Source organism: Clostridium algoriphilum, assembly GCF_020443705.1.
GTDB classification, from domain to species: domain Bacteria; phylum Bacillota; class Clostridia; order Clostridiales; family Clostridiaceae; genus Clostridium_AD; species Clostridium_AD algoriphilum.
Window position 1 is genome coordinate 403,700 of sequence record NZ_JAIZZK010000001.1, and the last position, 42,157, is coordinate 445,856.

Sequence of the window (42,157 nt, forward strand, 5' to 3'; positions counted from 1 at the left end):
TACTATACCAACTATCAATGTAAGTGCAAATCCTTTAACCGCTCCTGTTCCCATTGAGTAAAGAACTACACCAGAAATTATAGTTGTAATGTTTGAATCTAGTATTGAAGGCAATGCTCTATGAAATCCCGCATGTACAGACGCTTTTATTGATTTTCCTGTTTTAAGTTCTTCTCTTGTTCTTTCAAATATTAACACATTAGCATCTACTGCCATTCCTATTGTAAGTAAGAATCCAGCTATACCTGCAACTGTTAAAGTTACATTCAGAGCTGAAAATGCTCCAAGAACCAAAACTACATATAATATTAAAGATATATCTGCAATTATTCCTGGTACTCTATAATACAAAAGCATAAATAACAAGATAAATAATGTTCCTATAGCTCCAGCCTTCATGCTTTGTGATAATGCATTTGTGCCTAAAGTAGCACCAACTGTTTTAACTGAAACAGCTTTTAAAGTTACTGGCAATGCTCCTGATTTTATAATCTGAGCTTGTTTTGAAGCTTCTTCTAATGTTTTGCTTCCTGTTATAACAGCTTTTCCATCAGATATAACTGCTTGTACTGTAGGATTAGTTAACTGATCAGCATCCATATAAATAGCAATTGGTTGACCAATGAACTTCTGAGTTGCTATTGCAAACTTTTTTTTACCTGTTTCATTAAACTCAAGACTTATAGCAGGTTGATTGTCATCGTTTGTATATGCCGTAGCATTTTTTACATCTTTACCAGTAAGAATTGTTACTTTATCAGGACCAACAAATTTAAGCTCTCCCGACTTTGCAACTGTATCAAGAATCACTTTCGAATCGAACTTACCTGGTATCTCGATTCTAATTCTTTTATTGCCTTCTTTAGCAACCATTGTCTCACTAACGCCCATTTTGTTGACTCTCATCGAAATAAGTTCAATAGTTCTATCTAAAGTTTTTGAATCAACAGCTCCGCCTTGAACTTCTTCTAAAATAGAAATTCCACCCTGCAAATCAAGCCCTTTATTTATTGTTTCAGTAAATGGCTTTAACCTATAGTCTCCTATTGTAAGTCCATGGAAGCCTGTAAATGCAAATATTCCAATAAATAAAACACTGATTAAAAAAAGTATCACGCTTTTTTTCTTCTTCATCTTTATCCCCCTTTGCGGCTTGTTAATAAGTACAATTATACAATTTGTTACAATTATAGTCAATATCAGGTTATGTAATCTACTTATTCATTGTTTTTGCTTTTAAAGCGATAGCACATTCTATCCTTTTCTTTTGCATCTTACATCCAATTTCATAGGGAATATGCATATCTCCATTAAAGTTAAAGTTATTTGCTTGACATCCCCCACTACAATAAAATTTAGCCCAACACTGCGTACATGTAGGCTTATTATAAATGTGTGCTTCCTTAAACTCTTGTACCATTTTTGTATTAGTAATTCCATTATATATATCACCCATAAGAAAATCTGTGTTACCAACAAATTGATGACATGGATATATATCGCCATCAGGAGTAACCGCTATATATTCATGGCCTGCTCCACATCCAGCTATTCTTTTATAAACACAAGGTCCACCTTGCAAATCTATATTAAAGTGATAAAATTTAAATTCATTGCCATCCTTATGTCTCTGAATCATATCAGTATATAATTTATCATATTGCTCAAAAATAACTAGTAGATCTTCCTCTCTAAGTGAAAGTTCATGATTATCTGGTAACACTACTGGTTCTATAGAGATTTCTTTAAACCCTAAGTCTGCCATATGTTTTATATCTTCAAAGAAATCAGTATTTTCTCTTGTGAATGTTCCCCTTACATAGTATTGTTTAGACTTATCTCTCCTGTCTACCATCTCTTTAATTTTTGGAAGTATCCTATCATATGAACCACTTCCATCTACCTTTACTCTAACCTTATCATTTACAGATTTTCTACCATCTATGCTAAGGACTATATTACCCATATTTTCATCTAAATATTGCATAACTTCATCATTAAGTAACGTAGCATTAGTTGTCATCGTAAATCTTATAGCTTTATTATAAATTTTTTCTTGAATCTTTGCATACGCTACTATTTCTTTTATCATATCAAAAGCCATAAGTGGTTCTCCACCAAATAAATCTACCTCAATGTTTTTTCTTGGTCCAGAATTTTTTATAACAAAATCAATTGCTTTCTTGCCGACTTCTACGGGCATTGGTTTCCTAGCACCATGATACTCACCCTCATCAGCAAAGCAGTATTTACATCTTAAATTACAATCATGTATTATATTTAGGCACAATGCCTTTATGTAAGGTTCCGATTGTCCACCATTCATTGCAATCTCTTCGTATAAATCATCTGTATATAACGTGCCTCCCTGAATTAAGCTCTGAATTTCGTTATATACTTCCTCAATGTCTTCTCTGCTATATTTTTCTTTAAAAGTTTCTATTAAATCCTCTTTATTTTTAAGAGAACTATTATCCAAAAGATCATAAACTATTTCATCAACTACATGTACCGCTCCAGAGTTTACATCAATTACATAATATTCGCCATCTTGAATGAATTTATGAATTAGTGACAATTTATTACCTCCTAACTAAATTTAAAGCAGTAACCCTAGTTACTGCCTCGTTTATTATATTAATTTTCACAAGCTAAGTTAGCTACTGTACAAGAAGTTTTACATGCTGATTGACATGAATTAGCACATTCCTTGCATCCAGGTTTTTTAAGACTTTCTTTAATTGTTGCTTCGTTTATAGTTTTTATATGTTTCATTTTTCATTCCTCCATATCATAAAGTTAACCTATATATTATACCATAATATTGATTTTAAATAAAGTATTTCTATAGATTTATTCCAAGCATTCCAGACAAACCACCTATGCCTAGAGCTAAAGCCATTCTAATAACTTCACGTGTTCCAATAACAGCACTTCCGCCACCAAAAACTTTAACTAGATATAAAACTAACATGTAAGTAACTGCCACCATAATACCCATTAGCCAACCTTTTTCTCCTGCTTTCTTTGCAGCAAACACTGACCCATATAATACACTAACTAATGTTATTACAATGTAAAAAACAGATGTTACCTTCATGCTAGCTGGTAAATAAGTTGTTATTATAGAATAAATCACTAATATAATTAAGGTTAAAATTGCAGCCCTAAATACGCCTTCACCAGCACAAGAATACTTTAATTTATTTTCCATATAAATTCCCCCTTTTCTATAGATTTCCAATAAAAAAGAGTATTTTTTATTGGAAATCTATAGTATTAAATATGATTTAAAAAGGGGGTTTATTACTTATTTTTCTACTTTTTCTCTACTACTTCAGCATTACTTACATTAATAACTGTGCCTATTCCACTTTTTGCTAATTTAATTCTAGTTCTGTCTGGGCCACTTTCTAATATAATGTACTCATCTTGAATGTTGATTATTTTGCCCATCATACCGCCTTTAGTCATTACTTCATCATTTACTTTTAAATTATTTAAAAGTGCAGCATATTTTTTCTTTCTCTTGTTTTCTGGTATAAATATTACTAGATAAAATACTGCAAGCATTAAAATTAAAGGTAATAAAGTTCCTATTGATTGCATTTATGTTCCCCTCCTTTCTATAATACTTCTCAAACTTATAATAAATAATTTTCCTACAAAACTAATTTCTAAAAAACTAAATACTTCCCTTATTATTAATCTTATAAGTTAATTATATTATAGTAAATTAATATTACTCATTCCACAAAGCAAGCTTCTCTGCCTTAAATTCTTCAAAACAATCATTATCAATGGCATCTCTAATGTCTTCCATAAGTTTATTATAAAAATATAAATTATGAAGTACACAAAGCCTCATGGCAAGCATTTCTTTTGCCTTGAATAAGTGCCTAATATAGGCTCTTGTGTAATTTTTACAAGTAGGACACTGACATCCTTCATCTATTGGTGTTGCGTCTAATTCAAATTTAGCATTCATAATATTTATTCTGCCATCACTCGTAAACACATTTCCATGTCTTCCATTTCTTGCCGGTAATACACAGTCAAAAAAGTCTACACCTCTCGATACAGCTTCTAATATGTTGCTTGGATAACCCACTCCCATAAGATATATAGGTTTATCCTCAGGCAAATATGGAACAACTGCATCAAGGATTTTATACATATCTTCATGGCTCTCTCCAACTGCCAGGCCACCTATAGCATAGCCATCGAGATCCATTTTACTAATCGTTTTAGCATGCTCTATTCTTATATCTGAGTATGTTCCACCTTGATTTATACCAAATAACATCTGTTTGTTATTTATAGTGTCTGATTGAAGATTTAATTTATCCATCTCAATCTTACAACGCTCTAGCCACCTTGTAGTTCTTGCTACTGAATCTACAACATATTCTCTAGTAGATGGATTGGGTATACATTCGTCAAAGGCCATAGCAATGGTAGATCCTAGATTACTTTGTATCTGCATACTTTCTTCTGGACCCATGAATATCTTCTTACCATCAATATGTGAATTAAAGTAAACACCTTCTTCTTTAATTTTTCTCATTTTTGATAGTGAAAAAACTTGATATCCACCTGAATCTGTAAGAATAGGTCTATCCCAATTCATAAATTTATGTAACCCACCTAATTGTCTTATTACCTTGTCAGTTGGCCTTAAGTGCAAATGGTAAGTATTTGATAATTCCACTTGGCAATTAATTTCTTTTAAATCCATAGTAGAAACGGCGCCTTTAATAACTGCTAAAGTCCCTACATTCATAAAAACAGGTGTTTGAATTGTGCCGTGAGGTGTTGTAAACTCGCCACGTCTTACTTTACCACTTTTCTTAAGTAATTTATACATACTTACCCTTCTTTCTATACGATAATTAAAAATTAGTTCCTTATTCCTATTTATTCGAGAATAATATTCCAAAAATAACCAGTCAGTATATTAGTCTATTCTAGCCTAGTCTATTCTAGCCTGGTCTATTTAAGTCAAATTCCTAATATAAGAACATTGCATCTCCAAAACTGAAAAATCTATATTTTTCTTTTACAGCTGTCTCATATGCACTCATAACTAAATTTCTGTCCGCAAAAGCACTAACTAACATTATTAGTGTAGATTCTGGCAAATGAAAATTAGTTATTAACGCATCAACAATTTTAAACTTATATCCTGGATAAATAAAAATATCTGTCCAACCAGATTTCTCGCAAACTTTTCCATCCTCATCTGCAATACTTTCAAGTGTTCTGTTAGAAGTTGTGCCCACCGCAATTATTCTTCCACCATTCAGTTTAGCTTCATTTATTACCCGTGCTGTTTCCTTATTCAACATATAGTGTTCTGAATGCATTTCATGTTCTTCCACTATTTCAGCTTTTACAGGTCTGAAAGTTCCTAGCCCTACATGTAGAGTTACGAAGGCAATTTTAACACCTTTATCTTTAATTTGCTCAAGCAGGTCCTCAGTAAAATGAAGTCCAGCAGTAGGCGCTGCTGCAGAGCCTACCTCTCTTGAAAATACAGTTTGGTATCTCTCTTTATCTTGTAATTTTTCAGTTATATATGGTGGTAGTGGCATCTCTCCAAGCTTATCTAAAATTTCTTCAAATATACCATCAAAATCAAATTTCACTATTCTACTTCCGCCTTCAGAAACACTTATAACATCTGCTTTTAGCTCACCATTACCAAATATAAACGTAGTTCCAATCTTTGCTTTTTTTCCAGGTTTTACTAAGGTTTCCCAATGGTTAATATCTATTCTCTTTAGGAGAAGGAATTCCATTTTACCACCCGTTCCTTCTTTTACTCCTAAAAGCCTTGCAGGCAACACTCTAGTATCATTTAACACTAAGCAATCACCGGGATTTAGATATTCTATTATATTTTTAAAATGCTTGTGCTCTATTTCTTTATTAGTTTTATTAACTACCATAAGCCTTGACTCATCCCTTTTTTCCATGGGATGTTGTGCAATAAGCTCCTTTGGTAAGTCAAAATAAAAATCCTTTACTTTCAAAAAATTACACCCTTTCTTTATGTCAAAATTTTTTAATTTTATTTATGTAATCCTTAAATATGATGAATTATTTAAGTTGTTTTGGTACTTAATTCTTAATTGGTCTATTTAAATGTTGATATGCTTTTTTAGAGGCCATTCTTCCTCTTGGTGTTCTAATTATAAATCCTTTTTGAATTAGATATGGTTCGTAAACATCTTCAAGCGTACCTATCTCTTCTCCTACAAAATAAGATAAAGTTTCTATTCCTACTGGTCCGCCGTTAAAGTTATCTATAATAGCTTCAAGCATTTTATTATCTATTCTATCAAAGCCTTCATCATCTATTTCGAGAAGTTCTGACGCAGACTTTGCTATATTCAAATCAATAATTCCATTTCCCTTTACATCACAATAATCCCTTACCCTCTTTAGCAATCGATTTGCAATTCTCGGAGTACCCCTTGAACGTCTTGCAATTTCTACTGCAGCATCTTTTGTAATATCTACCTTTAAAATAGACGCAGAACGAATTACTATTTCTTTTAACTCACCTTGAGTATAATATTCCATGGAACTTAGCACACCAAATCTATCACGAAGCGGGGCTGTTAATAATCCGATCCTAGTGGTTGCACCAATAAGTGTAAACTTAGGTAAATCGAGTCTTATAGATTTTGCGGAAGCGCCTTTTCCAATTACAATATCTAGTGCATAGTCCTCCATAGCCGGATATAATATTTCTTCTACTGACCTGTTAAGCCTATGTATTTCATCAATAAAAAGAACATCGTAATCACTCAAACTTGTTAAAATAGCTGCTAAATCCCCCGCTCTTTCAATAGCTGGACCAGAAGTTACTTTTAAGTTGCCTTTCATTTCTCTCGCAATAATATTCGCGAGTGTTGTCTTACCAAGTCCGGGTGGTCCATACAAAAGCACATGATCAAGAGCTTCATCTCTATTTTGAGCTGCTTTAATAAATATGCTTAATTTTTCTTTTATCTTGGATTGACCAATATATTCACTAAGTTTTTGGGGTCTTAGTGAATATTCAGCATCCATATCTTCTTCTATGATGGAAGAAGTAATAATTCTTTCCTCAATATCATCCATAGTATATTCCCACCTTAGTTCATTAAATATTTCAAACAATCTTTAATTATATTTTCAAGTGATTGTTCATTGCTTACAGCATTTAATGCATTTGACCCTTCCTTCTCAGAATATCCTAATGAAATAAGAGCACCTAAAACTTCCATAAGTTTTTTATCCTCTACTAAATTAATTCCTGAGTTTTGTGATAACTCTTTAGCATCAGACTGCTGAATATGTATTTTTTCTCTGAGCTCTAAAATTATTCTTTGAGCAATTTTCTTGCCTATGCCTGGAGCCCGCGTTAATGTTTTTTCATCTCCTGATACAATAGCATACTTTAGGTTTGAAACACTACAAATTGAAAGTAATGATAAACCAGCTTTTGAACCAACTCCATTTATACCAATTACAAGACTAAACATCTCTATCTCATCTTTTGTTAGAAACCCGTACAGTCCAATAAAATCTTCTCTAACAATTTGTTTTATGTATAATAATACAGTTTCGTTTGTTTTAGGCATCTTTGCCATAGTACTTCCGGAGGTATATATTTTATAACCCATACCATTATTATCCACTACAACATAGTCTTTATTAATACCTACAAAAATTCCTTTTATATATTCGTACATAATATTTCCTCCTAGCTGCTCTTTTGTGAATGTCAATAATTAATTATTGGGACTAATTTCAATCCGCTAATTTTTATAGCGACTATATATTACTTTACCACCTAACTGGTATTAATTCAATAATTAAGGCACATGAAAATAAAAAATAAATCAAAAATCCTTAAGAAATCTAATTCTTAAGGATTTTTGATCTTAAGAAACATATATTTCTTAAGGTTATAGCACATATTTATTTATTAGACATGAATATATTAAGACTTTAATAAACCCCTAGCATAGTCAAAAGCTTTTTCCGGGGTTTTAAATTCACCTTTGTCATATTCGTCATTTTCTTCAATATTCTTGCTAGTATTATCGTCTTTACTATATTTTCTACCTCTAATTAGGTCTTCAACCAATCCATCTTTTTCTTTTAAGTCACCTATCTTAATATACTGTAATTCGCCTTTATCTTTTGACTCAAAATCATATTTTTGCTGTTTTCCATCCGTAGCATATACATTAGAGTTAAATATTTTTTGAGCTTCTATATTACCATTTTTATCTGTTTTATAAATTGTTACTAAATTTTCATATACGCCTAAAAAGTATCTATTAGCTTTATAACTGTACCTGTCACTATTATTAACAAAAACTACTTCATTAGTGCTCATATTAAGAACAGTGTACCCCTGGTTTTTAAAAAATTCATTAAGTTCTGATTGTGTTTTCCTATTTAATATTTTAGAATCATTAAAATATTTTTCAAGCACCATATTTCTTACTACATTATCTTTGTAATTAATTTTAAAAATAAATTTAGTTTCCTGAGCTACCCTAGTTAAATTAGTAGTCACCGAAGTTTGTATTAAGTTACTATCAATAGTTTTCGCAGTAAATTTCATATATGGTAATGTACCACAGGCTTCAAGCTTTAAATTATTCTTATTCATATAGCGTGCAAGAGAATAGTTTGCACCAATAAAAGCAATTAATATTATTGTTAACATTGAAAATAAAAATTTTCTTTTTTTCATATTACCCCTCCTTATTTGGAATTATGTCCAAATAAGGTTAATTAATTCAACTATTGAATAAATATTAGAATATAAGTAAATTTATTGTCTTATTTGTCGATTCCCTTTCCAGAATCAGTAACATTATCCAATTGCAATGGATAAGGTTCAAAAAAAGTTTGATTAACAAGGTTTTTTTTCTCAAAACGTATGGCATTAGATTTTATAACATAAAGAGGAACACTAAAAGGTACTTTACTTTCTCTATATTGCTCTATAGTATTTAAAATAAATTCTTTTTCTCTATGTGTTAACTTATCTGAAAAATATCCCATAGATTTTATAAGTACATTTATATTAGAAGTATATCTTGGTAGCTTATTTAAAGCAAGAGAAAGGTTTTTAGCATATTCTTCGTAAACTTGCTCTGCACTTAATTCTCCATGTCTACCTAGAATACTTCCTAGTATTTTCAGTTGCTTTTGATTATATGACATGAGAAGGAGTTTGTTAGTGCTATGAAATTCCACTAGATCCTCTATAAGCATACTTTCTTCTATGACTCTAAAGTTCTTCATGAGATATAACTTTGTTAAAAAATGTTGTCGTATATTATAGTTTTTAACCCTTCCATCGTCTTCAACAGGTATATCAGTAAATTTTTCCATTACAAGCTCACCAAATAATCCTTTTCCCTTCACAGAGGCAGAACCTTTTTGAATACCTTTATAAATTTTGACCTCTTTTATGCCACAGGATGGCGATTTACTTTTTAGTATAAAACCGTCAACTTTAGGAAGAGTTAAAAGAAATTCTTCTCCAAATTCAAACATTTCCTTACTTAGTTCCCGTTCAGTCTCATGTTGCACTAATCTTACAGGTGCTAATTCATCCTTTTTAACAACTCTTATAGCTTCCCGAGGTGTTTCAAGCCCTATTTGCACTTCTGGACATACTGTTATAAAATCTACAAAATCCTTTAATTTTTCTACTAAGTTGCAACCGTCCATCTGGCCATTATATCTACAAGCCTCAAATCCCAAACACCTACTCACTACAACTACTGGTCTTACATTATTTATTCTTTCTTTATAAGACAACTTCATATAAAACATCCTCTCAGCACTTTAATTAAAAATTTTCTATGGATCATATTAATATTTTTTAATATATAATCAATATTATTTTTGATTTTTTTTTGCTTACACTCTTTTTATGATGCTCTTTAATGTCCTTTTTAAACCATTTCCTATATTGAGTATATCACTTCTCCAAATGTGTTTATGTTATTTCGCTTAAAATCATTACCAGTTCTTATCTTATTCTATATAGTTCAAGCAATTTTCTAGTAATACTATGAACATCAAGATGAAACCATGCAAGGATGCTTATTATAGTATATACTGAACCTTATATATACCTTGAGAGGAGTCTATTATGACAATTTATAGATTATCAAACGATTTAGTATTCCCTCACCCATCTCTTTCAGATGATGATGGTCTTTTAGCCATCGAGGGTGACTTATCCGTTCAAAGATTATTACTTGCATATTCTAATGGAATATTCCCCTGGTACTCAGATGACGAGCCAATACTTTGGTGGTCACCCGATCCAAGATTTATTGTTTATCCAAATAATATTAGAACTTCTCACTCTATGAGAAAACTACTAAAAAAGAATACATATAAAATTACATTTGATACTTGTTTTAGAGATGTTATCTCTAATTGTTCAAATGTTAGAAAAGAAACAGGTACATGGATCACAAATGATATGATAGAAGCTTATTGTAAACTTCATGAACTAGGCTTTGCCCATTCTGTTGAAACTTGGCACCAAAATAAATTAGTTGGTGGACTATACGGTGTAAGTTTGGGAAAATGTTTCTTTGGTGAGTCAATGTTTTCAACTATGGATAATGCCTCTAAAGCAGCATTTATTTCTCTTGGCAAGGTACTGGTCGAAAAGGAATTTAGTATTATAGATTGTCAAGTTCATACAGATCATTTAGAAAGTTTAGGAGCAGTTTATATGCCTAGAGAGAAGTTTTTAGAAATTGTAGAAACAGGGATTTCTATCCTTCCACTTAAATTACGCTTTTAAGTTGCATGTATTATTAAAACAAACCAGCATAAAGGCAAGTCCCTTATGCTGGTTTATTAATATTACTATCTTACCTTTTAAAATCAAATTCAAGCTCTACCAATTTCTTTTAAGTAAATTTAAAAGTTACACAAACATCCTTAGGTGTATAATAGTGATATGTAATTTCTCTAAGTTCATATTTCCTGCTACTATTTAGAACTAAGTAAAGTAATCAATTATTGCATTTTCAAAATTATTATTTATGAGTTCAGAAATATAGTTTTTTATTTCCTCACTTTCTGTTTTCTTGTAAACATATTTAAATTTACCATAAGGTCCCCATTTTAATAGTCTCATGTCTTCGTTTAAGTCAAGCTTAGTATTCTTAAATCTTTGAATTATAAGTTCCTTTGCGGCCTTTGTAAATCTGTGCTGAATAAGTTCGAAGCTTATTTCTTCATTATAACCTTCTAGTGCTATCTTTAATTGGTCTATTAACTCTTTATACTCTTCTTTCCAGTTATTATATATCATAATAGGTGCAATTAAGAACCCTATTGGGTATCCTACAGTAGCAATTTTTCTAACAGCTCCTATCCTCTCATGAAAATCTGAAGTATTGTGTTCAAAGTTATTTATTACATAGCGTGTATTTATCGTAAATCTAAACTTTGTATGCTTATTATGTTTTAACTTCAGAAATTGATTGACATCATCGAATTTAGTTACAAGCCTTAACCTACCCTTAGAGCTTTCACCAAAAAATTCAATACATCTTTTTAAATTTCCACTTAAATGTTCAAGAGCAATTGGATCAGTTATGCTTGCGCACTCAAAAGCAGTAATATTGGGGTTATTATCATCTATATAACCTTTAATGACTTCCAAGATTTCTTCAATGTTGAGGAAAATTTTCATGAAAGGTTTTTCACCTTGTGTAGTTTGAAGATAGCAGTATTCACAATTAGCTGGACAGGAACTTGATAAAGAGAATTGATAATCTGCAGATGGTTTACAACTTACTAATTTTTTTTGCCCGTTCGTTGTAAATAAAACAGTTTTTTTAGCTATCGCATAATTTTTTTCAGGTGACCCACTATCTATTATCACCTTTTTAGAATTAACTATTGGTACATTTAACTTTTCTAAATATCTTATAACTTTTTTTGCTGATTCATACTTAAGTATTTTGGGATCTATATATGCAACATCTGGTATAAATAACTTCATAATTTTCACCTCTTAGGTATTATTTTATTAAATAAAGTTATTTATACGTCTTATATTTTTATAAAATTAGCTTGTTTTAAATTCTTATCTAGTATTGTATTTATTAATTACCTTGTTTTTTAATTTTTTGCCCAAGGTTTCACCTAGAAATCTATCAATCATGTCTTCCTTAGTAGCTTTTCCTTCTACAAATATATTAAATTTCTTACAAAGCTTGCCTAGGTCACCTTTACTTATATCACAGGTCTTGATAAAGCTTTTCGCAGTTTTAATACTAGTCATAGCTATTATACGTTTATACATTTCATCATTAGTCATAGATGCACCTCTAATTTCTTATTTATTTTACTTACTTTTTTCATAAACACTTATGTTAAAATGGAGTGCGGTTGCAAGCTTAGATGTATCGCTTGCTTTTTCTCTCATGCAATTGTCAAACGTCCAATAATAGGGCGTCATTGTAATAAGATTCTTTACACTTACCGAATCTTCTAGCTGAATATTATACTTAACTTCTGTGCTCTTTATTAACTTAAACCCCTCGAAAATCGTCTCTTTTTCCTCATGTTTTCTAGGATTTACATATAATATTTCTTTTAGCCCAAATAAATGTTCAATTCCAGGAGTTACAACAATTAATTTACCATTATCTTTTATAACCCTCTTAAGTTCAGTCTCATCCGAAGGTGCAAAATTTCTGATAATAATATCTATTGTGTTTGACATAATAGGTAAATTAAAATTACTACTTACTATAAAATTGATATTTTTATCTCTTTGAATTGCATGAGTAATAGCAGCTTTTGAAATATCTACACCGTAGAAATCAAATTCTTTATTTACAGCATAATTAGATTTCTTATTATATATGGACTCTTTTAATTTTGATAAAAAGTATCCTTCGCCACAACCAACATCAAGTATATTTACATTACTTTCACTTACATTTAACATTACTACCTCATTCAATTTTTCGGAAAATATATTGTAATACTCCTTATTTAAAAAGTCCTTACGTCCTTCCATCATTTCCTTACTGTCCCCGGGATCTTTTGTTTTCTTTTGATTAGCTAATAAAAGATTAATATATCCTTTACTAGCAATATCATAAGTATGATTATTTAAACATACATATTGTTTCTCGTGTTTTTTCAAACTTAAATTGCATACAGGACATTTTAATATAGATTCCAGATTTTCTATTGACACATTATCACTGCCTTCCTTAAAAACCACTAAATGGGCTAATATATTATCTTAAGCAATTAATCTTTTATAACTTTTGAGTTACTTTTTTCGTTCAACTCCACCCCAACTAAATCTAATACAAATATAAATATTGGTATGCCCAATATAAGGCCCCAAGTTCCCATAAAATGTTCTGACACTATTAATATTGCAAATGTAAAAAATATTGGAAGATGTGTTGTATCAGACATAAACTTTGGATTTAAAATATAACTCTCAATAGCATGAATTATAAAAATCATTACAAGTACAAAAACTACTTTAATTAATCCACCTATTTTAAAAGCAATTAAACACAATGGTATTAGTGAAATAAATACTCCTGCCACAGGTACAAGGCTTAAAATAAATATCATAAATGCTAGAGCGAACAATTGAGGAAAGCCCATTATAGTAAGTCCTATAATTGATAATACTGTATTTGTTATAGCTATCATTATTTGAGCCTGTATTACCTTTCCAAATGAGTTTAAAAAATTATTACCAAAATAGCTAAGATAATCATATACCACAGATGCTTTACTATGTTTAAACTTGTATACAAATTTTAAAACGCTATCTTTTTGTAGAATAAACACTAAACTTAATAAGAGTGCCATGAAAAAATTTATACTCCATTTTCCCAAATTAGTTACAAAAAGCATAATACTTTGTATACCCGCTTTAGCATAACTTGCTATATCAATTCTATTAAATATCGGTGATAAATATAACATAACCCCTTTTGTCCCTTTTGTGAATTTGGTATATTCCAATTTATCTAAAATAATTATACTTTCAGAAATAGCAATTGGTATATATTTCACAGCAAGAAGAACTATAGTAACTGTAATAAACACATATATAATTATAGTAATAATTGTTGGATTAATTTTTATAACTTTGTTTATTTGTTTAACTAATAAACTTTGCATACTATTAACCAAATAAGTAATCATAAAAGTTAATAGGATTAAATTAAATATAGATCTTATTAAATATAAGAATAGTACTATCGTTGCTAATAATAGAATTTTCACTAATAATTCTTTGTTACATAACTGTTTTATTGTTTGCATTTAAGTTACTCCTTTATTTTCTTTTATTAGTTAATTGTAATAATTTATTAATTTTTTTCTGATTCTTTCTATAATAAATTATTTTTCGACTAGTTCATTATAGCAAATTATATAACTTATTTCTATTAATTACTATCAAAAATTTTAATTGTTTTATATAATAATACACAGTATATATTACTAAAATTACATTCTATCTAATGTCAAAAGTTATTATAGTATTAAAAAATATAGTATTTTAATACGCACTTAGCATAAAAAATATCGTGTATCCTATTGATATGTTTATTATTATAGATTATAATGAAAAAGTTTGGTGGTGATATTAAATGAAACCAGTAATTATGTTTGTAACTGAATGGTGTCCGTACTGTAAAAAAGCACTTGCTTTTATGGAAAACATAAAAAAACAAAATCCAGAATATGCAGGTATTGAAGTTAAAATAATAGATGAAGAGCTTCAACCAGATATAGCAAAACAATATAATTACTATTATGTGCCTACTTACTATGTCGATGGAGTTAAAGTACATGAAGGTGTTGCCTCTAAAAGTATTATAAATTTAATATTTCAAAAGGCGTTTAAATAAAAAACTTTAAATGTACTATACAATAAAAATGTAAAAAGATGTTTTAAATCACCTTTTTACATTTTTTAATTTAGTACATTTCACCATATTTACTCGCATTCTTCTAAACTAAATAAAGATTATAAATAACTTTAGTAGTAGTTATTTATAATTAACTTTTTATTGCTTATATCATGTATTCTTTTTGAATAGCTGGATATACTATTATTGTAGTCGACAAGCAAACATTAAACTTATAGTAGGGAGATGTTAGTTATGTTAATTAAAAAATTATTCGTTATTTTAGGCGCAGAAAGTATTGCAAGGGCTAAGAACGGTGACTACTAAATAATTCTGTATTAAAATTAGAATACAGAGTAATAAAGCCAATGATTATTATATAATCATTGGCTTTATGCTTTTCATCTTATCTTGTCGTACTAGAATTTCTAGATTGTTGTCTTCCACCTTGATTTCTTCCATTTTTTCTTGCATAACCAGTTGAACGCGATTTTGAATTAGATGTTCTTTTAACTTCATCCTTGTTGACTATTGCTTGTACATTGCTTGCAGGATAAGGATGATCCTCTATTACTGGTATTGGTTTCGATATAACTTTTTCAATATCCTTAAGAAATGCTTTTTCCTCCACATCACAAAATGATAATGCAACTCCACCGAGTCCTGCTCTTCCAGTTCTCCCTATTCTATGAACATAGGTCTCTGGAATATTCGGCAAATCAAAATTAATAACATGAGATAATTCATCAACATCGATACCTCTTGCTGCTATATCTGTTGCTACTAGTACTCTTGTTATGCCACTTTTGAAATTATTTAATGCAAGTTGCCTAGCACTTTGCGATTTATTGCCATGAATAGCTTGAGCCTCTATTCCTTCATTGTTAAGATCCTTAGTAATCTTATTTGCCCCATGTTTTGTTCTTGAAAATACTAAAGCAGAAACTATGGATTTATCTTTTAACAAATGAATAAGTAGCTGTTTTTTGTCTTTTTTATCAACAAAATAAACTGCCTGTTCTATAAGGTCAATAGTTGACGAAACAGGAGTCACTGCTACCTTTACTGGGTCTACAAGAATAGAATCAACTAGCTTTTCAATTTCTTGTGGCATAGTTGCTGAAAATAGCATAGTCTGTCTAACTTTAGGCAGTTGTGCTATGATTTTTTTTACATCGCGTAAAAAACCCATATCAAGCATACGGTCTGCCTCATCAAGCACAAACATTTCAACATGATGTATATTAATGAATCTCTGTTGCATTAAGTCAAGTAGTCTACCTGTAGTTGCAATTAAAATATCCACTCCATCTTTTAAAGCATCAGTCTGATGTTTTTGTGATACTCCACCAAAAATAACTGTACTAGAAAGATTCATGTATTTACCATAAGAGGTAAAACTCTCCCCAATTTGAATTGCTAGTTCCCTAGTAGGTGCTAAAATTAATGCCTTTATATTTTTGGGTCCCTTTATAACCTTTTGTTTTCCGCAAAGAGTTTGTAGTATAGGGATTGCAAAAGCTGCGGTCTTTCCAGTGCCTGTTTGAGCACAGCCTAGAAAGTCTTTACCTTCTAATATATTAGGAATAGCAGCTTCTTGTATAGGAGTAGGTTCTACATACCCCTCATCTTTTAAGGCCTTTTTTATTGGTGTAATAAGTTGTAAGTCTTCGAATAACATTTTTTCTCCTTTGGAAGTGGCTGTCTTGAACTTTAAATGTCGCAAATCACTAATATCCTGTTATGAATCTTCTTGAAAATTGGAAACAACAACTTTCTTCCATGATTGTATTGCATCTAAGAAACCACCTTTTATTAGTGATATGAGCAGATTTAGGCTGATTAATCTTCATTTAGCTCAGACTTTATGGGTCTTTGATATATAAATAAATATGTTTCACTTTTATCAACTTCAATTATATAATTATTTTAATTTTAATGTTCGTTGCACTCATATTTCTTAATTATAACATATTTCGCGTATTCTTGCTATTCCCTAATCACTATAAGATTATGATTTCTATAAAATGAATATAAATATTGATTTACCACAAACTATATCTAGAAAATATATTATATTTACAGAAGGAGACATAATATGAACGAGAATTTTAATTATCCAAAAAATGTGCCAGAGCAAAAACAAGATAAGCAACCAGGTTTTGAAACATTAATGAACCCGAGACCTATTTTTGAAAATCCAAATTGCATTGGTTCTAGCAAGTTATTGAATAAAGTTGCCTTAATAACAGGTGGTGATAGTGGCATTGGTAAAGCGGTCGCTCTCTCATATGCTAGAGAAGGCGCTGATATAGCGATAGTATATCTTGATGAGCATGAAGATGCAGAAGATACTAAAAAACTCATTGAAGCAAAAGGTAGAAAATGTATTTTGATACCCGGAGATATAGGTGACGATACTTTCTGCTTAAATGCCATAAACCAAACAATAAAAGACCTCAAAAAAATAGATATTGTTGTTAACAATGCCGGGGAACAACATCCTCAAAATAGTATTGAAGATATCACAAAAGATCAACTAGAGAGAACGTTTAAAACTAATATTTTCGGTATGTTTTATATGGTAAAAGCTGCATTACCACATTTAAAAGAGGGAGCTGTAATTATAAATACGTCCTCAGTTACAGCCTACAAAGGACATGAATCTTTAATTGATTACTCATCAACTAAGGGAGCAATAATTACTTTTACTCGTTCTTTATCCCTTTCCCTTGAAAGTAGAAATATCCGAGTAAATGCAGTGGCTCCAGGTCCAATATGGACGCCTCTTATACCATCTTCCTTTAGCGCTGTTGAGGTTGGTAAATTCGGTAGCAATACGCCTATGGGAAGGCCAGGTCAACCTGCAGAGCTCTCTGAAACTTATGTATTCTTAGCTTCTGACGGTGCATCGTTTATAAGTGGTGAAACTATTCATGTAAATGGCGGTAACATTATAAATGGCTAATAACAGGCAATACCGATATTTTACAAATTTTATTGCCTCTCTATTAATAATAATTTGAAGACATATCATAATCAAATGTAAAAAACATAAAACAGGTATCAAAATTATGATGCCTGTTTAACCTTAATAAATCTATTTAACGCCATACATCTCAAAGTGTTCTAAGCCACCCTTATATAGACATTTTTTCAAATTATCCTTCTGTTAAATTCTCTTCTAAATAGCTCTCAGTTTTAACAATAAAATTATTCGCCTTAGAACTAGCTCTATTTTAATAAACACATAATTTAATTTTTAAAAAAATACATATTTTTAAACATTATTATTTTTATATCTGAATTGGAAATAGCTACACTAATATTGTTAATATATCCACACATATAATAATAGCTCATAGGCAATATTATATAGCAAATGTATTATTAAATAACAAATTGATTTTGTTTAAAATCATGATATTTTTAGTAACAGTGTTAATTTTTTAAGGAGGAGAATATTATCATGAGAAAATTTTTCACTTTCACAATTCTTATTAGTTTACTTCTTAATACAGGTAATATAGCAAAAGCCTCGGCTACAGATGTTACTAATAAGAAAAAAATCACTAATAAATATAATGTAACAATGAAACAAGATCTACTGTGCTTAATGTTAGCTTATCCTGAATATATTACGAATATTGAAGGATCTAATGATTATGTATATTTGATAATGAAATCTGGTAAAAAGCTAATTTATGATGATAAAAAAACAAAAAATTCTCAAGAAAAATTAGCAAATCCAGACCTTCAAGATACACTAGAACAACTTTATCCTCTTTCTCCTATAAAATCTATTATGGTTGAAGATTTTGATCCTGGTCGTTTCCGAAATTATGGATTGTTATCCGAAGTTTATGGTAGCTCTAAAGGATCAATAGAATTAAAACTAACAAAAGTTAATGTTTGTTATCATAATTACCAATTTAACAGTAGTAGTGGAGCTGCAGTTTCTCTTAGTGCTGTAATGAATCAATTAATGCCAATGTCGGAGAGCAATGCAAATGTACAGAAATGCCTTTTGCCTTGTAGTGGTACTTTTAATTACCGCGTGATTTCAGGTACAGGTCGATTAAGCCCCCATTCATACGGAATTGCTATAGATCTTGCTAGTGATAAAAGAGATTATTGGAAATGGGCGTCGAAAGAAGCAGGCAATAAAAGGCTAGCCTCTTATCCGAGTGAGCTAGTAAAAGTGTTTGAAAATAATAATTTTGTTTGGGGAGGTAAATGGTCACACTTTGATATACTCCACTTTGAATATAGACCAGAAATTATTTTAAAGGCTAATTTTTTTACAAATAACATTGATTCTAATAAAATATGGTATGAAGGTGCACCTATTCAACAAGAATACGTAAAAAACGTCATAGAAAAAATAAACAAATCAATAAAATAATAGGAGTATAATATTATGAATTTTTATAAAATAAAAAGATCACAATTGACAATAATCAAATTATTTGTATTTATAATACTTCTTTTATTGATTCAAATATATGCTAATAATTACGCATATTCTGTAACTGATGAATCAAAAAAAGAAGTTACCAGTTACATTGAACAAATTTTTATCAAGAGAAATAAAGCTATACTTAGTGGTGATTTAAAACTTATACAATCACTTTATAATATGGACACAAAGTATGGAACTTGGGCTTATGAATATGAAAAAAGAAAGATGGACTACATTAATAATTGGGCACAAAAACAAGGAGTTAAATTTATAAGTATTACACCTACAGTAATTGTAAAAAAAGTTAGAGGCATCGATAATAATTTTTCAATTTATTTATTATGTTCCACGGAATATAAGTATGTATATGAAGATCATCCAGAAGTTCAAAATATTTCAAAAATTGGAACCTATCACAATTTACAGCTTATGAGTAAAGATAATTCTTGGGTAATCTCTAAAGAATGGTATAAGGATCCTTTTGCTAATTCTTTGGATTTAGGTAATATTAAAGCAGATTCTATAAAAAAATATATACTATCACAAAATTCAAGAGATTTATCTACCATAGATCAAAGAAGGAAAGATGCTGCAGAATATGCCGATAAATATTGCGGTGCTGCTAGTTCATTAGAGTTTGAATATAAGTATAACAAAAAGTATAGAGATTATAATCCCCAAGGTGGAGATTGTGCAAACTTTGCATCTCAAATTCTTTTTGAGGGAGCCAAATTCAGAAAAAATTCGGCCTGGAGTTATGATAAAAATGGAGCCACAAAAGCTTGGCTTAACGCAGATGGCTTTAAAAGTTATATGACATACAGTGGCAGATCATCAACAATTGCATATGGTAGCTATGATAAGGTATATAAAGCCAGTTACAAACTATTACCAGGAGATTTTGTTGCTTATGAAAAGAAAAATGACATCACTCATATTTCAGTTGTTACAGGCGCTGATTCAAGAGGATACACCTTGGTTAGTTGTCACAATTCAGATAGAAGTAGAGTTCCTTGGGATCTTGGATGGAGTGATAAAAACATTAAATTTTGGTTAATTAGAGTTCATTATTAATCTAAACTATAGGAGATGAAATTACTATGAAAACTGAAGAACAAATTAAATCAGAAGTTACAAGGCAGGTCATTGACAGTATGAAAACAACATTAAATGAAGAGCTAACTGAAGTAGAAAAAGAATTTGAAGAGACTTATAAGAGTAAACTTGAACAAGAAATACAGTATACCTTAGAACTTGCAGAAACTGGTCTACAACACGCTTCAAGCAAAACTATAAAAGTAGAAAACAAGAAATTGCTTCAACAATTGGATAATATAAGGAGCGATAAAGTAAAAGTTGAAAACAAAATAAAAACTTTAAACGAGTTTGAGAATATATAATTATATTTCTTTTTATCAAACTATATTAGAAAAATCCTGTGGGTATCATGGGCTTTTTCTAATTTGCACTTAGTATTAAATCAATATTATTACTAAATATATATTAAGTGAACGTACAAAGTTAAAATTGGTATTTCAATTGAATAGGCATATTAAAATTTTATATGGAATAAATGAAAGGATAATTACATGACCCCCCTTATAACTGCTTAAGTTGACTTATTCTTTTCAATATAGTATCATTTACTATAGTAAATAGATATTATATTATGTGTTACATATATATTTTAGTATAGATAAGGAGAATAACATACAATGAATATTTCTACTAAAGGAAGATACGGTTTAAGAGCAATGGTTGATATTGCAGTTCATTCATTTGGTGACTATATACCATTGAAAATTATTGCTGAGAGGCAATCAATTTCAGAAAATTATTTAGAACAGGTTTTCTCAATACTTAGAAAAGCAAAACTTGTAAAAAGCGCAAGAGGTTCACAGGGTGGTTATACACTATCAAAAGAGGCTTCAAAAATTACAGTAGGTGAAGTTTTAAGAATACTTGAAGGTGACTTAAATATTACAGGAGATGATGATGGAGCGTTAGGACAAGATAAAACCATCAAAGTTTGCATAAACACTCTAGTATGGCAAGAAGTTAATGAACAAATTAATAAAGTTATGGACTCTGTCACATTACAGGATCTTGTAGAAAAATATAATAGTATGAATTCTGAGTATACCCTAGACTTTATAATCTAAAAGAAGAAGAATAACACTTATGATTAAGTGTTATTCTTCTTCTTTTATTTGCACAAAATTTATTTTAATAAAAATCTTGATCCATTGTAACTATGCATCGATGTTGTGGTGAAATATTTTTTACCCCCTCCTCTATTTTCATAAGAATAACACCTTTAGCTTTTTCATTATAATATAATTTATCTACTACTACGTCAAAAATTAATGTTTTTGCATCTACATCACCTACGACTCTGAAATCATGCATTGATTGGATTCCTTTAATTACTGATAACTCATTGTTTAACTGTTTTTTTAAAAAAATAACATCTGGGCTATCACTTTTAAACGGATCCATATGAATAACTAAGCAAAGGTTTAGTTTCTCTCCTACTTCTTTTTCTGCCTTATCAATAACATCATGAATTCGCATTATGGGAATATCACATGGTACTTCTGCATGTAGCGAAACCATATATCTACCTGGTCCATAATTATGAATAATTAAGTCATGCACTCCAGTAATATACTTATAACTTAAAACCTCAGTATAAATATTTTTTACTAATTCCTTATCAGGAGCTTTTCCCAATATATAGTCTAATGTTTCCTTACAAAGTACAAATCCTGAGTGTAGTATGAAAAGTGATACAACTATGCCTGCATACCCATCTACAGGCAAGTTTGTAAATCTAGATATAATTAGTGATATAATTACCATAGATAGTACAAGTATGTCAGTTAAATATTCTACTGCCGCTGCTTTTAAAGCCGAGGAGTTAATTTTCGTACCAATATACTTAGTAAATCTGGCAAGAAAAATTTGGAGAGGAAGTGCTAATAACATTAGCAAAAATGCAACCATATTAAATGGAATACTAACAGGATTAAGAACTCTACTTATAGAACTTCTTATAAATTCATATCCTACTATAAGAATCGATAGAGAAAATAACAATGAAGTAATGTATTCCACCCTACCATACCCAAATGGGTGTTTCGAATCAGCAGGGCGATTGGCTAATTTAAAGCTTATAATTGTTATTATAGAAGATACAGCATCCGTTAAGTTATGTACGGCATCTGCTGTAATAGAAATACTATTTAGGAAAAGACCTACAATAAGTTCTAAAATAAGTATTGTTGTGTTGATTATAAATCCTACTATGCCACCTAGCCATCCATAAGACTGCCTTACCTCTTGTGAACTTACATTAGAATGATTTTTAATAAACTTTTTTATTAAAAAATCAAATATGATTTTCATGTAATACACTTCCTTATATAACGTATTATTAATGTAAATATGCTCAAACCTACTATCTTAATAATTAACCCTAGTACTATTATTATGCAACAGGAGTAGTTAATGATTTAATTTTATTTTATATCTTTATAGTTCCCAATTTAATTCTTGAAATTGGTAGTTTCAATTCTATTAATATCTATATAAATAACAACCTATTTATATAGATTATATATAATACACCTTTTTTCGCAGATGAATTTAAGATAAGTGTTTAATCACCATATAAGTTTTTAACCCATATATTAGACTGTAAATGATAAAAAGGGAGAACATATATGGTGTTAATTTTATGTGCATTATCATTTAGCTTGTCCTCTAATTTAGATAACGTAGTAGTAGGGATAGCTTATGGAATAAAGAAAGTAAAGGTAAGTATAATAGCAAATCTTATAATAGCGATTGTAACATCTACAGCAACATTTTTATCAATGTTAGTTGGATCATATATATCAAAACTTTTACCTCACTCTGTAGCTAATATCTTAGGTGCTATAGTTATTATCATTTTGGGACTATACTTTGTAACACAGAGCTTAATAAAACTTGTAAATAACACTAAACCAAAAGAGCTTGCTTTAAAAAACATTACTGATATGATTGAATATGCTGAAAAATCAGATTTAGATAGTTCTGGTGACATAAGTATGGGTGAAGCTCTTCTTGTTTCATTGGGATTGACCTTTAACAATTTAGGCACAGGAATAGCTGCAAGTATTACAGGAGTTAGTATTCCACTTACAGTCCTATCCACATTTGTATTAAGTATAATTGCAATTATATTTGGTGTATCTGCAGGCAATCATATTTTAGGTAAAATTCTAGGTAGATATGCACCATTATTTTCAGGAATCTTGCTAATATTACTTGGCATCATTGAATTTATTTACTAACAGCTCTATACCTATAGAAAAAGTAACTCGTACAAATTTGTTATATTACCAAACGTGAAAATATTGTAAAATGAAATAAAAATGTCAAAGGGTATAAGCAGTGCTTGTGCCCTTGTTGCTTTATAACAGAATATAACAGAAAAAAAGCACCCATTGGATGCTCTTAAGTAATTATTTTTCATTCACAGCTATTGCTTCCTCATTTAGTTCAAATAAATCTTGCAAAATCCCATCAATAGTATTTTCGTCAATAAATGCTTTCAATTTTGGATTACGTTCTTCTGTATTAATATACTGAAGGAAATAACCCCCAACTTTTTTAGCAATACTTAGCTTAATGGATATATTTTGTTTTACTCCGTCTTTTTTGAATAAAGTAAAAGTAACGTTGGTATCTGAATATTTTATTTCAACTTTTTTATAATTCTTTATATCTATATAATCATTTGAATCTGTTGTTGCCCTAATATTTTTTATATTATATTTGTCTAAATTACTATTAAACACATCAACAAAATTTTGTATTGATTTACTGATAATATTTCTATCAATAGTCATATTTCGAAATTGTAATACTAATTCTTCTTTCCAATTCACTTCACTCACCCCCCATATAAAACATTTATTGTGCTAAATAAAGGTAATTTGTTGTATATTACATATGCATTTGTTATAACTATATCTTTACATATCTAGTTTATCTTTCTTCTATTTAACTATTCAAACAAGATAAAAAAGATACTTTTTATTACCTCCTCAATGTTATCATATGTAAATATTCTCTAAGGTGTTTTATAATTTGAAAAATAAAAAAACAAAACTGCAGTATATTTATAATTGTACGGTACAAATTATAAATTTTAATATGATTTCTTAAATAGATTTATAATATTACTTATTATTAATAATATACATTATGAACAAATTGATAATAAGCTCAAAAAAATAAATATATAGTAGCACATTTTAACCATAATTACATATACTATTAGTAGAGCACTGTACTCTAAGTAGATGGTAGCTTAAATGTTTTAGAAGAGGTTTAATCTTATAGATTGAACTTCTTTTATGTGAATAAATAGTTAATCAAACAATAGTATTAACCTATAATATATTTTATAAAAATGTTTTTTAGCTCTTTGGTTTAAAAAACTTTGTTATTAAGTTATCCCCTATGTATAATGTGATAAAACATATTACTAAAAATGCCCATCCATAAGTCCTATAATATGTTAAAGCTATAAAGCTTAGCAAAATGTACCAAGCACACTGTAAACAATAATAATAAATCTTCTTCATAATGTTTCCCTCCGATATATAATTACTTAATTCATTACATTGTACTACCTATTAATAACATTATTTTTTACAAACATATTATTAATATGATTCTTTTGAAGAGTATCTAAATAACTATAAATCTAACTAAAAATATGGTGTTAGCCTTTTGCTAACACCATATTCTTTAAATGTATTAAACAACTTTTATATATTATTTTTTATATTTATCAATATATTCTAGAAGTGCCATACTCACTAAATCCATGCTTTTCTCTTCTTCATATGTCTCTGTAAAACTTTTAAACTGATCCCACACATATGTATATAATCTAATAGTATTAGTAGTCTTGAATTCATCACTAAGCATTTCTTCATCAATTTTTAATTCTTGTTGTTGTGGTTGTTCTTGCGGTACATCAATTATAATTTTATAATCTGTTTTTTCTTTTTCTATTTCTTTTTTATCTGTTAATTTTTTTTGTTCTTTTACATAGTCATAAGCTGAATCAATAGCTCCCTCTATACTATCCGAATTAAAGCTCATACAAGGAATTACATCATCTAAAGTTAAACAGAATTTAGAACTTGTCTGGATTTTTACCTTAAATCCTGCATCTATTAGTTTTTCTAATTTATTCATTTTCCACACACCCTTCACTTATTTTCAAATATCCCTTTAGGGCATATTACATAATTCAATTGTTTCCTAATGCTTTTATTTATATTATGCCGTGCTTTTATATATATTATGCCGTATTTTATTTATATTTATTTTATATTTATTTAGTAAAATTTTATTAACCGTTTACTATAATGTAATCCTTATTAATCAATTATTCTTATTATATTGATATACACCATTATGCAATGTATAGATTAAAATAAAGCAATATTTAAATTTTATTCGAATACCTAATATACTAATTTATTATCCTTTAATATATTTGTGATTTTTTTTAAATATTTTGTTTCTTCTTCATCCTCAATTAGTTTTTTCGCTTTATCATTTAGTAGAATTTCATTATCATTATTCTTGTTATTATCTATTTTGCCTTTTATACTTTTTTCTAAATCACGTAAATATGACCAGTCCTCTTCATTTATACTTTTGGGTGTATCCATCTTTAATTTATTGCATTTTAAAATTTCATTAATTAATTGTAGTTTTTCTTTATATTCTTCTCTCTTTTCATCAATCTCAATTTTACCCTTTAACTCTAATAGTATTATTTTAAAATCAATATCCTTAATCCAAGCAGGTTTTTTCTTTTTAATTAATTCTCTCGGATTATTAGTATAACAAAGTATTTTAAAGGCAAGTAATTCTAATCTATATGCTTTATGCTTTAATTCATAAATTTTTTCGACTTCTAAATATTCTAGTGGATGATTATTTATAAATTCAATTGGAGACTTTATAGAATATAATTTATTAAATAAATTTTGCAAATACAATTCTCTTAAAAAATTATAATAATCCAGCCACTTATCCTCTGCCATTCCATCTTGTTTTCTTTCCTTTAGTAAATCAAGTATTTTTTCTGTATTAAAATAATATTGACTAGCATTGTGTTTTTTTAACAATATAAATACATCAAAAATTTCATTTTGTATTATATTCCACATATCTTGCTTAATATTTTGAGGTTTGTTCAAACCTAAAAGCGCCGAAAAATCATTGTAATAAATCATTTCCAAAACTATTTTTTTGATTTGTTCTTCTAATGCCTCTGTAGACTTTTTCAATATATAATCCCATTCATTGTCACTAATATAAGAAGGCTTATTATTATTTAAAAGTTTATAGCAAGTACTCATTTCAAGCTCCCTAATATTTCTAGAATTTTTATTTTCTCCTACAAATCTATCTATAGCAACTTTACGAATATCTAACCATTTTTGTCTTGATACATAAAAAGGTTTTCTTTTTTCTAATATTTTCTTACTTTCATAATATGCCTTACATTCTAAATCATTAATTAACATATTTTTTAAGAAATTATTAAAATTCTTCATCTTATCCCCTCGTATATAATTATTTTTTACTTGTTCTTATATATATCCATATTATATCATAATTTAGGTAATATTTTATAATTATACAAAATTTGGTTAGATGATTTATCAACCTTCTTAATAAATCTGATTTTTTCGCAAACTAAAAAACAAAAATAGGATTATTCCTACTCTAATCAAGTTATAACTTAAATTTAAAAGACCTCCCATGTAACGGTTTTATTTATGATGAGGTCCGCCTCCACCAGTAAAACCCGCGACTAATTATAATTAGAATAGAGTTATGAAATTATACCGATTTTATCCAACCAATTAGTGACATCTTTTTTCGCCGCATTAACACGCGAGCCATTAATAGCCAAACCTTTCAAAGGTGTTGCTTTCTGACATATGTTTGCAATATCCTTTTCACTATGACCTAACCCGCTTCCTTCATGAGTACAAAATGGAATAATAGTTTTTCCAGAAAAATTATATTCCTCCAGGAACGTAAATACTGGCATCGGCATCGTTCCCCACCAATTTGGATAACCTAAAAATACCACATCGTAAGAATCCATGTTCTCCACATGATTCGTAAGTTCAGGTCTGGCATTGGCGCGCAGTTCATCTTGTGCCACCTCCGTAGTTTCTGTATAATCCTTAGGATAAGAATTTACAGTTTCAATTCGAAAAAGATTACCTCCTGTCATTTCCTGAATCATCTTTGCAATTACTTCTGTATTACCGATTGGCAAGTTCACAACCCTTCCACTAACATAGTTATTTCCCTCACGTGAAAAATAGGCTATCAGACATTTTTCTTCTTTTAAATTTATCATTTCTTGTTCTCCCTTTCTTTTTCTTATTTTATAATACTCTTTGAGTTAAAATTATTTATCAAATGTTGTTGCAACCTCTTTTAAACTGTCTTATAATTTTCCTCCTAATATTTATTAAATTCTACTCCGGTATTACTTTATTTAAACATCTTATTGCATTTAATTATTTAGCAAAAGTATTTGTTTAAAATGTATTTGTTACTATAATCTTGCTTTCTTCTTAATTTTAACGAATAAAGTTTGTTTGAATATGTTCTTCCTTTTCTGGGAATGGAACTTCTAACTTGATACCAGCTTCTTTTATTTTCAAAAACCATGCCATGTTTCTTCCAAGAATACGCATAATCTGTAACCCTTCTAAATCCTGTTTTACGTCCTCTGGAGTAAAACCGTGAACCATATTCCAATAGTTAGATGGAATAATTGGCATCTGCATTAACGCAAAGTATTTATTCATCTGATCATACGTCGCAGTTGTTCCAGCTCTTCTGGCCGATACAACTGCCGCCGCTGGCTTTAAATAAAATGATTGCTTTCCTGAACATAAATCAGCAAAAAAGACTCTATCCATAAACGAAGTAATGGCACCACCAGCCGACGCAAAATGAACAGGTGAACCAAATACAAATCCGTCATAATTTCCTACTATTTCAAGAAACGCGTTTACCTTATCATCAAATACACAACGTCCTGTTCTACCACAGGTCCCACAAGCAATACAACCTGAAAGAGGTTTTGTACCAATCCAAAATGTCTCTGTCTCAATACCTTCTCTTTTAAGTGTCTCTGCCACTTCATCTAAAGCTGTGTAGGTACAGCCTTTTTCGTGGGGACTTCCGTTAACTAATAATACTCTCATAATGTTTGCCTCCTAGTTATTTTCCGAAACCATTTCATTAATGTAATTAAGTGCATTTAATGTATCTAGATTTATTTCCACATTAAAAACATACACCCTGGAGTGAACTCCAAGTCAATACCTTTCATAAATTATTATCAAAAAAATCTCCATACTCTCTATTTTAAGAGTACGGAGATTCTAATCCTGTTACAAATCGTTATTCTACTTATCCCAAGACAAAACGCCTGTCACTTCTGCCTTTTCATATCTGTCTATTTTATAATTCAGTCTGTCTAACGTTTTTTGCGTATCTTCCATTCTTTTCACAAGCTTCTTATGCACTTCTACTAAAAGTTCTTTTCTGGTTGTTATAGTCAAGTCTCCTTGCTGTGTAAGTGCACAATATTCAATCAGGGTTTCTATTGGCACTCCAGACAAACGCATGCATTTTGCTAATTCAATCCATCTGCAGGATTCTTCTGTATAATCCCTGATACCACTTTTCGTACGGTTTACCTCTGGTATCAGTCCGATACGCTCATAATAACGCAATGTATCCTGAGAAAGGTCAAATTTTCTACTTACTTCACTAATAGTCATCTTTGCTTTCCTCCAATCTTCTATTCGTAACTACTCAAATGTATTTGCCAATTCTTTTAATAATTTTGGAATCGCTTTTAATCCCAAGTCAAGTACTTTTTAATCTTTTCAATTACTTGTATAATTGTCTAATTGCCAAATAGTTTAACTGCCTGTTTCATTTTATTAATAATATCTACACCAAATGGACAGTTTTTCATACATGCTCCACATTCTATGCACTCACTTGCGTGGTGTTCTAATAAGTCATAATGATTTTTTAATGTTTCAGGAACATCGTCTTGAATTAATGCTAAATCTAAATATTTATTTACTGATGCAATATCTATCTTTTTTGAACATGGGGCACAATGTCCACAATACATACAATGTCCGCTAAATGAACTTCTTGGAGCATTTGCAATAACATCACTATAATCTTTTTCTTTATTACTGGAAGTAGCATAGACTGTTGCTGCAAGTATTTGAGACCTATTATCTACTCCCACCATTACTGAAGCAACTGCCGGTCTGGTTAAACAATAATGTAAACATTGTACCGGGGTCAGTGCTTTTTCAAAAGGCGATTCTTTGCCATTTAGTAACACTCCGGCAGCATATCCTTTCATAACAGTTAAAGCAACACCCGCATTTTCACAAGTTTGGTATAGCTTATCACGTTTTGGATCAATACCTTCATAAGTCCTGTTTTTAAAAGTATTTTCTTCAAATAATATGTTTACATCTTCACTGGCTGGTAACATATCATAAGCAGCATTGATACTAAATAAAATTACATCAACTATTCCCGTTTCCACTGCTCTAAAAGCAATATCTGTATTGTGTGTTGATAGTCCTATAGACTTAATTATCCCTTTTTCTTTTAATTCTTTTGCATATTTAATTATTTCTCCATTAAAAATGTTATCAAAATCCTTTTGATCATCAACATAATGAATCATCCCTACATCCACATAGTCGAGCTTCATTCTAGTTAAAAAGTCTTCATATGAATTGACAACTTCATTTAAATTCCTGGTACGCCGATATTGTCCTCCATCCCAGGTACAACCTAGATGTCCTTCAATAACAAAACTACTTCGAGGATATTTACTTAACGCTTTGCCAACATTACTTCTAGCTTCCGGATTTGAATTGTATATATCAAGGAAATTAATACCTTCATTTATTGCACAATCAATAATTGCTTCGCAATCTTCATAACTTTTTTTCTCAAATCCCTCACCGCCAATACCAATGGCACTTACTTTAATTCCTGATCTTCCTAAAATTCGATATTCCATATCATGTACCTCCAAATAATTGTTTATAGTATAAAATACGTATTACTTACTTTCCCACTTCCAAGTCCTTATCAGTCATAGTTACACCTGCATTTTCTTTATGATAGATAAAGAATTTACCAAAGCAGGAATTGCAGATTATCGGTTAAATTGCATGAAACGTAGTCCATTTTCCACTCATATACCTGCATACATAAATGATTGCCTTAACAATCCAGTCAATAAACATAGCCACCCATGTGCCGAACATTCCCATATTAAAATAAATACTTAGCAGATAAGCTAGTGCAATACGGCAGAAAAACATGGACAAAATTGCAACCATCATCGGGAATTTGGCATCTCCAGATGCGCGAAATGTCACTGGTAAAGTGTAAGCAAGCGGCCAAATTACAACCATAAATCCTGCATGCCACCAAATATTTTGAGTGGCCAAGGTCGTTGCAGCCTCAGATAACCCATAAACATTCATTATGAAAGGCAATAATGCAAGTACCAATACACAGCTCACCACATGAGATGCATACACAACACGCATAATTTTTTTGTTATAATATTTAGCCTGTTCATAATCCCCTGCACCGACACATCTTGATATAACCACAGTTAATCCAAGACCAATTGCCATACCTGGTAACACTTGAAACATTACAATTGTACCTGACACCGCATTTGCTGCAATTGCTGCCGTACCAAAAGTAGCAACAAGACTGAGTACAATAATTCTTCCCAGATAAAACAAACCATTTTCCACTCCAAATGGAACACCAATACTTAAGATTTTTTTAATCATTGGCCAGTTAAATTTATGTTTTAAACTTTTCTTTATATATATTGCATTCCTTTTGTTTAAAGCTAAGGTGATAATAATAATTGCAGCCGCAATACGTGTTATCAAGGTGGGTATAGCAACACCCGCAGTTCCAAAGTTGAAGCCGTAAATAAGTATTGCATTTCCTATTGCGTGTACTATATTCATAGCCAGCATCACCTTCATGGGAAGTTTGGAATTACCCATAGTACGGAAAATTGCAGCTCCAACATTATATAGTGCAAGGAACGGAATGGATATTGCTGTAATCATCAGGTATGTATTTGCATCCCCACGTACTTCATCCGTTATCTGCCCAAACAGACCATTTAAAATAAGCGGTTTCATCAAATAAATAATGACCATGATTATGATGGAAAAGATACCGACAAACCATACCATTTGATCCACTGCTTCTCTTGATTCTTTCATCTGTTTCTTGCCCATATACTGTCCTGCAATTACTGCACCACCAGTAGCTAGAGCTGCGAACAAACTAATTAATAATGCCATGACGAAATCCACTAAAGACACACCAGACACAGCTGCTTCTCCCACGTGTGCTACCATTATTGAGTCTGCCAACCCCACCAGATATTCTAAAAATTGCTCTATGATAAGTGGCAGAAATAATTTAAATAAATTCTTATTTGTAAATAACTTTTTCGACTGTAAAGATGTCTGCTCCAATTTTAATCCTCCTGCTTATACGTTCTTGCCCATTCTCATACGCATCTAATATTTCATTCTTTTGTTCTGTTGTATATTTAGTTCTTTTAGACATAAAAATGCTCCACTTCTAGTATCAGGTTTTTATCATTTAATCTGTCTACTTTAAGGGGAGCATATCAGTGTCTAGTCTATAGGTACCAGTTTATAACGTACCATTATCGTTTATTTCTGCTTTGTTTGCAAAGCGTCCACTAATCAATAATAAAAGCATAGAAACCACTGATGTCTTGCCCAACAAAATATCCCAAGCATCTCCTTCATAATAGACCTTTGTTGGAATATCATAAATAAAATTATTCATCGTCATTCTCATTTTTGATTATAGTCTGTTCGTTTTGCTTATTTTAGCTCTCCAAACACTTCATCTGTAACTGCTTCTAACCATTCATTAGATGATCCTTCTGCAGGTACTTCCACTGCCAAGTGTGAAAAAGCACTGTCATTTGATGCTCCATGCCAATGCTTTACTTCAGGTAGAATGTTAACAACATCTCCTGGATGTAACTCCTGTGGCTCTTTTCCCCATTCCTGATACCACCCTCTTCCCTCTGTTACGAGAAGAATCTGGCCACCTTTATGATGAATATGCCAATTATTACGGCATGCAGGTTCAAATGTTACATTTCCAATTGGTACACCAGTAGTCGTAAGCATATTTAAATATGCTTGTCCAATGAAATATTTGGAAAACATCTCTGGAAGCGGCTCTCCTTTTGGAAAAATTGTATTGTTATTTAATTCCTTTTTGTTACTCATATTATATAATCTCCTTTTACAATAAAATTTACAATAGAATCATTGTACTACCTAGAGTTAACTTCAAGTCAAGTAATAGTTTCAGTTTTCTGCTTTTATTTCTCCATCTGAGCAGCTGCATCATTTACACAGCGAAGTGCATTCAGACTTCTTGGGTAACCTATGTAGCCTACCACTTAGAGTGCACTCCAAGTCAAGACCTTTTGAAAAAGATGAGGAGATACATTTCACCTCTATATCCGCTCATCTTTTACTTATGAAATTTATTTATTAAAACTAATAAATAATACGTTACTGCTATATATATACCCATAATTGATATATAAGATAAGAAAAATCCCATGATCGATTCGTCAAAATTCCAATAGCTAAAAGTTGTTTGCATGAATAACTTTGAACTGATATCCAAATCAAAAAAAGATTTAATTCCATATACCACAATACCAACAGCTATGAGACGCATAATAATTGTTACTATTATATTTTTATCAGTATGCCCAGTTATTTTTGTTGTCATATTAATAAGCATTTGCCAATGCATCCCAACATGTACAGACATAAATACTAATCCCCATGCAGCTGCAAATGTATGTAGCCCACGTACCGCAAATCCACCACTTATTTCAAGAAACGCAAACACATCTTTTGATATCATAATTCCTGTTATCATCAAAAGTATCATTGATGATAACATAAGCACATTTACCACTGTGCTTATAATACGCCGCAAATTGTACTTTCCTTTATAAATTGCTTTATACCATTTTATATTAAGCATATTATGTAAGAAAAATAGGACAAATAATGTTACCCCTATTATCTCATGAAGGTAATTACCAGTTAACTGATATGCCATTGCCAAAAGCATAAGTATAGTCATAATTATGTCTATGGTTATTTTAATTTTTAATTTTCTATTCATATTTCACCTCCATACCATACTCTATTATCTTACGCACCTGCTGTGGATACGCTTCGCTTAAACTACCCGCACCTATTCCTATTGTACTTACTTTTCCTCCACCATGAGGTAATTGTCTATATTCCATTTAAATTTTTCCTTTCAGAAGTCAATGCTTCATTCATTATCTAATAATTCTTTTATTCTTTGCCATATTATTGAATATAGCCTTTTTATGTTATTATTTGTTGTTCGGTATTTACAACAAGCATAACACTTAAAGTTAGCTTTAAGTCAAGAGGTTCTTTTTTCCTTGTTTTTCAACAAAAAATAATAAAACCCCTGAATTCAAGGGTTTTTCATTGTATCAATATTTGAGTTTTTTTAATTACTCGCCTCTTATCATATTTCTTTCATTATAATCCATAAAAATGCCCCATAGAGTGACTTTTTTAAATTGTCTACTCTATGGGTTACATTTTAGTCTTTTTAAGTTCAACGCTCACATTATTCAGTACATCTACAGAATTTCCACCTTGTATTATTTACTGTTTCAGATTTTTTAGAACACATTTTCCTTATTTTTTATTCAGGTATTTATTAAAAAACTCCGTGAGTTTATCGAACGGAATTAGATCTGTACGATCATAAAGATCAACATGCCCGGCATTTGGAACAAGATACAATTCTTTCGGTTCAGCAGCTTTTGCATAAGCGTCCTTACTGAATTCGATCGAATGAGCCTCTGTACCAGTAATGAAAAGCAATGGACGCGGTGAAATTGTTTCAATATCATTGAACGGATAGAAATTCATGAATTTCATATTACCCGTAAGCGTCGGATGCGTAGTTGTATTAGCAGATCCTCTGGAAGTGCGATAGAAATCGTAAAACTCCTTAGCAATTGGCGAGGATTTCTCATCGATTTTTTCCAGTGTACCGCTTGTATATTCCCGCTGACCGCCTACATATTCGATATCACGCTGACGTGCTGCATCTGCGATAACCTGTTTACGCTGCTCTAACGTCTGGCTGTGATTCAGTCCATTGCGATTTACACTTCCCATATCATACATGCTGACCGTAGCAACCGCCTTCATACGTGGATCAATTTTAGCTTCACTGATGGCAAAACTACCACTGCCGCAGATACCGATGACTCCAATGTTCTCACGGTCTACATACGACAAAGTATCAAGAAAATCAACGGCGGCGCTGAAATCATCCGCATAAATGTCCGGTGAAACACTGTTACCAGGTTCCCCTTCACTGTCCCCCCAGAAGGACATATCGAACGAAATCGTTACATATCCCTTATCTGCCATTTTTTGAGCATAAAGATTTGCACCTTGCTCTTTTACTGCGCCCATAGGATGTCCGACAATAATGGCTGAATGTTTTTTGCTTTTATCCAAGTTCTTTGGCACAAACAAATTACCAGCTACCTTCATATTGTAACTGTTATGAAACGTAACTTTCTGAACATCTACTTTGTTGCTCTTGTAAAAGTTGTCTGCACCACGGGACATATCGCCTGCTGGCAGGCTCTTATCCGCTTCAATCCGCGGCTGTTTTCCATGCTGCGCCACCAAAGCAACTGCAACACCACCGCTCACAATAGTAAGTGCAAGTCCCAACATAATAACTTTCGCTAATTTATTACTAAAAAGCTTCATTTTCATAATAATCTCCTCTTTCTTTTATTGATTCCTATCTCCAAAATGAATATGGAGAGTGCGGGGTGGATGATCCTCCGGAGGAAATCACTTCCGCGGAGGCCTTGGCGTATGAGGACGCGCACGTATTAATGTAGACTGCTACCTTTAACCTTCGCTTTCAATTGTGCCGGACATTTCTCCCCATCTATAAACCATTGACAGTTACGGCATTCAAAGCAGGGCTTGTAATTGCTGTCCTTTAATGACCTTTCGATAAATCTGGCATCAGCTAAAAACGGCTGCCCATATGCCACGAAATCGCAGTAGTTGCTTTCAATCAGCACGTTGCCTCTACCCAGTGTCTTAATGTTATTTACGCAGATAACAGGAATTTTTACATGTTTTTTGACATAGCCACCAGTATAAACTGTTTCATTATACTGAAAATCGGAGGGAAGTTTTAGCTTTCTTTCTCGTGGTATACCTGTAGACACATGCAACATATCAATTCCTATGTCTTCCAGTTTTTGCGCAGTCTGTACGTCTATGTCTAAGCTATCCCCCCAGCCCATCCGATAGGATACGATGAAACGATCTCCAGCGAAGCTCTTAATTCCCTCCGTGATTTCCTTCACTAAAGTCAGCCTTCCGGTCAAATCGCCGCCATAACTATCTTGACGCTTATTGGACTCTGAAGATGCCATCATGTTCAGAAAAAAGGAATGTGCTCCATGCAGTTCAATTCCATCAAGACCGGCCTTTTTGCAGATCTCTGCCCCCCGGATAAACTCGTCTCTGATTTTAATTAAATCTTTTTTAGTCAGCTTATTAATATCTCTGGAATTGTCGTCATAAAAACCGAAACCAGGAAGAGCAAGCTGCGCAAAAAAAGCAGTTCCGTTCTTATGGTAAGCTTCGGCTATTTTACTCAGATATCCGACATGCTGGTCGGAGTAAGCGCCAGCCCCGCCTGATGTACCACTAGCCTTACTTGATGTATTACAGTCAGCCAATACGGAAAGTGCTTGACTGATGATTAGCCCAATTTTTTTATCGGCTCTGCTCAAATAGTCATGCATAAGTTTTTCACCCATGCTTCCCTCATAGCTCGGAAAACCAAAGCGTACAAGAGGAGCCATAACTATCCTGTTTCTAAATGATACATTTTTTACTTGAAATGGTTTAAAAATATTTGACATATAATCACTCTCCTATAAGATAATTAACGAAAAAAAGAGGAATCATCATAAGAAATTACCGCCAGAGAAAATGTCTGGCACAAAAAACAAACAGACCTGAACAAGATGAGGTATCTACGCTCAGATTACTTGACAAATAATTATATTTTTCATTGCCATTGAATTCAGACATATCCACTGTTATTGTCTACTTTGCACTATCTGTTTGACTTTTATAAATAACCTATTAGAACCTTTTATTTCCAGAAACTTTTTTAAATAATTCAATTCCTTTTTTCAAATGTGTAAGACCGTCTTCAAGCCGTTCTCTTGGACATGCCATATTGATTCGAATAAAGCCTCTTCCAGTTTTCCCATAGACTTTTCCTGTTGAAACATATAGTCCAGCTTCACTTAGCAAAAGCTTGCACAGACAGAATGTTTTTACAGTACCATAATGGATATTTCCATTTAAATATACTGTGATCTATTTTAATATTCTGACTCTCCTTTAAGGTCGACTCCCCATCAGCAAACGTTGAATAGGAAACCTGTAAATCTTTGCTATAAAATATATAGCTCTCTCACCAGTAAGTATCTGTTGTTTTACTAATTTCATAAATTTATCCTTCCTCCATTTAAAATAACTTGCTATCTATATAGTAAAGAATAAGATCTAAATACATTGAGTTATCCCAAACTAAACAGTCTTTATGAATTAACGGAGCTGCTCATTGCATTTAGATTTTTACTTTTTATCTATAAGATTTTCTAAAAATTTTCACACAGTCCTCATGACTCATCTCAGTCAAAGTTAAACATAATAGAACCTTGTATTTATCCTTATTTATTGTAAAGACTTTCCTAAGACATATGCTTGATTTGGAAAATTCGTCTGTTCAATCACTTCCCTAACTGGACACCCTGTCGCAAATAACTTTCCTGCATCATTCCAATTCATAAAACGAAGTATAGATTCATAATTTTTCTCCAATGCCTCCATTGTCCAATCATCTGCACCATAGGAAGTAGCCAAAACCATTGATTTTTTGTTACCTGCCAATTTTGCATTGTTAGCATGGAAACGATCGATAACTGCTTTTATCTGTGCTGACATTCCATAATAATATAGCGGCGTTACGAAAACTATCATATCTGCTTCTATCAACTTTTCGTACCATGTGTTCATAGCATCCTTTCGTACACACTGGCCACCATGACTTGCACAATATTCACATGCCAAACATGGTTTTACCTCTTCAAATGCTGCATCAAAACGAAATATCTCATGTCCTGCTTCATTTGCCCCTTCGATAAATTTGTCTGCGAGCAATGCAGAAGTACCCTTCTTATGTGGGCTTCCAGTAATAACTGTTATTTTCATATTTATTCTCCTTTCAACTTAAAAATCATATTTTCTTGCCCGTTGATTCTTTTTCAACGATAGAATCACTATAAACCCTTAAGTCGACTTCAGGTCAAGTACTTTTTGAATTTTTTTATTACTTAATTACAGATGACAAAACCCTTCATTTTGCAACATACAATATTGCAATTAAAAATTTTTTCATCTAATCTAGCTTTTGTTTAGATAAGTATTTCTCTTCTTACTTCCTTGGTTGATTCTCCCTAATAGCAAGATGTATATATTCACGAATATCATTTAATGAAACTCCTGCTTTTTTAAACCTCATGACAAACTCAATCCAGTGAATTGACATCTCATCATAATCTCTAATTCCTGATTCAGTTCTACGAACCTTCGGAATTAAACCTATTCTTGGCTTGATGAAAATAAGATAAAAAAATTCCTCTTAGCCTCTAAAGAAAGCCTCAAAGCTGAGGATCCAGAAGTTAAAAGGAAAGTAGAAAAACAGAATTACTCCTGACTGGTTTCGATTTCCCTTATAATTTTTGCAGGAACACCACCTACAATAACATTTGCAGGTACATCCTTGGTCACAACTGCACCGGCGGCAATGACAGCACCATCACCTATGGTCACGCCGGGGACGACAATGGCATTTGCTCCAATCCAGACATTTTTACCAATCACAATGGGCGCGGGATGCATAGTGCTACGTTTTCTCGGATCAATGTCATGATTGAGTGTAGCCAACATGACATTGTGCCCAATGAGAACACCATCTCCAATTGCAATGCCGCCCTGATCCTGAAAACGACAGCCTGTATTGATAAAGACATTTTTACCCATACAGATGTTTTTCCCACAATCCGTATAAAAAGGAGGAAACATGGTAAATGTTGCATCCACCGGTTTGCCAATCAACAAAGAAAACAGTTTCCGTACCTCTTCCGGCGTATGATACTGACCGTTCAGCTCGGCAGTCAACTTTAATGCTTTCTGAGAAAGGTCTATCATTACCCGGTGTAATTCCGAACCGCCCTCAACCGCTTCACCTCTATTTAAGTGTGCTAATAAATCATTGATATCCATTTGTATCCTCCTTATCGATAAGAATTTCTTAGTACATCTACAACATCTTTATGCGTCATTTCACATGGATTTGCTGTAAACAGAAAGCCGTTAGTTTCGCGAGCATTGGTCGCAATTTTATCAAACTCATCCGGTGTGATACCATAATCGCTCATTTTGAGTTCCGCCACACCACAGGCTTTTTGCAAGTCCACAAGCACAGTGATGAAATCCTCCGGCTTATCAGCTTCTTTGATTCCCATTGCCTTTGCCATTGCGATAAATCTTTCATCACAAGCATGCTTGTCAATAAAGAATTCATAGAACGCTCTTGAAATCATAATAAGTCCTGCACCGTGAGGCAGCTCCTGATGATATGCACTCATTGCATGCTCAATAGAATGCTCAGCAGTAGTAACGCTCACAGTCATAACTACACCAGAAAGGGTGCTAGCAAATGCCATGCGTTCTCTTGCCTCCATATTGCTACCGTCTTTTACCGCACGTGGAAGATATTTAGCTGCATTTTCAATAGCAGTCAGTGCATACATATCACTCATCAGGCTTGCAAATTTCGAAATATAGCTTTCGGTAGAATGGAAAAGTGCGTCAAATCCTTGATAAGCGGTAAATTTAGATGGAACTGTCTTCATCAGTTCAGGATCGATTATTGAAATCACCGGGAATAAACGATCATCACCACCAAAGCCAATTTTTTCATTGGTTTCATCATTTGTGATAACACCCCACTGGTCTGCTTCTGAACCGGTTCCTGCTGTTGTAGTAATACAAATTACAGGAAGCGGAGCATTTGCAATCGCTTTGCCTTTTCCAGTACCGCCGGAAATATAATCCCAGATATCTCCATCATTTGTTGCCGTTGCCGCTATTACTTTGGAGGCATCAATAACACTGCCACCACCAAGAGCAACAATAAAATCACATCCGTTATCTCTTGCTGTTTTTGATCCTGCTATAACCGTGGACTTCAACGGATTTGTCTGTACTTTATCAAAGACAACACTTTCAACACCTGCTCTTGTAAGTTCCTCAATAGTGCGATCAAGTGAACCATTTTCTTTAGTGGATTTCCCGTTTGAAATAACTACCATTGCCTTTTTGCCAGGCAGTTTCTGCTCATGCAATTCGCTAAGCCTTCCACATCCGAAAATAAATCTTGTTGGTGCATACATATTAAAGCTCATTTTTAATTCCTCCATTTATTTAAAATATTGTTTATGTTAAACTCCGATTATTGAGTTTAATATAATTATATGGCTTAAAGTTAACTTTAAGTCAATGCTTATTTTCAAAATTTTCTACTCTTTCTACTTTAATACTACATAATAATCAGCCTTATTCTTTTATAATTCCAATTTTATGCAGCCACTCTGACACATCTTCCTTTCCATTTTTTAAATTTGTATCCCAGATTGCCAGACCTTCCAGAATAGTTGACTGAGGGCAAAGTTTTTTGATGTCCGTAACACTTTGACCTAAACCACTTCCCTCGTGTGTGCAAAACGGTATGATTGTTTTTCCTGAAAAATTGTATCCTTCTAAAAAGGTAAATACTGCCATTGGCATAGTTCCCCACCAGTCGGGATAACCAAGGTAAATAACATCGTAGGAGTTCATGTTCTCAACCTTTGTTGCAAGTTTCGGTCTATAGTTATCCTTTTGTTCCTGTTCTGCCTTATCCACGACCGTATCATTATCTGTAGAATATGGAACTACTGTCTTAATTTCGAAAATGTTACCTCCTACGCTTTCGTGAATCTGGTTAGCAATTACCTTAGTGTTTCCAGAATGTGAAAAATATGCTACGAGAATATCTTTTTTTGCAGTATCCTTTGTTTGATTATTACTTTCATCAGATGTGGTAGTTTCAATTTTTTTCTGTGTGCTGCTTTCATCGCTGTTTTTAGTGCTTCTGTTATTATTACCGCAGGCAGTTAAAGTAAAAGCCATTATCATTACAAGAGTTAATGCAAATAATTTTTTCATAATTTTTTTCTCCTATTGTTTGTAGTTGAATATCTGCTGTGATACTTGCAGTATCACTATTGTTCGTACAATTATATTTCTACATGCGTTGAAAAAATATTGATGCAAGAATAAATACAATATTCTTTTCATTGAGTATTCCTTATAACCGTTTATTTAATTGTTTAGGTTTAGAACTGGATAACAAATAATATTATATTTATTAGTTTTAAAATGATTTCAAAAGCCGTATTCTAGCCTTAAGAATATGGCTTTTGTCTACATTATGAAAATTCGAATTGTTTCATAATATCCGCTTCTCTTTTTCCAAACAATCACCTTGCTTATATTGGAATTCATTATAACTTAGCGTGCCAAATCAATCCGCACATCGATAGAACTTCCTAATCCTTTTATTACAGATAAATCACAATCAACCTTTCCCAAGTTTACCTGATCACCATAGATTTTAGACTTTTCTTCATCTTCAAAGAGGATTGTAAAATAGTTTGCATCCCGTGCAAAGTCAATATCGCCATTCATCCAGCCGTTATGGACATCCTTTTCATCATATTTCAGAGGATCTTTCATTACACCACAATAGTCATGGGAGTAGCGGTTTATATTCACTGTATATGGCAGACGTGATAACAGTTCCTTTGAAGATGTGGAATTATTCAAAGTGACCGGAATTACCGTATCCCCAACCGTCAGCGTAATAGCTGTTCCATTTTTAATCGTGCGTGTAGCCATATTAGAACCTTTCGGAAGAACTTTTGCGGAGCCATTCGAAGCTTTACTCGATGCATTAGGCTTAACATTGCTAGCTTCTGTGGTAGAGGAATCCTTTTCAACTGAGGAACTTCCTGCAGAGTTTTTTTCATTCTTGTTAGCTTGATTTCCGCTGCATGCAGTCAACGAAAACATCATTAGAATTGTCAGCGCAAGTGTCAATAATTTTTTCATAAAGAAACCTCCAGTATGTTTTTGATAGTGTTAACACTATCTTTGTTTTATTTATTTGAATCCTTGCATTAGCAAGGGTTTAAGCTACTTTTATAATAAAAAAAACAATGACCCCCTCTATTTGTTATAATTGT

At 31.6% G+C, this 42,157-nt stretch carries 48 protein-coding genes (1 of these 48 only partly in view); 8 read left to right on the forward strand and 40 right to left on the reverse strand.

The genetic code is table 11. The features are described 5' to 3' along the window. From secD to LGK95_RS02060, 11 genes are all read right to left on the reverse strand, one after another. Window positions 1–1,134, reverse strand: the 5' portion of a protein-coding gene (gene secD / locus LGK95_RS02010; protein WP_226121621.1) for a protein translocase subunit SecD. It extends 105 nt beyond the left edge of the window; only the first 1,134 of its 1,239 coding nucleotides appear in the window; it begins with the start codon at window positions 1,132–1,134; its stop codon lies beyond the left edge, outside the window. A gap of 79 nt (window positions 1,135–1,213) precedes the next feature. Continuing rightward, on the reverse strand, window positions 1,214–2,578 hold the full coding sequence (scfB, locus tag LGK95_RS02015) for a thioether cross-link-forming SCIFF peptide maturase (RefSeq protein ID WP_226121623.1): 1,365 nt from the start codon (window positions 2,576–2,578) through the stop codon (window positions 1,214–1,216). A gap of 59 nt (window positions 2,579–2,637) precedes the next feature. After that, window positions 2,638–2,775, reverse strand: a complete 138-nt coding sequence (gene scfA / locus LGK95_RS02020) for a six-cysteine ranthipeptide SCIFF (RefSeq protein ID WP_226121625.1) — start codon at window positions 2,773–2,775, stop codon at window positions 2,638–2,640. A 70-nt stretch (window positions 2,776–2,845) separates the two neighbouring features. Next, on the reverse strand, window positions 2,846–3,214 hold the full coding sequence (locus LGK95_RS02025) for a TIGR04086 family membrane protein (RefSeq protein ID WP_226121627.1): 369 nt from the start codon (window positions 3,212–3,214) through the stop codon (window positions 2,846–2,848). Window positions 3,215–3,318: 104 nt separating this feature from the next. Beyond that, window positions 3,319–3,609, reverse strand: a complete 291-nt coding sequence (gene yajC, locus LGK95_RS02030; protein WP_226121629.1) for a preprotein translocase subunit YajC — start codon at window positions 3,607–3,609, stop codon at window positions 3,319–3,321. 133 nt (window positions 3,610–3,742) lie between these two features. Beyond that, window positions 3,743–4,867 (reverse strand): tRNA guanosine(34) transglycosylase Tgt, encoded by a 1,125-nt coding sequence (gene tgt / locus LGK95_RS02035; RefSeq protein ID WP_226121631.1) that lies wholly within the window; start codon window positions 4,865–4,867, stop codon window positions 3,743–3,745. A 142-nt stretch (window positions 4,868–5,009) separates the two neighbouring features. Continuing rightward, window positions 5,010–6,035: a tRNA preQ1(34) S-adenosylmethionine ribosyltransferase-isomerase QueA gene (gene queA / locus LGK95_RS02040; RefSeq protein ID WP_226121633.1), complete on the reverse strand. Its 1,026-nt coding sequence runs from the start codon at window positions 6,033–6,035 to the stop codon at window positions 5,010–5,012. Between the two features lie 88 nt (window positions 6,036–6,123). Continuing rightward, the gene (gene ruvB, locus LGK95_RS02045) at window positions 6,124–7,122 is read right to left on the reverse strand and encodes a Holliday junction branch migration DNA helicase RuvB (RefSeq protein WP_226121774.1); all 999 of its coding nucleotides are present in this window, start codon (window positions 7,120–7,122) and stop codon (window positions 6,124–6,126) included. A 23-nt stretch (window positions 7,123–7,145) separates the two neighbouring features. Beyond that, window positions 7,146–7,745 (reverse strand): Holliday junction branch migration protein RuvA, encoded by a 600-nt coding sequence (gene ruvA / locus LGK95_RS02050; protein ID WP_226121635.1) that lies wholly within the window; start codon window positions 7,743–7,745, stop codon window positions 7,146–7,148. Window positions 7,746–7,996: 251 nt separating this feature from the next. After that, window positions 7,997–8,761 carry a hypothetical protein gene (locus LGK95_RS02055; protein WP_226121637.1) on the reverse strand — a complete coding sequence of 255 codons (765 nt, stop codon included), beginning with the start codon at window positions 8,759–8,761 and terminating at the stop codon, window positions 7,997–7,999. 89 nt (window positions 8,762–8,850) lie between these two features. After that, entirely contained in the window at window positions 8,851–9,846 is a 996-nt protein-coding gene (locus LGK95_RS02060; RefSeq protein WP_226121639.1) for a YbgA family protein, read from the reverse strand. A gap of 331 nt (window positions 9,847–10,177) precedes the next feature. Here LGK95_RS02060 and aat point away from each other — a divergent pair, with 331 nt between their 5' ends. After that, a complete protein-coding gene (gene aat / locus LGK95_RS02065; RefSeq protein ID WP_226121641.1) occupies window positions 10,178–10,846 on the forward strand; it encodes a leucyl/phenylalanyl-tRNA--protein transferase in 669 nt (222 codons plus the stop codon). Window positions 10,847–11,047: 201 nt separating this feature from the next. Here aat and splB read toward each other — a convergent pair whose 3' ends face one another. The 4 genes from splB to LGK95_RS02085 all read right to left on the reverse strand — a co-directional run bounded on the left by splB (window position 11,048) and on the right by LGK95_RS02085 (window position 14,364). Next, window positions 11,048–12,058, reverse strand: coding sequence for a spore photoproduct lyase (gene splB, locus LGK95_RS02070; protein ID WP_226121643.1), 1,011 nt, complete (start codon window positions 12,056–12,058; stop codon window positions 11,048–11,050). Window positions 12,059–12,142: 84 nt separating this feature from the next. Further along, window positions 12,143–12,376 carry a hypothetical protein gene (locus tag LGK95_RS02075; RefSeq protein ID WP_226121645.1) on the reverse strand — a complete coding sequence of 78 codons (234 nt, stop codon included), beginning with the start codon at window positions 12,374–12,376 and terminating at the stop codon, window positions 12,143–12,145. 27 nt (window positions 12,377–12,403) lie between these two features. After that, the gene (locus tag LGK95_RS02080) at window positions 12,404–13,294 is read right to left on the reverse strand and encodes a putative RNA methyltransferase (protein ID WP_226121647.1); all 891 of its coding nucleotides are present in this window, start codon (window positions 13,292–13,294) and stop codon (window positions 12,404–12,406) included. Window positions 13,295–13,323: 29 nt separating this feature from the next. Next, on the reverse strand, window positions 13,324–14,364 hold the full coding sequence (locus tag LGK95_RS02085) for an AI-2E family transporter (RefSeq protein WP_226121649.1): 1,041 nt from the start codon (window positions 14,362–14,364) through the stop codon (window positions 13,324–13,326). Window positions 14,365–14,693: 329 nt separating this feature from the next. Here LGK95_RS02085 and LGK95_RS02090 point away from each other — a divergent pair, with 329 nt between their 5' ends. Further along, window positions 14,694–14,954, forward strand: coding sequence for a glutaredoxin family protein (locus tag LGK95_RS02090; protein WP_226121651.1), 261 nt, complete (start codon window positions 14,694–14,696; stop codon window positions 14,952–14,954). 406 nt (window positions 14,955–15,360) lie between these two features. Here the strand turns inward: LGK95_RS02090 and LGK95_RS02095 are convergent, their stop codons facing one another. Continuing rightward, entirely contained in the window at window positions 15,361–16,635 is a 1,275-nt protein-coding gene (locus LGK95_RS02095) for a DEAD/DEAH box helicase (RefSeq protein WP_226121654.1), read from the reverse strand. 417 nt (window positions 16,636–17,052) lie between these two features. Between LGK95_RS02095 and LGK95_RS02100 the strand changes: the two genes are divergently transcribed. The 5 genes from LGK95_RS02100 (at window position 17,053) to LGK95_RS02120 (ending at window position 21,578) form a co-directional block, all read left to right on the forward strand. Further along, window positions 17,053–17,922 (forward strand): SDR family oxidoreductase, encoded by an 870-nt coding sequence (locus LGK95_RS02100; protein ID WP_226121656.1) that lies wholly within the window; start codon window positions 17,053–17,055, stop codon window positions 17,920–17,922. A gap of 501 nt (window positions 17,923–18,423) precedes the next feature. Further along, on the forward strand, window positions 18,424–19,359 hold the full coding sequence (locus LGK95_RS02105) for a M15 family metallopeptidase (RefSeq protein ID WP_226121658.1): 936 nt from the start codon (window positions 18,424–18,426) through the stop codon (window positions 19,357–19,359). 15 nt (window positions 19,360–19,374) lie between these two features. After that, the gene (locus LGK95_RS02110; RefSeq protein ID WP_226121660.1) at window positions 19,375–20,490 is read left to right on the forward strand and encodes an amidase domain-containing protein; all 1,116 of its coding nucleotides are present in this window, start codon (window positions 19,375–19,377) and stop codon (window positions 20,488–20,490) included. 26 nt (window positions 20,491–20,516) lie between these two features. After that, window positions 20,517–20,816: a hypothetical protein gene (locus tag LGK95_RS02115; RefSeq protein WP_226121662.1), complete on the forward strand. Its 300-nt coding sequence runs from the start codon at window positions 20,517–20,519 to the stop codon at window positions 20,814–20,816. Between the two features lie 315 nt (window positions 20,817–21,131). Continuing rightward, window positions 21,132–21,578 (forward strand): RrF2 family transcriptional regulator, encoded by a 447-nt coding sequence (locus LGK95_RS02120; protein WP_226121664.1) that lies wholly within the window; start codon window positions 21,132–21,134, stop codon window positions 21,576–21,578. A 64-nt stretch (window positions 21,579–21,642) separates the two neighbouring features. Here LGK95_RS02120 and LGK95_RS02125 read toward each other — a convergent pair whose 3' ends face one another. After that, window positions 21,643–22,824: a cation diffusion facilitator family transporter gene (locus LGK95_RS02125; protein ID WP_226121673.1), complete on the reverse strand. Its 1,182-nt coding sequence runs from the start codon at window positions 22,822–22,824 to the stop codon at window positions 21,643–21,645. 317 nt (window positions 22,825–23,141) lie between these two features. Between LGK95_RS02125 and ytaF the strand changes: the two genes are divergently transcribed. Continuing rightward, window positions 23,142–23,756: a sporulation membrane protein YtaF gene (gene ytaF, locus LGK95_RS02130; protein WP_226121675.1), complete on the forward strand. Its 615-nt coding sequence runs from the start codon at window positions 23,142–23,144 to the stop codon at window positions 23,754–23,756. A 171-nt stretch (window positions 23,757–23,927) separates the two neighbouring features. Here the strand turns inward: ytaF and LGK95_RS02135 are convergent, their stop codons facing one another. From LGK95_RS02135 to LGK95_RS02240, 23 genes are all read right to left on the reverse strand, one after another. Continuing rightward, a complete protein-coding gene (locus tag LGK95_RS02135; RefSeq protein ID WP_226121677.1) occupies window positions 23,928–24,353 on the reverse strand; it encodes a hypothetical protein in 426 nt (141 codons plus the stop codon). An 895-nt stretch (window positions 24,354–25,248) separates the two neighbouring features. Next, window positions 25,249–25,677: a hypothetical protein gene (locus LGK95_RS02140; protein ID WP_226121679.1), complete on the reverse strand. Its 429-nt coding sequence runs from the start codon at window positions 25,675–25,677 to the stop codon at window positions 25,249–25,251. Between the two features lie 272 nt (window positions 25,678–25,949). Next, entirely contained in the window at window positions 25,950–27,053 is a 1,104-nt protein-coding gene (locus LGK95_RS02145; RefSeq protein WP_226121681.1) for a hypothetical protein, read from the reverse strand. 281 nt (window positions 27,054–27,334) lie between these two features. After that, on the reverse strand, window positions 27,335–27,874 hold the full coding sequence (locus tag LGK95_RS02150; protein ID WP_226121682.1) for a flavodoxin: 540 nt from the start codon (window positions 27,872–27,874) through the stop codon (window positions 27,335–27,337). A 226-nt stretch (window positions 27,875–28,100) separates the two neighbouring features. Beyond that, complete coding sequence (locus LGK95_RS02155; RefSeq protein WP_226121684.1) at window positions 28,101–28,733, reverse strand: flavodoxin family protein; 633 nt, start codon at window positions 28,731–28,733, stop codon at window positions 28,101–28,103. Window positions 28,734–28,937: 204 nt separating this feature from the next. Then, window positions 28,938–29,315 (reverse strand): MerR family transcriptional regulator, encoded by a 378-nt coding sequence (locus tag LGK95_RS02160; RefSeq protein ID WP_226121686.1) that lies wholly within the window; start codon window positions 29,313–29,315, stop codon window positions 28,938–28,940. Window positions 29,316–29,443: 128 nt separating this feature from the next. Next, window positions 29,444–30,598 carry an aldo/keto reductase gene (locus tag LGK95_RS02165; RefSeq protein ID WP_226121688.1) on the reverse strand — a complete coding sequence of 385 codons (1,155 nt, stop codon included), beginning with the start codon at window positions 30,596–30,598 and terminating at the stop codon, window positions 29,444–29,446. 145 nt (window positions 30,599–30,743) lie between these two features. Continuing rightward, a complete protein-coding gene (locus LGK95_RS02170) occupies window positions 30,744–32,099 on the reverse strand; it encodes an MATE family efflux transporter (protein WP_226121690.1) in 1,356 nt (451 codons plus the stop codon). Further along, window positions 32,056–32,193, reverse strand: coding sequence for a hypothetical protein (locus LGK95_RS02175; RefSeq protein ID WP_226121692.1), 138 nt, complete (start codon window positions 32,191–32,193; stop codon window positions 32,056–32,058). Before LGK95_RS02175 ends, LGK95_RS02170 begins: the two co-directional genes overlap by 44 nt. A 90-nt stretch (window positions 32,194–32,283) precedes the next feature. Then, entirely contained in the window at window positions 32,284–32,454 is a 171-nt protein-coding gene (locus LGK95_RS02180; protein WP_226121694.1) for a hypothetical protein, read from the reverse strand. Between the two features lie 26 nt (window positions 32,455–32,480). Continuing rightward, on the reverse strand, window positions 32,481–32,897 hold the full coding sequence (locus tag LGK95_RS02185; protein ID WP_226121696.1) for a cupin domain-containing protein: 417 nt from the start codon (window positions 32,895–32,897) through the stop codon (window positions 32,481–32,483). Window positions 32,898–33,147: 250 nt separating this feature from the next. Then, window positions 33,148–33,819 carry a DUF4405 domain-containing protein gene (locus LGK95_RS02190; protein ID WP_226121698.1) on the reverse strand — a complete coding sequence of 224 codons (672 nt, stop codon included), beginning with the start codon at window positions 33,817–33,819 and terminating at the stop codon, window positions 33,148–33,150. After that, entirely contained in the window at window positions 33,812–33,946 is a 135-nt protein-coding gene (locus LGK95_RS22300; protein WP_264174439.1) for a hypothetical protein, read from the reverse strand. The genes LGK95_RS02190 and LGK95_RS22300 overlap by 8 nt, the downstream gene beginning before the upstream one ends. 430 nt (window positions 33,947–34,376) lie before the next feature. Then, the gene (locus tag LGK95_RS02195) at window positions 34,377–35,480 is read right to left on the reverse strand and encodes an alpha/beta hydrolase (protein WP_226121700.1); all 1,104 of its coding nucleotides are present in this window, start codon (window positions 35,478–35,480) and stop codon (window positions 34,377–34,379) included. Window positions 35,481–35,602: 122 nt separating this feature from the next. Continuing rightward, window positions 35,603–36,655: an oxidoreductase gene (locus LGK95_RS02200; protein ID WP_226121702.1), complete on the reverse strand. Its 1,053-nt coding sequence runs from the start codon at window positions 36,653–36,655 to the stop codon at window positions 35,603–35,605. Between the two features lie 226 nt (window positions 36,656–36,881). Next, window positions 36,882–37,055: a hypothetical protein gene (locus LGK95_RS02205; RefSeq protein ID WP_226121704.1), complete on the reverse strand. Its 174-nt coding sequence runs from the start codon at window positions 37,053–37,055 to the stop codon at window positions 36,882–36,884. Then, window positions 37,045–37,209, reverse strand: coding sequence for a DUF3737 family protein (locus LGK95_RS02210; RefSeq protein WP_319001884.1), 165 nt, complete (start codon window positions 37,207–37,209; stop codon window positions 37,045–37,047). Before LGK95_RS02210 ends, LGK95_RS02205 begins: the two co-directional genes overlap by 11 nt. Before the next feature lie 272 nt (window positions 37,210–37,481). Then, window positions 37,482–38,018, reverse strand: a complete 537-nt coding sequence (locus LGK95_RS02215) for a flavodoxin family protein (protein ID WP_226121713.1) — start codon at window positions 38,016–38,018, stop codon at window positions 37,482–37,484. A 223-nt stretch (window positions 38,019–38,241) separates the two neighbouring features. Then, a complete protein-coding gene (locus LGK95_RS02220) occupies window positions 38,242–38,355 on the reverse strand; it encodes a MerR family transcriptional regulator (RefSeq protein ID WP_264174440.1) in 114 nt (37 codons plus the stop codon). 158 nt (window positions 38,356–38,513) lie between these two features. Next, window positions 38,514–39,092 (reverse strand): sugar O-acetyltransferase, encoded by a 579-nt coding sequence (locus LGK95_RS02225; RefSeq protein ID WP_226121715.1) that lies wholly within the window; start codon window positions 39,090–39,092, stop codon window positions 38,514–38,516. Between the two features lie 11 nt (window positions 39,093–39,103). Then, on the reverse strand, window positions 39,104–40,276 hold the full coding sequence (locus tag LGK95_RS02230) for an iron-containing alcohol dehydrogenase (protein WP_226121717.1): 1,173 nt from the start codon (window positions 40,274–40,276) through the stop codon (window positions 39,104–39,106). A gap of 151 nt (window positions 40,277–40,427) precedes the next feature. Next, on the reverse strand, window positions 40,428–41,078 hold the full coding sequence (locus LGK95_RS02235; protein ID WP_226121719.1) for a flavodoxin: 651 nt from the start codon (window positions 41,076–41,078) through the stop codon (window positions 40,428–40,430). 345 nt (window positions 41,079–41,423) lie between these two features. Then, window positions 41,424–42,023: a cyclophilin-like fold protein gene (locus LGK95_RS02240; RefSeq protein ID WP_226121721.1), complete on the reverse strand. Its 600-nt coding sequence runs from the start codon at window positions 42,021–42,023 to the stop codon at window positions 41,424–41,426. Window positions 42,024–42,157 lie beyond the last annotated feature (134 nt).

Excerpts from the sequence above, each read along its gene's own strand:
- LGK95_RS02215 (WP_226121713.1), bottom strand. The coding sequence starts at position 38,018 with ATGAAAATAACAGTTATTACTGGAAGCCCACATAAGAAGGGTACTTCT.
- LGK95_RS02175 (WP_226121692.1), bottom strand. The coding sequence starts at position 32,193 with ATGTCTAAAAGAACTAAATATACAACAGAACAAAAGAATGAAATATTA.
- LGK95_RS02230 (WP_226121717.1), bottom strand. The coding sequence starts at position 40,276 with ATGAGCTTTAATATGTATGCACCAACAAGATTTATTTTCGGATGTGGA.
- LGK95_RS02235 (WP_226121719.1), bottom strand. The coding sequence starts at position 41,078 with ATGAAAAAATTATTTGCATTAACTCTTGTAATGATAATGGCTTTTACT.
- LGK95_RS02150 (WP_226121682.1), bottom strand. The coding sequence starts at position 27,874 with ATGATAAATTTAAAAGAAGAAAAATGTCTGATAGCCTATTTTTCACGT.
- LGK95_RS02225 (WP_226121715.1), bottom strand. The coding sequence starts at position 39,092 with ATGGATATCAATGATTTATTAGCACACTTAAATAGAGGTGAAGCGGTT.
- tgt (WP_226121631.1), bottom strand. The coding sequence starts at position 4,867 with ATGTATAAATTACTTAAGAAAAGTGGTAAAGTAAGACGTGGCGAGTTT.
- LGK95_RS02060 (WP_226121639.1), bottom strand. The coding sequence starts at position 9,846 with ATGAAGTTGTCTTATAAAGAAAGAATAAATAATGTAAGACCAGTAGTT.
- LGK95_RS02240 (WP_226121721.1), bottom strand. The coding sequence starts at position 42,023 with ATGAAAAAATTATTGACACTTGCGCTGACAATTCTAATGATGTTTTCG.
- LGK95_RS02155 (WP_226121684.1), bottom strand. The coding sequence starts at position 28,733 with ATGAGAGTATTATTAGTTAACGGAAGTCCCCACGAAAAAGGCTGTACC.
- LGK95_RS02165 (WP_226121688.1), bottom strand. The coding sequence starts at position 30,598 with ATGGAATATCGAATTTTAGGAAGATCAGGAATTAAAGTAAGTGCCATT.
- LGK95_RS02140 (WP_226121679.1), bottom strand. The coding sequence starts at position 25,677 with ATGAATAAATTAGAAAAACTAATAGATGCAGGATTTAAGGTAAAAATC.
- LGK95_RS02160 (WP_226121686.1), bottom strand. The coding sequence starts at position 29,315 with ATGACTATTAGTGAAGTAAGTAGAAAATTTGACCTTTCTCAGGATACA.
- LGK95_RS02145 (WP_226121681.1), bottom strand. The coding sequence starts at position 27,053 with ATGAAGAATTTTAATAATTTCTTAAAAAATATGTTAATTAATGATTTA.
- aat (WP_226121641.1), top strand. The coding sequence starts at position 10,178 with ATGACAATTTATAGATTATCAAACGATTTAGTATTCCCTCACCCATCT.
- LGK95_RS02220 (WP_264174440.1), bottom strand. The coding sequence starts at position 38,355 with ATGTCAATTCACTGGATTGAGTTTGTCATGAGGTTTAAAAAAGCAGGA.
- LGK95_RS02075 (WP_226121645.1), bottom strand. The coding sequence starts at position 12,376 with ATGACTAATGATGAAATGTATAAACGTATAATAGCTATGACTAGTATT.
- ruvA (WP_226121635.1), bottom strand. The coding sequence starts at position 7,745 with ATGTACGAATATATAAAAGGAATTTTTGTAGGTATTAATAAAGACTAT.
- LGK95_RS02200 (WP_226121702.1), bottom strand. The coding sequence starts at position 36,655 with ATGTCAAATATTTTTAAACCATTTCAAGTAAAAAATGTATCATTTAGA.
- splB (WP_226121643.1), bottom strand. The coding sequence starts at position 12,058 with ATGAAGTTATTTATACCAGATGTTGCATATATAGATCCCAAAATACTT.
- LGK95_RS02025 (WP_226121627.1), bottom strand. The coding sequence starts at position 3,214 with ATGGAAAATAAATTAAAGTATTCTTGTGCTGGTGAAGGCGTATTTAGG.
- LGK95_RS02180 (WP_226121694.1), bottom strand. The coding sequence starts at position 32,454 with ATGAGAATGACGATGAATAATTTTATTTATGATATTCCAACAAAGGTC.
- LGK95_RS22300 (WP_264174439.1), bottom strand. The coding sequence starts at position 33,946 with ATGGAATATAGACAATTACCTCATGGTGGAGGAAAAGTAAGTACAATA.
- LGK95_RS02090 (WP_226121651.1), top strand. The coding sequence starts at position 14,694 with ATGAAACCAGTAATTATGTTTGTAACTGAATGGTGTCCGTACTGTAAA.
- yajC (WP_226121629.1), bottom strand. The coding sequence starts at position 3,609 with ATGCAATCAATAGGAACTTTATTACCTTTAATTTTAATGCTTGCAGTA.
- LGK95_RS02085 (WP_226121649.1), bottom strand. The coding sequence starts at position 14,364 with ATGCAAACAATAAAACAGTTATGTAACAAAGAATTATTAGTGAAAATT.
- LGK95_RS02100 (WP_226121656.1), top strand. The coding sequence starts at position 17,053 with ATGAACGAGAATTTTAATTATCCAAAAAATGTGCCAGAGCAAAAACAA.
- LGK95_RS02120 (WP_226121664.1), top strand. The coding sequence starts at position 21,132 with ATGAATATTTCTACTAAAGGAAGATACGGTTTAAGAGCAATGGTTGAT.
- LGK95_RS02110 (WP_226121660.1), top strand. The coding sequence starts at position 19,375 with ATGAATTTTTATAAAATAAAAAGATCACAATTGACAATAATCAAATTA.
- LGK95_RS02125 (WP_226121673.1), bottom strand. The coding sequence starts at position 22,824 with ATGAAAATCATATTTGATTTTTTAATAAAAAAGTTTATTAAAAATCAT.
- LGK95_RS02195 (WP_226121700.1), bottom strand. The coding sequence starts at position 35,480 with ATGAAAATGAAGCTTTTTAGTAATAAATTAGCGAAAGTTATTATGTTG.
- ytaF (WP_226121675.1), top strand. The coding sequence starts at position 23,142 with ATGGTGTTAATTTTATGTGCATTATCATTTAGCTTGTCCTCTAATTTA.
- LGK95_RS02185 (WP_226121696.1), bottom strand. The coding sequence starts at position 32,897 with ATGAGTAACAAAAAGGAATTAAATAACAATACAATTTTTCCAAAAGGA.
- LGK95_RS02105 (WP_226121658.1), top strand. The coding sequence starts at position 18,424 with ATGAGAAAATTTTTCACTTTCACAATTCTTATTAGTTTACTTCTTAAT.
- LGK95_RS02055 (WP_226121637.1), bottom strand. The coding sequence starts at position 8,761 with ATGAAAAAAAGAAAATTTTTATTTTCAATGTTAACAATAATATTAATT.
- LGK95_RS02095 (WP_226121654.1), bottom strand. The coding sequence starts at position 16,635 with ATGTTATTCGAAGACTTACAACTTATTACACCAATAAAAAAGGCCTTA.
- LGK95_RS02115 (WP_226121662.1), top strand. The coding sequence starts at position 20,517 with ATGAAAACTGAAGAACAAATTAAATCAGAAGTTACAAGGCAGGTCATT.
- LGK95_RS02190 (WP_226121698.1), bottom strand. The coding sequence starts at position 33,819 with ATGAATAGAAAATTAAAAATTAAAATAACCATAGACATAATTATGACT.
- scfA (WP_226121625.1), bottom strand. The coding sequence starts at position 2,775 with ATGAAACATATAAAAACTATAAACGAAGCAACAATTAAAGAAAGTCTT.